A 56,212-nucleotide genomic window follows, 5' to 3' on the forward strand; every position below is an offset into this window, starting at 1 on the left:
GTCACAACCGACGAGGACGTCGTGGACTGGGTCCGACGCACCGGCGAGACCGACATGCACCCGACCTCCACCTGCCGCATGGGCACCGGCCCCGACTCCGTGCTCGACCCCTCCACGATGCGGGTACATGGCCTCCACGGCCTGCGCGTGGTGGACGCCTCAGCGATGCCCTACTGCCCCAACAGCGCCACCCACGCACCCACGATGATGCTCGCGGAAAAAGCCGCCGACCTGATCCTCGGCAACACCCCACTCCCGCAGGAGCGACCGGCGGCGGTTCCCATCCATGATCAGTCCGACGGGACAGCGGGCCTACCGTAGAGCGGGTCCATGATTCGCTCCGAGAGCTGTGGGCGGAGTGCTTCGAGCCGATTGGTCCGCGCGATGCGGGCTGGTCTCGCCGCGGCGTGTCAAGCGGGCCCCACACTGATCTCGGGGTAGGCCGGGGATGTGCCGGCCAGCAGCGGTGAGGGCTGGCCGCGCACGCAGGTGTCGAAGAAGGCATGGGTGTGATGCGGGTCGTGTCCAGGTGCCCCTGGAAAGGCCCGCTCGGGGTGTCGCCGAGCTCGTGCATTTGTCGAGCGACGAAACGAAGGTCGTCAGCCCACAGCGAGCACGCCCAAGCCTGGTAGCCCCTTGCCGCCGGGCCGCTACGCGCCGGCGGCATCTGATCCAAGCCCCGAGTCGATCAATGCGCCCGCGTTCGACTAACCTGCAACCGTCACTCTTGGTACATCCTGAATTTTCACTGAGTTTAAGATTTCTTTACTTGTTTATGGTGCTACGGTCCCGGCCGTGCATTTGCCGACGGGACAGAGCACCGAAAATGGTCCGGTTCGGCATGAATCGGACGGACTCCTTCTCACGGATCTTCTGATCGACATCACGACCGTGAGCGCGCACCTGGTCGAGTGCCTCGAGCGGAACCAGATCCTGGACGCTTTCCTGCTCTCCGCCGGTGCCGTCCAGATCGTCGAGGACTACCTGCAGCGGGACACGCTCACGCTCCGGCGCGCGGCCGGCGCAGCCGGCGCCGCGGGAGCGTGGGCTCTGCGCGTCCTGGCCGGTGCGGCAGAGCGCCTGCGACGACTCCGGGAAGGTGCTGCGTTCTCGTGGTGCGCTGCGGCGCGGGAGTTGCGAGACGAGCTGGCTCGCGCCGTGGTGCGCGACGGGATGAGCGTGGAGCACCGGCGGCATGCGACGACGACGGCGCGGTCGCTGCACGAGCTGGTACCCGGCCTGCCCGCCCGCCTCGGGCGGGAGCTGCTGCGCATGCCTGGGTGCTTCCGGAGCTTCGACATGCAGCCCGCCGACACCGTCCTACTGGCGGAGGACTACGCCCCGAGCGTCGCAGGCCGACCCGTCCTCGTCGTCGGCGTGCGCACCTCCGGCAGCTACCTCGCCCCGCTGGTCGCGGCCGCGCTGCACGCTCTGGGCGTGGAGGCGGTCACGATCACCGCTCGTCCTGGCCATCCGCTGCTACCGGCCGACCGTGGCACTCTTCGCGAAGTGGTCGCCGCAGGCGGCGCGGTGGCAGTGGTGGACGACCCCCCGGGATCCGGCGCCGCGCTCCGATCGGTGGTCGACCTCCTCGCGTCCTCGGGTGCGCCCGCCGTGGCGGTCACGCTGTTGCTCCCACTGTTCGACGGCGGGGTTCCCCGTCCCCTCGCCGACCTCGCCCGCGTGGAGCTGCCGTTCGCGCGATGGGCGGTGCACCGGTTGCTCACTCCGGACGCGATCCTGGAGGCGTTGTCCTCCCTGACCGGTGAGACATACACCGAGGCCGAGCGACTTCCCTCCGGCACCGTCGCCGGCTCCGGGCGCAAACACCTCCAGGTGGTGTACCGGGTCCGGACCTTCGACGGCGACCAGCGGCTCATCGGTGTACTCGGCGCGGGAACCGGTTACCTGGGGCGCCACGCCTTGGCGGTGGCCGGCGCCGTGCCGGATCACGTTCCGCACGTCTACGGCGTGCGGAACGGGCTCGTGTTTCGTGAGTGGCTCGACGAGTCCGAACGCGTCGCCGTGGCCGATCCCGCCGACGCCCCCACTTACGCCGCCTACGTCACCGCGCGGGCTGCCGCTCTGCCGGCTGTCGCCGATCGCAGCCTCCAGATGGCCGGGAGACACCCCGTCTGGGAGATCGCGAGCCGCCTCCTGTCGACCGGCTACGGGCGGGGCGGCCTCGCGCTGCGCCTGCCCGTGCTGGACCCGGCCGTACGCAGGCTCTGTCGCGTCACCCGGCCGTCGGTGGTCGACGGGGCGACCGGCCTGGATCACTGGTTCCGTGTGGACGGTGCCCTGCGGAAGGTCACGGCCGACGTCCGAGCGTTCTCCAACCAGGACCGCAGCTGCTACGACCCTGCCTTCGATCTCGCGGGGGTGGATCCCGGCGGACGCAACGGCACGTTCGTCGCGGCCCTACAGGCTGCCCGCCCGGTCGACCCGGAACGGTTCCTGCTCTACCAGCTGGTACATCTGCAGGATCCGGATTCAGGGAAGACGAGGAACCGACGGGCGTCCTCACGAGCCGTGGCCCGCTACCTCGCCGAGCGCCTGCCCGCCCTCGGCCCGCCCGCGGACGGTCCGCTGTGCGCCATCGACATCGACGGCGTGCTGGAAGCCGGAGCCTTCGGCTTCTCCGCGATCACCCCCACCGCGACGACCGCCGTGCGCGCGCTGGCCGCGCACGGCTACCGGCCGGTGCCGGTCACCGGCCGCAGCCTCGACGAGGTGCGCGAGCGGTGCGAGATCTTCGGCCTCGCCGGTGGGGTCGCGGAGTACGGCGCCGTTGCCTACACCCACCCGGACCAGCACGTCCGATCCCTGCTGTCACCGGACGACCAGGAGCTGCTCGACCGGCTACGTGACCTGTTGCGCGCGGCACGAGACATCACCGTCGACGACGACTTCCGGTTCAGCGTTCGCGCCTACCGCGCCCGAGGACGCCGTGGTCCGGTGCCGGCGTCCACACTGGACACCGCTCTCCATGCACTCGGGACGGACCGGCAGCGGCTACGGATCGTTCCGGGACTCGGGCAGACCGACATCGTCGCCGCCACCGTCGACAAGGGCAGCGGACTCGCGGAGTTGGCACGGCTGACCGGTGCCGCCCCCGTGCACCTCGCGATCGGTGACTCGGCCTCGGACATCCCCATGTTCGCCCTCGCCCGGCACGCCTGCGCACCCGCCAACGGCGATGACACCGTCCGTGCCGCGCCGGGCGTGCAGGTACTCAGGTCCGCGTACGCCGCCGGCCTGGCCGAGGCCGCGGCCCACGTACTCGGCCACAGGGTCGGGGCGTGCCCACAGTGCCGACCCGCACCATCGAGCCGGGAGACCGCGGCGCTGCTGGCGATCCTCGACGCGCAGAGCGGCGGACGGAGAGGCCTACCTGGCGCTGCGCTGCGCTCGGCGACGCAAGCCGTCCGGTCCGCGGGAGCGGGTCCCGGGTAACAGGCCCACCAGCGCTCGCCCGCGCACCGCGGCGACGCTGTGGCGCCACTCGACAGGTGCCATCCGCGACGACGGCACGCCGACGGTCGCGAGCTGATCGAGGCCGTCCCGGGACGCGAGCAGGAACGGCTATCCGGCTGATCATTCGGCCGACCAGCCAGCCGGTCACTTCGCCGAGTGAACGGCACGAGTCAACGGCCACAACCGGAGGTCCGTCGGGCTTTGGTGACCGGTGCTCATCGCAACGTCAGCCGAGCGCGTTGAGCAGGTCGGTCAGCGCCGACTTCTCGGTGTTCGGGTTGGGGCTCGTGGCCCGCAGCTCCCGCAGCACTGTATCGATCCGGTCATCGATCTCGGTCCAGGCACTCTTGTCCCTCGGTTTGAGCCGCGCCTCGGCGTTGTCCCATTCGATCTCCAGGTCGTCGATGCGCGTCGTCGCGCCGCCTTGATCGCCGCTGTTCAGCAGGTTCATCGTGTCCTGCGTGATCGTGCGGAATTTGGAGAGGTCGCCGAGAGGGGAAGCCAATGCCGGCTGGGCGCCGGCCGGCGGGACCTGGCCGATCGGGCCGGTGCCGACCGCAGCCGGCGCGGCGGTCGGCGAGGTGGCGGCGGCATCCTCCGCCAGCACGGACGTCCGCCAGAAATAGCTTGCCCCACCAAGGATGAGGATGAGCGAGACAACGATGACCGTCTGTACCAAGCCGCCTCGTTCCGCAGACTCGTGCTGGTCGGCGGTGGCTGGGGTCGAGATGACGTCGGCTTTCGTGACCGAGAGGTAGGCCACGATTCCGAAAATGCCGACCACGAAGATCGCACTCGTGACCGTCGCGCCCAAGCCGAGACCTCCCTGGCCAGAGGGCTGCGAGAGGTAGTCGCCAATCGAGGCGCCCAACGGTCGGGTCAGGATGTAGATGGCCCAGAAGGCGAGAACCCCGTGGAGCCCGCAGCGCCAGGCGACGGCGATGACGGCGATCAGCGAGGCCACGATCGCGCCCGTCACCACGTAGCCGAGCCCGAGCACCTCGGCCATCAGGTCACCGGTGGCGGTACCGAGGGCGAAGGTGAACAAGATCGCGAGCCAGTAGAAGGCCTCGCGGCGCCGAGTCACGATGGAATGAATGGATAGCGTCCGTTCGCTGCTGTACCACGCGAGAAAAGTGAGCGCGAGTAGCACGCTGAATATCAGGGTGCTGATCTCCAGCGGCAGCCCGACGTTGTCGGTGAGGTTGTCCGTCACCAGGGTGCCGAAGACACTGACCAGCGCCACCGCCAGCCAGTACCTGCTCGGTACGTACCGGTCCGCGCCGAACTGCACAGCCAGCGCGATGGCCAGCAGAACTCCGGTGACCACGGATGTTCCGGTCAGGCCGAAGTTCAGGTTGACGTTCAAGAAGTCGGCCGCGGATTCGCCGACTGTCGTGCACAGGACCTTGATGATCCAGAAGTAGATCGTGACTTCTGGGACCTTATTGAGCAGTTGGCGGCTTGGCGCGAGGGAATGCCGTGAATCCATGGTTCGGTCTCGTTCCATTCGACGGAGCGCGCCGGAATGCGCGTTTGGGGAGGCGGCATCGGTCACTGCAGGAAGATGCTAAGGGCCAACAGGTAAGCCACCGGCCGGATGGAGGTGAGCTGACGGCAAATTCCCGATCACTGGAGAGTGACGGCGACGAAGTCACGCTGATCCGGCACCAGATAGCGGGTGTCGCCATTGGGCATGTCCGGCAGCAGTTTCGTCGAACTCAACTCGCCCCCGGCGTGCTGGTAGCCGTTGAAGTCGACCATGCGGCTGTGGATGTCGAGCTCCATGCCGCGCACGGCGCCCGCGCTGGTGAGAGCTTTCGCGAGAGTGGCCAGCGTCAGATTCGCGCCGCCGACGTACACCAGGTCACCCGCGGCGTCCTCCCCCAATCCGGACCGCCAGGTGTATTGCAGTTGGTTACCGGAGCTGCCCCACGTCCCGCCCGCGTTCGTGTCCAGTCCGCTCACCGGGTGCCCACCGTCGACGATGAGGTCGAGGTTCTGGCGGACGGCGGTGACATCAGGGCCGGCGGCCGCGTCGCGGCTCCACTGCGCAATGGTGGCTCGTCCGTCCTGGCGGATCACCAGTGATGCTGCTCCGTCGCGGAGCGGCACAATGGTTCGCCCGCGCAGGAAGAAGCCGCCACGGGCGTCCTTCATCTTGAAACCGGAGTTGAAGGTGGCCACTAACGACGCTCGGTCCGCGTCGGGCACTTTCGCCGGGGCGGTGGTGGACAGGTCCGGTTGCCGGGTCCCGGCGATGAGATCGGTTCGGGTCAGGCTTTGATCGAAGCGGGCAACGCCGGCGATGACGTTCGGGTACTGGGGGTCGGGGCGGATGAACGTGGTGTAAAGGGCCGGGATGCCAGTGGCGGCGGCTGCGCGTGGGATCCATAGCCCCTCGCCGCGCAGCGGTGCGACCCCGGCGAGCACGGGCAGCGCGGCGGGTGCGTTCGGTGCGGTGCGAGCAGCAGCGGCCTGGCCGGTGTAGCCGAGAGCTGGATCCGGCGCGGCACTCCCGCCGCTCGGCCGGGAGTACCAAAGATTCTCTGCGAGGTCGACCAGCCCGCCGCCACCGTTGTCGCGCACCCACTCTGCAGTCCGCACCGCGATGCCGGCGTCACCGGGGTAGCTCAGCGCCTGCGCGTAGGAGATCACTGGCCAGCTGAGCAGGAGTGCCGCGGCGGGGAGGAGCCAGCGACCGGGTCGGCGACGACGGCGGCGATGGCTTGTTGGCCGGTGATCGTCCGCGGCCGGCTCCCGGGACGGTGGCGGCAGGATGATGGTCATGGCCCCGACATTAGGAGCGCTCCGGTACGCATTCATCCAGCCGACGGTTATCACTGGGACCAAACGCGATAAGAGAATTTGCCTTCTTCTGGTTTTCGACCCTGAAAGCGAGCGCGCAGACTCCGGCGCAGAAGGTCAGGAATGCGCAGCGGATCGCGCGGCAGTTTGAGCGGTCGCTGGGCAAGTAGGAGATCCATGTCCGCGATCTGAACATCGTGTCGCTCGGCCCCGGGGCGACCGGATGCCATCCGCGACGATGGCACGCCGACGGTGGCGAGCTGATCGGCGCCGTCTCGGGTGGCGAACAGGAACTGCTATCCGGCTGATCATACGGCCTACCAGCCGCGGGTCACCTCGCCAAGTGAACGGCGCGAGTCAACGACCGAAACCGAGGTGCCTCGGGCTTGGGGCAACCCCTCGTACTTCACGGTCAAGCAGCGACCGGAGCCCCGTACCCGGGCCCCGGCCGCCAAGCGGTGATCACGTCTCATCGATCGCGGACAGATCCTCGGGCACGTCGAGAACCGTCCAGAGCTGGTCGAGCTCGGTCACCTCGAACTCCGGCAACTGCTCGAGCAGACGCAACAGCTCCGGGCGGGCGTGCGCCGCACGGGCGGTACGCAGCAGGGCGGCACGGTCGACCGACTCCCCCACGAAAGCGTCGGCGACGAAATCGAGAACCTCGATGCGCGTCACGGGGACGCTGGACGGATCCGGCGAACCGGGAAGTTCTCTTGCCAATCCCATTAAGTCTCCGTGCGCGCGAGCGGCAGCCACCCGCTGTCATCAGCACCCAGTCACGACAAGCAGCAGGTGCGCACCATATTGGCCGCGTCCTGAACGGACGCTGAGGACGTTCGGGGGGCCGGGGTCGGGAGCCACCTCGTGACCGTTCGATACACGGCCCAGATCTCCGCGGTCACGCGGCCTGCGGCGAGCCGACGTCGGCCAGCACTCGGGTTTGCCGGCGCCGGGTGAAGATCTGGTAGCACAGGCAGATCACCAGAAGGCCGAGCAGTACCGCAGACGCTCCGTAGGTGCCGATGCCCAGTCCGCCCTGGTCCTGCGCCTTGCTCAGTGTGTTGCCTGCGTTGGCGCCGAGCGGGCGGGTCAGCACGTAGGCGGCCCAGAAGATCAGGGTGCCGGAGATCGGCGTGAGGTAATGGGCGCCGAGAAGTACCAGCAGCGCCACGCTGATGATGATCGTGCTGGTGATGTAGCCGGCGCCGAGGCCGCTGTTGTCGTGCGCCAGGTAGTCACCGGTCGAGGTACCGAGGGTGTTGGAGATGAGGGTGGCGATCCAGTAGAGCGACTCATCCTTGCGGGAGCCGATTCGCTCGACCTGCATCGTGTCGCCGACGAACCGCCATACCACCAGCACCACGACCAGAGCGCCGATCAGGATGAGCGCACCGGTGCCGTAGCCGAGCCCGAGGGTGTCGTTGATGTAGTCGGAGATCTCGGTGCCGACCAGGCTGGTGGCCAGGATGACCGCCCAGAACAGGACCGGGTGGAAGGTACGCACCCGCAGCTGTAGCGCCAGCACGATCACGAGGAACCCGACGAAGATCCCTATGCCTGCCAGGTAGCCCAGGGCGAGGGTCTGTCCGATGACGTCACCACCGGTCTCGCCGAGTGTCGTGGCCAGGATCTTCATCACCCAGAAAAGGGCGGTGATGAGCGGCAGTTTCGCCACGAATGACTCCGGTCGGTACTCGTTGATATCCACGCATTACTCCCATGCTCACCCGATTTCGCTTTTTCGCCCACACGGGACGGGACGGGACAGCGTGTTCGCTCACCCGCAGCAGCGGAACGGACAAACGCGGTGGCCGCGAGGAACACGTCTCGCAATGACGTCCGGAATCAGTGCAGGCCTGAGCCGACTGCGATATCGAAACTAGCGACCCGACGTTAGGAGCGGGCAAGCCCGCGGTACCGGCAGGCTAGATCCACCACAATTCCCCCGCCTGGCGGTCTCACACATTGTCGACAGGAGGCGAAACCGGGACATATCGACCGGCAGCCGGGGCGCATCCGCAGGGCGTGGTCCGGTATCGGCGACTGCGGGAATCCAGGTTCAGCCCGCAGACCGGGTACCCCGCCGCCGTTCCCGAATGATCTCCAGCGCGAGCGGGATCAGGGAGATCACGACGATGACGGCGATCACCGGCAGCAGGTATCCGTCGATCCCCGGGATGAAGGCACCAAGTGCGTATCCGGCGAGCACGAGCCCGACCGTCCAGACGAGTCCACCGACACATTGCCACACCACGAAGGTCACGGTGGGAGTGCGCAGAGCGCCGGCGAGCGGGTTGAGCACCGTGCGGACCACCGGGACGAACCGCGCCAGCATGATGGCCTTCGGCGGGCCGTAGCGCGTGAACAGGTCCTCCGCACGGCGTAGGCCCGCTGCCAGCCGGGGCCGGTCGGCGTGGGCATCCAGGGCCTTGCCCGCACGTCGTCCGATCACGAAGCCGACCTGCGCACCGAGCAGTGCTCCACCTGCCGCGGCAATCAACACCCACGGCAGGCTGAGCTGCAGGCGCCCGGCGCTCGAGGCGCACAACAGCCCGGCCGTGAACAACAACGAGTCACCCGGCAGGAAGAACCCGATCAGCAGTCCCGTCTCGGCGAACAGGACGACCAGAATGCCCAGCGTGCCGAAGGACGCCAGCAGGTCATCGGCACTGAGCGGGTTGAGGGCAAGAACGTCGGTCATGGCTCCCCTGAAGTTCCGGCAATGCCCGTCGGCATCGCCGGACCTGAAGCTATGAGTCACGGCTATCCGCGCGGCCAAACGCGGGTAAGCGCTGGGCAAGAACTTCGGTCGAGTTTCCGAGACGCCCGGGCCTGCGTTTGCCGTGGTTAGGCTCGCTGTATGGCACGACTGCTTGTGGTGGAGGACGACGAGATGATCGGCCAGGCACTCCAGAGGAGCCTGACCGCGCACGCCCATGAGGTCAGCCTGATGCCGACCGGGAAAGGGGCGCTGCGCGAAGCCGGGCGGAGCAGCTTCGACCTCGTCCTGCTCGACCTGGGCCTGCCGGACCTGGACGGCCTCGCGGTCTGCCGGGAACTGCGCACCGCGCAGGCCGACACCGTCATCGTCATGCTGACCGCGCGCGACGAGGAAATGGACGTGATCATCGGCCTCGAAGCCGGCGCCGACGACTACCTGACCAAACCCGTGCGGCTCGCCGAACTGCACGCCCGTATCCGCGCCCATCTGCGCCGCGGCGAGTCGATCGCGCGCGCCGAAGTGAGCGGCCCGACCCGGCTGGGTGATCTCGTCATCGACGCCGCCGGCCGCCGCGTCACCCTCGCCGGCCGCGACCTGGCGCTGCGCACCAAGGAATTCGAGCTGCTCGCCAGGCTCGCGGCCCAGCCCGGTGTCGCGGTGAGCCGGGACACGCTGATGTCCGACGTCTGGGACGAACACTGGGTGGGCTCCACCAAGACACTCGACGTGCACATGGCGGCGCTGCGCCGCCACCTGTCCACTGCGCCCGAGGGCGCGGACGTCCCGATGATCGTGACGCTGCGCGGACACGGCTACCGGCTCGACGGCCCGCCGACGTCGTGATCCGGGACTCTGATTTTGCCGACCTCTTGCCCGCCTAGAGGGCGACCCAAACCTGCAGGTCAGTAGCGTCTCATTCGTGCAGATCATCGTGCTGTACGCGACTGCGGCGCCCACGACGGCGCAGCACGGCGAGTCCGCCGCATGACCGTCCATCCGAGCGGAGACGATCAGAAACACGCGGCCGAACTCGTGCGGTGCGCCGTCGACGACGGCCGCATCGAGGTCCGGGACGCCGGACGTCTGCTCTCGACCACCTACCGGGCCCGCACCCGCCGAGAACTGGACGACGTGGTGGGCCTTCTCACCAGGCCGGGTCGTGATGCGTCCGATCGAGCGGCCTACCTGCGCGCCGCAGTGCATATCGTGTTGTTCGCGGCTGTAGCCGCCGTGCTGCTGATCGCCGCGCTGCACTCCATCGACCCGCTGAGTCCTCACTGACCGGGTCCCGCAGCCCTGTGTGCCACCCCGAACACCCCTGGAGGCCGAAGCCCGTGCGGAAACGGATCATCGTCCTCACCGTCGCCGCAGCAGTACTGGCTATCGCACTGTTCGGGTTGCCCCTGGCCGGGGTCGTCGTCAGCTACCTCGCCGACGATGAGCAGAGCGAGCTGGACCAGGTCGCCACAGTCGCCGCCCTCACCGTCGCCGTGGATCTCGCGCGCGGCAACGCGCCTCATCTACCGACCTCGTCGGAACAGGCCGACGTCGCTCTCTACGACCGTTCCGGTCATCGCATCCTCGGCACCGGGCCCGCCGTCGCCGACCAGTCCGTCTCCGAGGCCCTCACCGGCACGAGCGCCGACAACGACGACGGCACCGTAGCCATCCAGGTGATCGGCGACGACCCGCGCGCCGGAGCAATCCGGGTGTACAGCTCACCGGGCGAGGTCTACGGGCAGGTCGCGCTGGTGTGGGGAGCCATGCTCGCCCTCGCCGCAACCGCGGTGGCCACGGTGCGGGTGGTGGCGCACCGCCAGGCGGGACGTCTCGCAGGCCCGCTCGAACAGCTCTCCGCGGCCGCCCGCCGCCTGGGCGACGGCGACTTCACCGCACGCGCGCCCCGCGTGGGCATTCAGGAGATCGACTCGGTCGGTGAGGACCTGGACACCACAGCCGACCGGCTCGGCAACCTCGTCGCGCGCGAACGTGCCTTCACCGCAGACGCCTCACACCAGCTCCGCACCCCGCTCGCCGGGCTCCGGCTCACCCTCGAGTCCGCCCTCGACGACCGCTGCCAGGACCCCCGTGTCGCGATGACGGAGGCCGTGAATGCCGCCGAGGGGCTCCAGCGCACGATCGAAGACCTTCTGGCGCTCGCCCGCGACACCAGGACCGACCGCGCCGAGCTCGACCCGGACCAGCTCCTCACCGACCTCGACCGGCACTGGCGGCCCGCGCTGGTGAACGTCGGCCGGGACATGCAGGTGAACGTCGAGCCCGACGTACCAGCCGCCGCCGCGTCGGCCGCGGCGGTCCGCCAGGTTCTCACGGTGTTGATCGACAACGCCGTCCGCCACGGCGACGGCGTGGTCTCGGTCGCCGTCCGCGACACCGGTGGCGCGGTTGCCATCGACGTCTCCGACCAGGGCAAGGGCATCGCGGTTCCGATCGCCGAGCTGTTCGAGCGCCGGTCCAGCCGGGCGACCGGGCATGGCATCGGGCTGGCGCTCGCCCGCAGCCTCGCCGAAGCCGAGGGCGGACGGCTCGTGCTCACCCGGCCCGTACCACCGACCTTCACCCTCCTGCTACCCGCCGCCGACTGCGATCCCGAGACCTCACAGTCCGCAGCCGAGCCGTCCTACGGCTGATTCGACTCGTCACGCAGGCAGGGCGGGACGCGCTCCGCGAAGCGCCCCACCTACGTGCCTGCGCTCGGCGATGACCAGCGACGTGACACAGACGGCGAGCCATGCCCCGCCCAGCAGGTAACCGCTCAGGACGTCGGTCAGCCAGTGCACCCCGAGGTAGAGCCTGCTCACCCCGACCAGGAGCACGCTCGCCGCCGCGACTCCCACGACAGCAGCGCGCCGAGCCACGCCGGACACGAGCAGCACGACGACCGCGGCCAGCACCCCGAGCACCACCGCCGACCCGAGGGAGTGGCCGGACGGAAGGGCATAAGAACCGGTCACGACGAGCTGGTCGGCCACCGGCGGCCGGGCACGCGCGTACAAGACCTTGAGCCAGTTGCCGAATACCTCCGCGCCACCCATCGCGACCACGACGATCAACGCGTGGGCCCAGCGTCCCCACCACAGCAGCAGCCCAGCGGCGACCGCTGTGAGGACCGCCATTCCTCCCGAGCCGCCTGCCGAGCTGACGAGCTCCATCAGCGTGCTGAGCGCGCTCGTCCGATGGGTCAGGAACCAGGAATGCAGTGGCACATCCAGCCTGGACACCTCGGATGCGTCTTCCACGGCGTCGACGACGGCGGCGTACACGGCAAGCATGGCCACGGCCGCTCCGCTCCCGAGGAGCACTGGCGCCAGGAGCCCACGCCGGGCGAACCAACGTCCGTCCGGCGCCGGCCCGTCACCATGAAGGCCGCGGCGATCGCCCACAGCGCGACGAGCACACCCGCAGCCGCAAAGCCGGGGTCAGCGGCCCACATGTCCGATCACCTCCACGCGGAATGTGCCGGCGGAGAGGTCGGCGGCATCACAAGGCATGGTTCCGACGCTAGATCCGCGGTGGTTATCGGCGGCTCGGCGCCGGGCAATGCGAGGCCAAAAGGTTCGAGCAGACCTCTTGTACTCCCCCGCCGAATGCCCGATAAGAACCGCTTGTCCTGGTCGGTCAAACGTCCTGCTCGGTTCATCAACGGGCCACTCACCGGTCGCGCGTACGCCAGCAGCGTCACACATGGTGCATAACGATTGTTAGTTTGGAAGTGCAACGAGCTGGTGGGAGAGATGTCATGATGAGCACTCATCGCCGGCGGTTGTTCGCTGGTGCGGTTGCGGGAGCGGTGGCTGCCGTGATCGTGACCAGCTGTGGCACCACGACGCCTTCGGCGGGAGCCGGGGCACCGGCGAGTACTGCGCCGGCCGGTGCCCCGGGCACTGTCCCGCTCGTCGTCTACTCGTCCGAGGGGCACGACGGCCCGGTGACCAAGGCGTTCACGACCGCCACCGGAATCCCGGTGAACCTTGTCGACGACAGCACGGGCCCGCTACTCACCAAGGTGGCCGCCGAGAAGAACAATCCGCAGTGGGGCCTGCTGTGGTGCGACGGCGACACCGCCTTCGCCGCGCTGGACCAGCAGGGCGAGCTGATGCCGTACACCACGGCGACCACGCTGACCGCGGCCGGGCAGGCGCTGGTGCCCCCCGACCACTCCTACGTCCCGACGAGCACCACCGTGATGGCCGCGTTGATCTACAACGGAGCACGGGCCACGAGAGTCCCTACGTCCTACCAGGACCTTCTCGGCCCGGACTATCGCGGACAGATCGGCATGAACGACCCGTCCCAGTCAGGCCCGACATTCCCGTTCATCGCCGGGCTGATGAACCAGCTCGGCGGCCAGGACAACGGAGTCGCGGCCGGAGAGGACTATTTGCGCAAGCTCAAGGACAACGGTCTGCACGTGTTCCCGACCAACGGCGACACATTGCACGCGCTCGAAACCGGCCAGATCACCTACGGCCTGATCCAGAGCTCGGCGGCGACAGGGGAGGTCACGACCGCCCCTCGAAGCGCGAACTTCGACCCGAAGGTCGTCTACCTGCCGCAGTCGACGCTGCTGCCCGCTGTCATCGGCATCGACAAGGCCGCTCCGGCCGCAGTACAGGACGAGGCGAAGAAGTTCGTGGAGTTCGTACTGTCGCCGGCGGGGCAGCACGCGATGCAGACGGGCGACCCGACCGGGGACTCGCTGTACTGGCCGATCGTCCCCGGGGTGAACCCGCTGCCCGCGCTGCCTCCGCTGCCCGGCAACTACCAGAAGATCGATCCCTACTTCTGGGGTCCGCGGGAAGGTGAGATCAACACCTTCTTCGACACGACGATCAAATAGTGCCGACCGTGACCGCAACCGAGAATCCCACCGCTACAGCCCCCGGCACAGCATCCATGCCGGTCCGCGCGGATGCACGGCAAGCGACACGCGGGGCCGACAACTGGTTACGCCTGAGTCTCTCCCGGCTTCGAGGAACACCACTCCTGGTTCTCTGGGTAGTGATCGTCGCAATCCTGGTGCTGCCGATCCTGCTGTTCCTGCTCGTCGCCTTCTCCCCGCGGCTCTTCGACCAGGGACCGCAATGGTTCACCCTCGAGAGCTTCGACGAGGCGTTGACCGGCCCGCTGCTTCAGGGCCTGGTCAACTCGCTGCTGGTCGGCGTCACAACGGCGGTCGTAGCGACGGCGGTCGGATTCGGTGTCGCGTGGGTGCTGCTGCGCACGGACATTCGCGCCCGCCCGGTGTGGACGGCGACCATGTTCGCGCTGCTGCTCGCGCCGTCCTACCTGGTGGCGCTGGGCTGGGAGCGCCTGATCGAACCTGCGGGCGTGCTCGACCTCCTCGGTGTGGGTATCGACGGATTCCGGCATCTGTTCTACGGACCTGTCGGGGTTGTCGTGGTATTGGCAGTCAAGGGCGTGCCCTTCGCCTACCTGGCGATCTCGTCGGCGCTTCGCGGGCTGGGCGAGGAGTTCGAGTCCGCGATCCGGGTGCACGGCGGCGGTCCCGTCGCTGCACTGCGGGTGGTGGTGGCGCTGCTGAGCCCCGCGGTCTGGTCGGCTCTCGCGATCGTGTTCGCCGAGTCGGTCAGCGATTTCGGGGTGGCGGCAACGTTGGCGAGCGACGCGCACTTCCCGGTCGCAACATTCACGCTCTACAACGCCGTGAACAGCTTCCCCATCCGGTTCCCGGTGGCCGCCGCCGTCGGCTGGCTACTCATGGGCCTCGCGGGACTGGTGCTGCTTGCGCAGTCGTGGGCCCTGCGCGGGCGCAGCTACCGGGTGCTCGGAGGGCGGATCCGGCCGGCGCGGCGACATCACCTCTCCCTTCCGGCGCATGTGTCGACGCTCGCCGCGCTGCTCTGCCTCGTGGCTGCAGGCCTCGGCGTGCCCGCTCTCGGAGCGGTCTCGGCGTCACTCATCGACGGGCTCGGCTCGCTGATCGGCGGGCACGGCCTGACTCTCGCGAACTATCAGCGGGTGTTCTCCGGCCCGGCGCTGCGCGAACCCCTGCTGTACTCGGCGGAGCTGGCCGCGATCAGCGCGACGGCGTGCGCGGTGCTCGGCATCGCCGTCGCACGCATCCTCAGCCGCAGCGGCAGCCGCCTCAGCTCCCGCCTGCTCGACCTGCTGTTGCTGACGGCCGTTGCGCTACCCGGGATCGTCTTCGCCGCGGGATACATCTTCACCTACAACCTTCCGCTGACGAACGCGCTCGGGATCCACCTCTACGGGACGACGACGCTGCTGGTTATGGGCTATCTCGCCACGGCCCTGCCGTCCACCTCACGGATATTGCTGGGCAGCGTCGGACAGGTGCAGGAGTCGTTGCGGGAGGCCGGACGCGTTCACGGGGCAGGCCCAATGCGGTCCTGGTTCCGCACCGTGCTCCCGCTACTCGCGAGGCCCGTCCTGGCGGCGTTGGTTCTCACCTTCGCCGGCACGTTGCTGGAGCTGCCCGTCTCGCAGCTGCTCTATCCACCCGACCACCCGCCGATCGCAGTCGGCATCACGAAGGCACTCGCCAACTACGACTACGGCGGCGGTACGGCGATGGAGGTCACCGCCGTCGTGCTCGCCCTCGTGGTCGTCGCCGTGGCCTGGGGCGGTTTCCACCTGCTTGCCCCGGCCGGCTGGCGCCACCTCGGGAGGACGCGTGACTGACCAGCCCGCCGCTTCCGGCAACCGCCCTACCGGCCACGAGCTACAGGTCCGTGGGGCGGTCAAGCGCTACGGCCACATCACGGCGCTCGCGGGGATCGACCTCGACGTCGCCGCAGGTCAGTTCCTGGTCCTGCTCGGCCCGTCCGGATCAGGTAAGTCGACCCTCGTGCGGTCGATCGCAGGCATCGAGCGTCTCGACGGCGGAACGTTGCGGCTGGCCGACCGCCTGGTCAGTGGCGGACGCCGGCACCTCGCCCCGGAGCACCGGGATCTGGCCATGGTCTTCCAGGACTATGCGCTGTGGCCGCACCTGACCGTGCAGGACACCGTCGCGTACGCCCTGCGCCGACGTCGGCTGCCGGTCCCCGAGTCGAGGCGCCGGGTGCACGACGCCCTCGAGCAGGTCGGACTCGCCGCGATGGCGGCCCGCTACCCGCACGAGCTGTCGGGAGGCGAGCAGCAGCGGGCCGCACTGGCCCGGGCGATCGTCGCCCGCCCGGGATTGCTGCTGTTCGACGAGCCGCTGTCCAACCTGGACGCCGACTTGCGCGAGCGGCTCCGCGTGCAGATCGCGACTACGACCCGCGAGAGCGGCGCGACCGCTGTGTACATCACCCATGACCAGTCGGAAGCGTTCGCGCTGGCTGACGTCGTCGGGGTGCTCGATCGTGGCGCACTCGCGCAACTCGACCGCCCGGAGTCGATCTACGCGCGCCCCGCCACCCTGTTCGTGGCGCGCTTCACGGGACTGGCCGGCGAGCTGCCGGGGCAGGTGGTCGGCGTCGACGGTGACACCGCGGTGGTTCATGTCCCCGGATGCCCGCTGCTCGGGAAGGTCATCGCGGACGTGGCAATCGGAGATCCCGTCACACTGGCGGTACGCCCGGCCGCAACGCGGATCTTGGGCGCGAACGACGTCGGGTCGCAATGGTCACTTGCGGGCATCGTCACCGACGTGGCCTATCGCGGACGCGGTTACGACCACGTCGTCAGCTGCGCGGCCGGAGTGCTCACGGCCGTCTTCGACTCGCACCCACGGACCCGCGGGACGCGGGTCGAGGTCGCGCTCGACCCCGATGGCTGCGTCGTGTACCCGAACCCGGCCACAGCGCCTACGAACTTTGGTTACGACACCAATCTAACGGCTGTTACTCTCACAATGAGCGGGTCAGCGGGCAAGGCTCCGCAAGAAGGAGGCGGCGATGGGTGACGGCGCGTTGTTCCTGGCGGTGTTCCTCGCCTGTGCCGTCGAAGCGGTCGAGGCGTTGACCATCGTGCTGGCCGCAGGAACCAGCCGAGACTGGCGCTCCGCCATCACCGGCGTCGTCGCAGGTGTGGCAGTACTGGCCGTTGTCGTCGCCGCGCTCGGCCCGGCACTCACCGCGGTACCGCTGGAGGGCCTTCGCCTCGTCGTCGGCGGATTGTTGCTGGTATTCGGGTTGCAGTGGATGCGGAAGGCGATTCTGCGGGCGGCCGGTCTCAAAGCCCTGCACGACGAGGAGGCGATCTTCCGCGCCGAGGTCGCCGCGGCGGGATCCGCACCCGCGGGCGGCAGGAGCCTGGTCGCCGACTGGTACGCGTTCACCCTCTCGTTCAAGGGGGTTCTGCTCGAAGGGCTGGAGGTCGCCTTCATCGCCCTCACCTTCGGCGCCAACCAGCGGAACATCCCGCTCGCCGCTGCCGCCGCGCTCGCCGCGGTGCTGGTGATCACCATCGCCGGAGTCGCGGTGCGCGCTCCCCTGGCCCGCGTACCGGAGAACACCATGAAGTTCATCGTCGGAATCATGCTGACGTCCTTCGGCATCTTCTGGGGCGGGGAAGGAGCTGGAGCCGTCTGGCCGGGGGGCGACGCTGCGCTGCTCGTCCTGGTGCCGGCCGTCGCCGCGTTCGGTATCGCGATCGCCGCGTTGCTCCGCCGGGCCGGCGACGCGTCGTCTACTGGCACCGAGGCGGCCCGGTCATGATCGGTCGACTGCGGATGTTCCTGCTGTTCTGGTACGACTTCGTCGTCGGCGACGACTGGCGTGTCGCCGTCGGCGTGGTCGCAGCGCTCGCGCTTACCGGCGGCAGTGCAGCCGCAGGACTCCCGAGCTGGTGGGTCCTGCCCGTTGCGGTCGGTGTCCTCCTTCCGCTGAGCCTGTGGCGCGTCTCCCGGGCGGCCCGCAACGGGCGCACCAGGGACCACAACACCGGATGACGCCTCGATGCGCGGGGTGGCCGACTCGCGGGAGTGGGGCGCGCCGAGCAGTACCGGAACGGGCCGGGAGACTGAGCGGGTGACCGCCCCTGACGAGGCAGCCGTGCCACCGAACGGATCGACACCGTCGGGCTGGTTGCTCCTGATCTACCGGGTTCCCTCCGAACCGACGCGGTTGCGCGCCACGGTGTGGCGGCGCCTCAAGGGTCTCGGCGCCATCTACCTGCAGAACTCCGCCGCAGCGCTACCGGCCGGGCCTACTGCCGAACGTGCATTGCGCCTGCTGCGCCGCGAGATCCTCGAGATGTCGGGTACCGCAAGCCTGCTGAACTGCTCGGTGATAGCCGGTGAGGCCGAGATCAAGGCCGCTTTCCAGGCTGCACGCGACGACGAGTACGAGGAGATCGTCGACAAGTGCCAGGATTTCATGGCCGGCCTGCGCAAGGAGTACCGCGAGGAGCACTTCACCTACGCCGAGCTCGAGGAGAACGACGAGGATCTCATCAAGCTGAGGAACTGGTTCGCCAAGATCAAGGACCGCGACGTCTTCGGTGCACCGGGACGGCAGGCCTGCGCGGACTACCTGGAGGTCTGTGAACGTGCGCTCGAGACGTACGCAGCATGGGTGTACGCCGGCGAGTCCGACAACGTCTGAGTGATCTCGGGACGATCAACGGCGCGGCGGGAACGGGCGGAGTGACGGCTCGACCACGGCGGGCCTCGGACGGTCACCGGCTCCCGGACCAGCGAGATCCCACCGCGCCCACCACTCGGCGGCCAGGCCGGTCACCGGGGGGAGGGCCGTGAGTCGTCCGTCCTGTCTTCCGTCTCCGTCACCCGGCACGCCCGCTGCACCTTCTGTTCCCGGCCGCGGCGGGCCAGGCGCGCCGCCAGGCGGAGCGAGCGGCGGGGTAGCTCGAGCAGGGCGACGAGGGAGCGGTAGAGACCACCCGGAACGCTGAGCGTCCGCTGCTTTCGCAGGTCGCTCAGGCAGCGGTCGACGACGTCGGCCGGTTCCAGCCACAGCGGTGATCTCGACGAGCCCACCGGCCGTCCCGCCCGAAGGTGCCTGTCCGTGCGCATCAGGCCCGGACAGACCGCGATAGCCCGCACACCCGTGCCGCACAGCGACGCGGCGATGGAGTCGGTGAAGCTCAGCACCCACGCCTTGCTGGCGCTGTAGGCCGAACCAGGTGCACCCAGGTAACCGGCGAAGCTGCCGACGTTGATGACGACACCGTGGCCGCGTCGAAGCATGCCGGGCAGCGCCGCACGAGTCAGCTGCAGCACCGCGGTGATGTTGAGATCGACCTCGGCCTGAAGATCGGCAGGAGACGCCTCGTCGAACAACTCGCGAGTGCCTATGCCGGCGTTGTTGACAAGGATGTCCACCGGTTCACCCATCGTGCCGTCGAGCCGCTGCTCGACGATCGCGCGCTCGGCAGGCACAGCGAGATCGGCGGGCAGGACCTCCACCTCCACACCGTGCTCGACGCGGAGCCGAGTGGCCACCGCATTCAGCCGCTCCCGGTCCCGCGCGACGAGGACGAGGTTGTGGCCCTGGGACGCCAGACGTTGTGCGAAGGCGACACCGAGTCCGGTGTTCCCACCGGTGACGATTGCAGTGGACATAACCGAACGCTATTGAGGAGCTCCTGAAACGACACTGAGAAACTGAGGAAAAGCTGAAGATCGTGCGCCATAATCACGGAGGCATGCCAACATACCTCACCCGATCGAGACCCATTCGCTCTATCGAGCAGCAAGTGTGAGTCCGATACGTCAAACCCGTGTCTCACCACGTCGGAGCCCGTCCCCCATCCATGCAGAGGGATGCACGAAAGTGGTGGACTGACGGCGCGAGCGTTGATTCTCGACGACATCGGACAGTGAGACCAGGGGGCCGCGCCCGGATTGGGGGTACTGCCGGCGCTCGTGCACCACCGCGGGCCAGGTCGGGAACTGATGTGTCGGCGTCCTTCTCGCGTTGCTTCGGGTCCCGGCCACGTGTTGATCGACCGCGAGTTCGGCTGCCACCGATGGGTCGTCGAACTCACCATCTGGCTGCTGCGGTTCAACCGCCGTCCGACACCCGACGTGGTCGGACCAGGACGAGACGGTGCTCGGTACCTCTGCGCTCACCACCTGCCGTCGGCTCGGATGACCGACGTGGTGTGCGGGGTCTTCGCGTCGTCCTCGCGAGTGTGTCAACCGGACGGGACGACAATCCGGCTATTTGCCGGATGCGCCCCGCCGGCGACTCGCGGTCCACTGTGCTGAGTCATCCCTGGGACGGAGGTAGCGGGCTCGCCCATCTGTCTCGACCACGGGTGGTGGGAGGTGCTCACATGCCCGGACGCAGACTCCTGTACATGGCAGCGGCCGTGGCCCTCGTCTCGGCCGCGTGGGCGTGCACACAGGGGACGCAGCCGAACAGCGGTGGCCCCTCGAACTCGGTTGCACCACCGGCGCCGGCTGCCGGTAGCACGGCCTGGCAGCTCACCCACCCGGGTCCCGAGCACGCAATCGAGGGCTTCGCCGATCGGGTGAGCGTCCTGCCCGGCGAGCCGGTCCGGTTGTTCGTCTCGACGCCTGCCACGAGATTCGTGGTGACGGCGTTCCGGTTCGGCGACTATCAGGGCTCCGACGCCCTCTCGGTGTGGACCTCGGCCGCCCTGCCGGGAGGAGTGCAGGCGCCCGCAATCGTCCAGCGGCCGACGAACACCGTCGTGGCGCCGTGGCATCCATCGCTCACCGTGCCGACCGAGGGGTGGGCGCCGGGTGACTACCTGCTGCGGCTCGACGGTGACAACGGCGCGCAGCAGTACATTCCACTGACCGTGCGCACGCCCGACAACGCGGGCCGGGTCGTCGTCATCAATGCCGTGACCACTTGGCAGGCGTACAACCAGTGGGGCGGGTACAGCCTGTACAAGGGGCCCGACGGCCGCCGGGCGGACCGCTCCCGCGCGGTCACGTTCGACCGCCCCTACGAGGCGGGGATGTCCGGTGCGGGGCAGTTCCTGGAGTTCGAACTGGGCTTCGTCCGGGTCGCCGAACGCGCCGGCGTGCCGTTGGGGTACGCCACCGACACGGACCTGCACGCCAACCCACACCTGCTCGACGGCGCCCGGGCGATGATCACGCTCGGACACGACGAGTACTGGTCGGCCGCGATGCGCGTCGCCGCGACGAGCGCCCGTGACCGGGGGGTGAACCTGGCCTTCCTCGGTGGCAACGAGGTCTACCGCCACATCCGGTTCGCGCCGACGTCCCTGGGCGAGAACCGCCTGGAGATCAACTACAAGTCGTTCGGCGAGGATCCCGCCAGTCGCACGGACCCGGCCGACGCCACCCAGGACTGGCGCCAGCCGCCGGATCCACGCCCGGAAAGCGTGCTCGTCGGTGGGTACTACAGCTGCTTTCCCGGCCGTGCGGACCTGGTGGCGACCAACGCGGGCAACTGGCTCCTCGACGGCATCGTCCATGACGGGGAGCGGCTGTCCGACGTGGTCGGAATCGAGTACTCGAAGGTCAACTTGAGCGTTCCGACGCCCCGGCCCATCGAGGTGTTGTTCCACTCCCCGGTCGCCTGCGGCACCACGCACCGCAACGAGTTTGCGGACAGCACCTACTACACGACCCCCAGCGGCGCCGGAGTGTTCTCGAGCGGAACACAGGACTGGGTCTGCGGAATGGACCCCGGCTGCAAGGGCGGCGGCAACGGTGGCCGGGTCGGGCAGGCGCTCGACGCCGTCACCACCCGGCTCTTGCGTGCGTTCGCGGCCGGCCCCGCAGGGGCGGCGCACCCCGCTCACGACAACCTCGCCCAGCTCGGGATCGACCGCTCGCCGGCGCCGCCGATCCCGTACCTCCCGCCCGACGGCATCGTCGCCCATTGACGAGGGCCCGCTACGTGTTCACGTCCGCGTCGCCCGCGTGAGCGTGTAGGTGCAGCCAAGGGTGAGGTTCAGCGTGCCGCCGCCTGCTGAGTTGGTGGCGGCGACCGCGCTTGCAGCGCGGCCTCGTTGCACGGCACAAAAGGCGATTGATCATATTTGGACGATTACGCGCAAGACGGACTCCGTGCACGCGATCTCCGTCGCTCGCCGCGTTCATTCGATGAAGGCCCCGGTGTAACGCACCGAAGGCAGCGGGTGGACAGTGCGTTGACTGCATCGCGGGCTTCGGGCCTCACCACCCCGACGAGCACGCGGGGCTGATCCAGGTCAAAGAGCAGATGGAGGCGTGATGACTGGGACGGTGACCGGATGAGCGAATACGCGACGATCTACATCGGCGGACCCCTCAACGGAACGATCGCTGAGCTGGTCAACGGCCACTGGCACCCCTATCGCGACGACAACGGACAGGACCTCGACAACGGGTACGAGAACCTCGTAATGACCCGGAAGCCCGCGAAGGAACGCCGAAACTACTACCTGGCGGGGCTGCCCGGTGGGGACTGGGGTTACGTGCACCTCTCGCTGTGGGACGACTACTGCGGCGCGCGGCCATGGCTGGACGCCCATGACGCCGCGCTCGTCGCGTTCGCGGACGCCGGAGGGATGGCCACCGGATAGCGACAACCGCCCGCGGATGACCGAGCACGCTCCGCGAAGCGGTGGGATCAGGCGTTCGTAGTGCCGGGGTCGCGAGTGATCCCGTCGACAGATGCCACAGCGGAGCCGGCCGCTACCAAGACTCCGCTTAGTCCGCCCATCGGGGCGCACGACCACTTCCCGGCAGGACGATGCTTGGTGGTAGGTGCGGACCCCTCCACCGCACCTACCACCAAGCATCGCTGACGTCGCACCGAATCGTGCTCGAGATCGCCTACTGGACCGCATCGTCGAAGTTTCCACTCGAGATCACAGGCGCCCACCTGGAATCGCGCCGAGGATATCAGGAATCGAATCGACGCTCACCCCTTTATTCTTTTCAGAGTATGCGATGATTTCGCAATTGACTGTGACGGTTGCCACGTCTCGCATCGCCGCGATGGACGTTTCCTCGCCAGTCGGTGACATTTCCTCCTCGAGGGTTGCAGAAGCAGTCCGGAGTGGCAATCTTCGACTCATGAATGACAGGTCGCAGAGCCGGGGTGCCGGCAGTGACGATGTACGTCCCTTTCCAGGGGAGCGTCCGCGGCCAGTGACATATCGTGTCGATATCGACGGCGGTGGATCATTCATTGATCTCGTCGTCACCCAGCTCGCCGACATCGCGTATCCCCTTGAGCCGGTTCCACCACCACGTCCGCTCGGCGCGTTCTTATCGGGTGGCGAGAACGCCCTGGGGTTCGTCGGACCCGCCCGACTTCCCCGCGACGGCGCGTACTTCATACGGCTGGCCGAGGCGCGTCCCATCGGCGACCAGGTGCTCCTGAGCTGCGCGCCTGAGGGACGCCGTGATTGACGACTGCAAGCTGCTCATGCGAGCCGTCGACGTCGCGCACCGCTGCCCACCGTCGGTAACGGCGTTCTCGGTCGGCGCGCTCGTCGTTACCGCGGACGGCACCGTGCTCTCCGAGGGCTGGTCGCGGATGAATGACCCGCACGACCACGCGGAGGAGGCCGCACTCGCGGCGCTTGGTCCGGGGTGGCGCGCCCCGCCGGGCGCCACGGTCTACAGCTCCCTCGAACCGTGCAGTGTCCGCACCTCACGGGCGCGTACCTGCACCGAGCTGATCCTCGCGGCCGAGGTGGTCCGGGTGGTGTTCGCGTGGCACGAGCCGTTGATCTTCGTCGACTGCGCGGGCGCCGAGCTGCTGCGGGCGGAAGGGGTCGAGGTCGTCGAGATACCGGAACTCGCCGAAGAGGTCCGAGCAGTCAACCGGCATCTGCTCATCCGTTGATCGCGCCGGCGCCGCGGCCTGGGTGATGCACAACGCCGAACACTCGGAACCGTCGAACAGCGCTGGATCTGTAGTCGCCCCGTCCGGGTGTCCTCCCGGGCCCGCCGCCTGCACCCTCATGCACCAACCTCCGGACCTGATCCCCTCGCGCCAGGAACGGACAAATGGGAAGATCACCGCGTGAATCTCCGGCGTCTGCTCCCCGCCCTCGCCCTCGGCGCGCTACTAGCCGGGTGCGGGAGCGGTGGTGTTTCCGCTGGAGCCCTGGCTCCTCACGCACTGGACGGCCCCGACTACCCCGGCTACCTCGCCGCCGTCGAGGGGATCCCCTTCTTTCGCGGACCCCACGCCGCCGCCACCGCCGCCTGCGAACGGAAGGCGCGCCGCGACCTGAGCCGCGAGGAGGCGATTGACCTTGTAGCCCGGGCGATGGCCGGAGACGGGTTCGGGCGACCGGAGGCACAGCGCACGATCGACGCCGTAGACCGGTTCAACATGTGCCCTGGCTCGCACTGGGAGCACTGACGCCTGCCATGCTCACGCTGGGTGTCACTCGCTGCGGCAAAGGCGATCAAGCCCTCACCCGCGGCAGGTGACAAGCGGACCATCGGCACGGCGAGAGCGGGGGCCGATGCTACGTGGCGGTGGACCCCCGCTCGGTCCGCGGCTACTCTCGGCCTGCACCCGCACCGGGAGGCATGTCCCCCTCGGGGTCTGCGGAAGCAGATCCGCTGCGGCAATGCTCACGGCGCCAACTGCTGGGCGTCATCCCGTACTCCCGTCGGAACGCCCGCAGGAACGTCCTGGGTTCGACGAACCCGACGGCAGCCGCGATGTCCGACATACCGAGCCGGGCGTACCGCGGGTCGGACAGCATCGCCCGTGCCGCGAGCAGCCGTTGCTCGCGCAGGTAAGTACCGGGCGTGGTCCCGATCCGATCGAACAGGGTGTACAGGTGACTGACCGACACCTTGTGCCGCCGCGCCAGCTCCTCAACCTGCAGACGCGGGTCGGCCAGATGTTCGCGCACGTGCATCAACATCATCTCGAGCAATACCGCTGCGGAACCGTCACTGCTCGGTACCGAGGGCACGACGTCCCGCAGCGCCATCACGACGAGGTCGATCGCGGCGTGCCCCGCGTCGAGTCGCTGCGGCACGGTGAGGCCCTCAGCGACCTTGAACAACTGACCGAGGTAGGCGCCCAGCGTCTGCATTGCCGGGGCTGCGGGATCAATGCTGCGTGCACAGGCATCGTTGATCTCGGCGGCACGAAGCGGCAGCAGCTCTCGGGTCAATGACAAGGTCAAGTACTGGGACTCGGTCGGCGTGACCCGCTCGAAGGGACTGCGGGCCTCGACCAGAATCCCCGTACCGGCCGCAGTCTCGGCGACACGATCGCGCTGGAGTGTGTAGCCCCCGCCGGCCACTTGTACGGTGAAGAGCATCCGGTTGTCTTCAGATGAGTTCGTTGCCATCTTATCCGTCCGGATTGACGACCTCGGCCCCCAGCGCGACCGCGAGAGTGCCAGGCCGTCGCCCAGCTTCTCCAACGCCGCCCGCACAGGAAAGTTGCGCCCATGTCGGGAGATCGTCGGAATGAAGAACTGACGGACGGCGTCCTCAAATGCTTCAGCGGAGGACTCGCAGATCTGCACCAGGGCAAGGTTAGCGCGTAGCGTTTCATATCGAGGCTATATATATCCTATTTGCGTAGGTGGTGACATCTAGGAACACCATTTGGCCTCCGCTCGAGGCCGGAGTCTGACGCACCGCGTTCCGCCTCATGGACGCGCTGACCACCGTTCGTCGTCCCGACCGCGGGGACCAGAGATCGTCGTCGTGCTCGACGACCACGGCCCGACGACAATGCCGCCGGCGCGGCCAGTACCAGAAACAGGCGTACCGCGGTCATCGTGAGGCCCGGTATCCGTGGTGGCCGTGGGGGCTCCAGCGTGGAGGAATGGTGATCATGCGCACGAAGGCCAAGCGCTCCGACACCACGCACGACCAATGCAACAACCGCCGGTTACCCCGCCTCCAGGCCAGCCGCCACTGAAGGTCTTTTCCAAGGGCTGATGCGAAGAGATCCTCAACCCAGCCAGCCGGAACCCCACGAGCCCGCGGTCCTGGGCAGAGACCGGCGCCCGCCGCGGGGCCCAGATCAGCGGCTAAGCGGGTGGGGCGACGGTCGCATCCAGCTGATTCGCGCGCCGAAGCGCGTCGGCAACGAATCCGCTGGCTTTGAGCTCCTCGATGAAGGACCGGAGGAACTGGACGGTCTCCGGGCCGCGGGTCCTGGTCGTACCCAGCGCCTGCCGGATCTCCATGAACCGACCCTCGATCAGACGAAACTCGGGATTGCTCCTGACGAACTCGGTCATCGGCTGCCTGATGCCGGCGACGACCTCCAGACCCAGGTCCCCGAACACGTCGACGTCGTCCTCAACGGGCACCGTACGCGCGTGCTGGAGAGTGCGGGACAGAAACAGGTCGTAGGCAGACCCTTCGTTGACGCCGATACGCACCCCTTCACGATCGACCTCCGCCCTCGTGGAGATGACCGAGTCTCGGGGCACGACGAACACACCCTCGATCACGACGTACGGCGCGGTGAAAGCGACCTCGGCTTCCCGCGCAGGCTCGATGGCCAGGAAGCAGATGTCGGCCCGCCCCGCTGCCATCGCCTCGAACGACTTCCGCGCCGCATCGAAGCAGACGAGCTCTACCGGGAGCCCCAGCCTCGAGCCCAGCTCACGCGCGATGTCGACCGTTACGCCGGTCGGCGCCGTCGGCGTCCCCTGGGCCAACACCGGATTACCCAGATTGATCGCGGCCCGCAGGGAGCCCGTGGGCGCAAGATCCTCGGCGATGGCCGCAGGCACGATGCTCATGCAGACGATCCTATGGACGACCCCCGAGGAGCGACGAGCGCAGGCGTGGTCGTGGTCCGCAGCCTTGCGGCGGGACTGTCCGCGGGGAGCGGACGCCCGCCCGCGCGGGTGGGCGAGGTGGCACGCCGGGCCTGAGTCGGCGAACGACAGCTTCGCACCCCTGTTCACTGCGGCGGTGGGCGTTTCGCCGAAGCGATTCGCCCGCCTCAGTCGTGTCCGGAGCGTCGTGGCCGGAGCGGCTCGGGAACCGTGGGCGCAGCTGGCGAACGACGCGGGCTACTACGACCAGTCACACATGACCGCCGAGTTCCGCGAGGTCATGCACGTGACGCCCGGCGCCTGCATTCGCAGGGCCTTCCCGACCGTCCCGTGCTGAGCCGCGACTCGCGGCACCGACCGCACGAAATCAGCAGGTCGGCAGGAAACCCGGACTTGTGGTTGCGCCGAGCGCGACCCTCCCACAGCTCGTCGAGTGGCCGCTCCGGAACGGGCGGCAGCGCACGTCGGACCGCTGCGAGCGGCCGTGCTCTACGTCGTCGATGTGGAGCAGATGTACGACGAACTCAGGGGGGACTCAAAGTGAATCATGCTGTGGACTACGCTCGGTAGCGCGCTACGCACCGGAGGTTGACATGGCTGAGTCCGCCGAACGGCTCCACGACAAGATCGCCGAGCACTACCCACAGTTCGACGGGAAAAGTCAGCTGACCGGCATCGACTTCAGCAGACCGACAGTGGCGCGCGTCTACGACTACCTGCTCGGCGGCCACGACAACTTCGCGGCCGACCGGAGCGCAGCCGATGCGCTCAACGCGAAGTACAACGGCGGCGCCACGGAAGTCTGTGTGAGTAACCGTCGGGCACTCCAGCGGGCAGTGCGCTACCTCGCCACCGAGGCCGGCATCCGACAGTTCATCGACATCGGATCTGGTCTGCCGACGCAGGAGAACGTGCACGAGATCGCACACCAGGTGGACCCGACCGCACGGGTCGTCTACGTCGACAAGGACCCGATCGTCCTCGCCCACGGCCGGGCCTTGCTGGCAGACAACCAGACCACATCAGTAGCGCAAGCCGATGCCGCCGACCCGGACTCGATCCTCGACGCCCCCGAGACCAGGCAGCTGATCGACTTCGACAAGCCGTGGGCGGTACTCATGGCGAGCGTCCTGCACCACCTGGCCGATCATGAGGACCCGGTTGGCGTGACGCGGCGCCTCATCGCAAGGATGCCGTCAGGGTCCTACCTGTTCACAGTCAACCTCCTGCGCGAGGACCACCCGCAAGCCGACGCACGATTGGAAGCCGACGTCGTCTCACGAGTCGGCAGCGGATTCATCCGGACCTGGGACCAGATTCGCCGCTACTACGAGGGCCTGGAGATGGTCGAACCGGGCCTCGTGTACGCAAACGACTGGCGCCCTGCCGACCCCGACAAGAGCGAGGGGCCGTGGTCGACCGTGCTCGTGGCCGGGTTGGGAAAAACGCCCTAGGTCCTTATTGGCGCTTTGCCCTTCACCTGCCGTAGCCGCGACCGCGCCAACCGTCGGACGACGCAGCCCCTGCGGGAGGATGGTGCCGTGGTCGCCAATTTCAGCGACAGCTTCGGCCAGATCCGCCTCGACCAGTTCGGTCGACGACAAGTCCGCACCACTGAGCTTGGCATCGCGCAGATTCGCCGCCCCGGCTGAGCGCTCGTCAGGCGGCCGACCAGCTCGGCCACGCAAAGGTGTCGATGACGCAGGACGGTCGCAGCACACCGGAATTGCCCGGGTTGAACTGTCGGACTGTCGCCCCTGGTCGTCCCGGTCTCCGGACACGGCCCCCGGGGGGCGAGGCCGGTGTCTTCTACTGGCGCGACCAGCGCCGTGCTGAACGACAGTCTCCGGTCAGTGGCACAGGTCCAGCGAAGACGTATCCGCCGATCCTCGCCACGGACAGGAGCCGACCATGTCCCGGAAGCCACAGCGACCACCACAGATCAACTGGCATCGCACGCCGCTGAGGCCGTGGATGCCGGTCGCGGTGAGGAACTGTCCGTATGCGTACCGGGTCGGCTCATCGAGGGACGGTATTGCGGCCACGTCACAGCCCATGAGCTCTTCCGAGCCGGACTCATCACCATCGCCGCAGCGGGGATGGATGGGGCAATGCGTCGCCACCCGCATAACCATCAGCGGACGTCCGGCTCTCGAAGCCGCGTGACAAGCCCTGACGTCTCGCACCGCTGGGAGGAATCGATCGATGAAGAAACGCATCGGCAGGCAATCGGTCGCCGGCGACGGTAATGAGGATCGTCTCGTCCGCGAGTGGCGAACACTTCAGCTGCAGCGACTAGGCCTCTCGCAGGTGCTCGCCGGCAGGTTCGCCGAAGTGGTCGACTGGCACGAGGTCGCCGCGCTCGTCGAGCGCGGCTGCCCACCGGACCTCGCACTCATGATTGTCTGCTAGGCCCTTGATCACACCGAAGAACAGTCAACCCCCAACTCGATCATCTTGCGACAATGAACGAGTCGGCGGGAACCGGGTCACAGCCTGGCACGGAGACCGGCCGAAGAACAGGGCGATACGACCCGCCCACGCCTGGTCCGTGAGCGCCGGCGCTTCTCGCACCGCGTCGCGTTCAGCCGCGCCGTGCCCACCATGATCCCAAGGAGGAACCGATGCTCGAATCACTGGAGAACATCCGCGTCATGGACGGCGACGCCGTGACCACTGAACACATCCGGATCGCGTTGACGGCCAGGAGCTTCGTCTACGACGAGGGCGCCACCCAGGTCTTCGAACCGACCGGTGCCACCACGTACGTCGAACAGGGCCAGCAGACACGAGGTGAGTGGTATCTCGACGACGACGGCCGCTTCTGCTCGTTCTGGCCCCCGGCCTATCGAGCCTGCTACGACCTGCACTGGATCGTGGAGGACGGCAGGATCGCCGGCCTCCGGTTCACCGAGCTCGGTCGGGGATCACACTTCGACGGTCGTTACCGCTGAAACCCGGCTCTCCCGGTAACCACAACTACCGAGACGCCGGGCTGGCTTTGCTCCGCTGGTCCTCGCGCTGCTGGATGGTGAATCCTAGCTTTCCGAGCACCCTGACCGCGCCGGTCTTCCCGCCCTCGAAATCGCCGGAGGCAAGACGCTCACCCGTAGCGAACTCATAAGCTGTACCCAGTATTGCTTTTGGCGGATAACGGCGTTCATCCCAGACCAGCTCATAGGCCCGGGCGGGGGCGAAGCCATGCTCGGAGAAGAACCGCTCCGGTCCCAGTCGGTCGTACTCCTGTATCGCCTGCAACACGTGAGCCTGGGTCACACGGTCCCATGTGATTGAATGTGTCATCGGATCCTCTCAAGATCGTCCTGCACTTTCAGTGCCATATCCACGGATTAGGGCGTCACCCGTGCCCCGGGTCGTGGCGCCGGAGCACGGGGTGCCGCCCGCCCACGTGGACAAGCCGGTGTACACGCTTGCCTCTCCCGGCGGGGATCGGACCCGTGATAAACACTGGCGAGCGAGCGTTGTCCGGCCCGCGCGATTCTCGGCGCTGAAGTGCGGATCGTCGAGGCGTTGACAGTCCGCCGGGAAGACGTGGACGCGCCGGCGTAGCCGAAATCGATCACACACTCGTCCGGATCACGGGCGTCGGCTTGACCTTCGCAAGGCTCATGGCTCCGCCACGTTCGCCTGGGTTACGAGCCACACGTTTCGTAAGACGGCGGCGACAGCGTTGGCCCGCGCCGGCCTGTCTGTGCGTCTGATCGCCGACCAGTCGGGCCACGCCGACGTCTCGATGACGCAGGACCGCTACCCGGGCAGGAGAGCGGTCGACCGAGCGGCCGCAGATGCCCTGGATCAAGCACACCGGACAGCTCGCCGAGGTGGCCCTGCCGGAGTCTCCACCGGGTAAACGTCGGGGGATCTTGATCCGGTCCCCGACTGCAAGCTTCCGACCTGGGGAAGAGCTCCTCCGACTGGACTCGAACCAGTAACCGTGCAGTCCTCAAGCGCTGCGACGAACGGCACCGGATCGTCGACAGCAGACGCTCCGAGGCGAACGCCCTGCCCAGGTCGACCTGTACCGGTTCCCCGCCCTGACGGCGAGCCTTCTCGATGTTTCCCCGCCGGCAGCAGCCGCAACGTGGGGCGGCACGGCAGAATCAAAATCCCGAGCACCGTCGCAAAGAACAGCGGCCATGGGATCAGAGGCAGAAACCCGCTCAGCGCTGCGCTCTCGCGCTGTCGCCTTCCCACGACCGCCAGACCCGCCGGGGGGCGCGGCGCCCGGCGGCGATTCGCTACGAGTCAACGAGGAGGAGCTCGCTCCGTGACGGCAGAGTCCCTTGACGACCCCGCGGACAACACGGGGTGTGAGGACCTCGGTGATCCTGACCGACTCGACGCCCTCGACGGATGCGGCCGCAGCGCCGCGACCAACCCGCAGATGGATGGGATCGCCGAGCGCGTCCGGCGTCGGTTGAATGTGCCGACCGCGCTGGTATCACTGTTGCAAGGTGAGCAGCAGGTCTTCCCCGGCCTGGCCGGGCGCGCCACCCCGCTGTCGCACTCGCTCTGCCAGCACGTCGTTGCCACCGCCGAGCCCCTGGTCATCACGGACGCGCGCAACCACCCACCGGCGCCGGGCGACCTCGCCATGTCGGATCCCGATGTCGTCGCCTACGCGGGAGTGCCCGTCATCGACGGCGTCGGCCAGGTCCTCGGATCGCTGTGCGCGATCGACACCCGACCGCGTAACTGGGCGCCCGCGGAGCTGGAAACGCTCGAGGACCTCGCCCGGGTCTGCAGTGCGGAACTGCGCCTGCGTCTTGCCCTCGTCGACGCCCAACGAGAACGGCGGCGCCGTGACGAGCTCGACGAGGCGCTACGCCGTTCCTACGACCGCAGCCAGGCCCTGCTGACCGCCTCGCAGGCGTTCACCGAAACCACCACCCTGGCTCAGGCCCAGGCCCGCCTCGACGACGTGCTGTCCGGCGACCTGGCGCCCACCTACATCGAGATCACACTCCTCGGGCGCGACGGACGCCTGCACCGCTTAGTGGGCCCAGCACACTCCCCCGGCCCGGAGAACTCGACCGGACTTCTCGAGTACGGCGTGAACGCCCCAATGCCCACCGCGACCGCGGTCCGCGAGTCCCGCACCATGCACTACGCCGACCGCGCGCAGTTCGACGCCGACCATCCTGTGCAGAGCCAAAACCTGCTGCGTGCCTTGGACCTGCACACCGTGGTCGCGGTCCCGCTGCCCGGCGGCCAGGGACCGCGTGGCGCGATCGTCCTCGGCTGGGACCGCCACCGGGCACTCGACGCGATGGACCTGCTGGCGGCCACGACAATCGCCGGCTACGCCGCGCACGCCATCACACGCGCTGAGCTGCAACAACACCGCATCGACGTGGTCTACCGGCTCCAGCAGGCCATGCTCACAGAGCTGCCCCCCGTTCACGGGCTGCGAATGGCCGCGCACTATCGACCCGCCGACTTCCGTGATCAGGTGGGCGGCGACTGGTACGACGCCGTCGCCCTTCCCGACCCCGCCCACCCCGCACACCCGCTATTGGCCGTCACCGTCGGGGACATCATCGGCCACGACGTCGACGCTGCAACGATCATGGGTCAGACCCGGTCCATGATCCGCCAAGCGGGCTGGGACCATCCGAGCGCTTCACCGACACAGACCCTCGAGGCGTTCGAGACCGCCAACGCCGGCCTCCAGCTCGGCGCCGCGGGCAGCCTCGTTCTCGCGCATCTCCGGCCACCCGGCCCCGGCACCGGCACGTGGCTGATGACCTGGACCAACGCGGGACATCCTCCGCCCCTGGTGGTGCGTGCCAACGGCACGACCGTCCTGCTCGACGCCCACGACGCCTTGTTCGGGCTCGCAGCCCTGCGCCAGTCGCCACGCCATGACCACTACACCGACCTCGAACCCGGCTCGACCCTGTTCCTCTACACCGACGGCCTCATCGAGCGCCGCGGCCAGGATCTCGACACCGGGCTCGAGAACCTCCGAGGCCTTCTCACCGACCATCACGAGGGGTCCGTGCAGAGCCTGGTGGAGACCACCGTCGACGCCCTTGCTCCTGACGCCACCGACGACGTGATCGCATTCGCGATCCACATCCCAACCGTCACCTGACCCGGTGACCGCTGCGGCGGAGGGAGCATCGATGGCTGGTCGCCATGGTCTGCGGCAGCGATGCAGAGCCGACGAGGTGCTGATCCGGCGGCACCGGGACGGATCGATCGAATCGCGCTGCGCATGCTGGAAGATCCGCACGACGCCAAGCACGTCGCGCAGGGCGTGATCATCCAACTCTGGACAGCGCTGGCCTGGTTCGCCCGCACCACGGGTGACCTCGAGGAGGTGGCAGCCTCCCGGTAGGACGGCCCCTTGTGCGCGCGGACGCAGAGATCATGAGGAGATCGGAAACGAGGAATACTTGATCTTCGCAGGTGGTATGCCGTCCGAGCAGCGACGCTGTGCCCGCATCCGTACCTCACTACATGGAGGGATGGGCATGACCACCGAACCGACCGGAGATTCGAGGGAGACCATGGGATCCGCCGACCGCGCCGGATCAGGCAATCCTGCGCGGTCCGCCATGCGGCGAGCCGGAAGTACCGTTCGGGGCGCGGCGACCAAGGCACGCACAGGAGGTCACGGCGCCGCGGACACGCTCGACCGGGTCGCGACCAGCAGCGCCGCGTCCGGCAGGAGTGCCGCGGGGGGCCTGGCGACGACCGCCGGCACCGCAACCGACTCCGTGAAGGGCGCGGTCACGACGCTCACATCAGTGGCGAAGCCGCTTTTGAGTGGGGTCGGGGCGTCGTTCGCTCTCGCTCTCGTCGTCCGCAAGGTCATGCTGTTCCTACGGTTCCTGCGTCAGCTGGCGCTGCAGGTGCTGGAGGCGCTCAGGCAGCTGGCACTCGGCCTGCGTGAAGCAGCGGCCAGGCGCCGCGGTGGCGGGCAGGAGGCCGTCGAGGACGAGGCCTCCGATGATGAAGCCGTGGACGATGAGGAGGCCGTCGACGAGGAGGCCCCCGAGGGCCGGTCTGATCGTCGCAAACGGCGAGGCGGCCGACCCCGCACCCTCCGAGTCGGGGGGTCGGCGGCCGCAGCGACCGGTTAACGGCGCTGGGACATGAACGCACCGCAACCTGATACGCCGGCCCCGGCTGTCCGGCGCGCGCCCGTGTCCCGCCGTCGGCCTCGTCGCCTGCCCGAGGCAGACCGTCGCGGTCACGAAGGGAAGGTGCCAACGCCGAGCCGGGCGCCGATGGAGCTCTTGTCGGACCTGTCTGCGCCCCGCCTGCAGGGCAGGGCGACGTTATCGTCGACAGCTGTCCGCCAACCGGTCCGATTCTGAGCGCGCCGACCGCGGCAACCGCACTGGGCCGGTCGGGACGACGACCCCCGCTATAGTCCCGGGTCCTCCGACGTCGAACCATGGAGGCGGTAGCCGACGACCTCGCTGGCGAGGACGACTGCGTTCTCGCCGAGCGCGAGGTGTGTGAACTCCATGGCATCGGGAGATGCCCACACCTCGTGCAGGGAGGTCGCGAAGACGCGGTCCTCACCGTCCTCCAACGCCAGGTCAATGGTGTGCCCACTGCGGACGAAGACTTCGACACGGCATGTCATCGGACGAGCGTAGGAACCGGGCCACGTCGAGAACAGCTTGTCGTCTTGCCCAGGACGACCGCGTCGACTACATCCACCTTCGAGGCGCCTGTTTCATCGCTGGCGGTGTCAGTTCACAGCCGGTTGCGGGGATGCATTGGCGCGAGTGGCTGTCGGAGATCTCGGGATGGTCCTTCGGCCATTTCGGCGCTGAGCCACCAGCACCGGAGCGATCCGTGGAACGGGATCCGCAACACCGACATGAGGCCTCCCATAGAGCGCAACATGCCGTCGCGCTGACATCGCCCGCGTGAACACATCACCGCGACCCGATGTGGGTCGATCCGTACGACACTGACACACCCTCAACCCCGCCGGGCCCACCTCACCCCGAGGTGGGCCCCGCGTCGTTCCCGGGCACCATCGCAACTCGATCCCGGCCTCATCCTCCAGAAGCGCGACCGGCGACTCCCCGTCGACCGGCCCGTACCGGGTCGCAGTGGCCGTCCAGGGAGGAGATCTGCTCACGACGTCGATTGCCGGCGACGATTGCTCGGGTGCCAGCAGAGGATCTCGGGAACTTGATCCCGCTCCTGTTCAGTTTTCGGGTGAAACCGGTGGCCGAGTGCCTCCGGCAAGCGGCGGAACAGACATCCCGGGGTTTGCGGACTGGGCGTCTTCGGTGGGTGTGGTGGTGCTGAACCCGGCCGGCCCACCCGTGCCGGCTGGAGTGATCCCGACGACAGGATCGGCAGTCGCAGCCGCAGTCGCATCCGAGTCGGGCCGGGACCGGCGCCAGCTTCGGCCGCGAAGAACAAGACCACGTCGGGTCGCGTCGACATTTCCGTCCCCGTCCCGAGCGGTGCTCCTGGGGCGCATCTTCCAAGCGAGGCTCCGTGTGGCCAAGGCGCCGTCACCGACCAGGTCCCACCCGTGTTCGCGCAGCCGTCTCGCCTCGGGGCTGCGGACGAGTTCAGCCGCCTGCCGTCGCAACGTCGTCAGCTGTCGACGTCCCTCGGGTCGACCCACGTAGTAGCCGATCGTGGCCGCGATCCCGTAGCCGATCATTCCCACGGCGTTCCTCCTGGCTCTCGTGTCGACCTGACTCGATCGAATCGACGTCTATGTCCGACCTGGTGGTGCCCATCTGTGACGGCCGCGCTGTGGCGGCCGCTTGTTGGCTGAGGGCGGGTCGGGGTAGTGCTTGGGACTTCCCCGGTCTGTCGGGATCCACACGGAATGTTGAGGATCATGGTGACGCGCCTCCGGAGCGGGACCGTCAGTTCTCGTACGAGCAATCGAGACCGGGGCGACGCCCTCGGTCTCGATCCGCTCTTTGCGTACGGTCTGGCCGACCTGCTCCTTGAACGCGGCTCTACTGAGAACCGAAAACGTGGCCGTGGAGAACGGACTCGCAAGTCACGCGCTCAGACAGGCCTGAGGTCAGGGGCGGTGCACGCCCGCGCCTGTGGGCATCGGCGAGGACTTCACGGGAGGAGCGCTCTGCCCGTTGTCCTGGGCCTGCTGCGCCTTCTGCTTGGACGTGGCGGCGTCCTGGGCGGCGCGGTCCCTGCCGGTCGCCATATCGGCCTTGACTGTCTTGGCCCGGTCCTGGGCCTTTTCGTAGCCGGAGTTGACCAGCTCTGCGGCCGCCTCGCGGCCACCCAACCCGAACGCCAACGCCGCAGCCAGCGCCGTCGACCCGATCAGAGCGATATAGGTGATCGTGACGATCACCGGCGCGATCCCGAGCTGGGTCAGGATCATGAAAATGGCAATAGCCATGACCATGGCGGGAACGGCGGTGCGGACGATCTTGCCGGTCGGGGTGTCGCCCATGGTGCGGTGCACCGCGCCACCTATCGCACCGGCGACCGCCGCGGCCACGATGAAGATCAGCAGGGCGGCGAGCACGTTGGGCAGATACGCCAGCACCTGGTTCATGAACTCGGTCAATGCCGGAATGCCCAGGGTGCCTACCGCTGAGGAGATCACGAACAACATGATCACCCAGAACACAACACGGCCGACCAGCTTCGACGGGCTGCCTTGCGGAGCGAGCTTCTCCACATACCCGGCACCCCCACCGGACGTCAACTTCTGGTCAACCTTGGCCTTCTGCAGGCCCTTGCTGATGACCTTGTCGAGCAGTTTGGCGATGATGAAGCCGACCACCAGCACGATCAGCGCGCCGATCAGCTGGGGCAGGTAGTTGACGAACGTGGTGAACGCGGACTGCAAACTCTGCAGGATGTTGAACCCCGGATCGGGTCCTGCCTGCGCGAGAAGGATTTGCAACATTCTCATTTCCCTTCCTAAAAGCCATGGAGCTCCGACGGTCACAGTGACGCCGGCACTGATGCTCGTGCAATTTGACAGCGAGGGCGATTCGGACATCCCGCCGGTCGAACACCGAGTAGTAGCCGCCCTACCGCCGGGTTGCATTATGCGCCGAAACGGCTCATGAGCGCGTGTTCGTGGGAATGCAGAGAAGGCCGTTGGATGTTCAGAGTTCCGAGGTGCATGGCGCCGCAGTACTTCTCACTGCGCCCAACCTACCTGTCCTATCGCTGCTACGAGCTGCTTGAATGCCAAAATGCCCCGTCCTCCAGGTATCGCAGTTAGGCCGATACACCAGGAGTGCGGGGCATATTGCCGAGCAGCGGGAAGTTCCATCTGGAACGGTAGGCGCTTCTTTCGCTGAGCGCATCTCGACCGACACCTGCAGACGGAGGACCACCCGCCTGGCGCAGCGTCATCGCCGTGGTTACCCCAGGTTTGTTCTCTTAAACACGGCAGGCGTGTACGTAAACGCCTCCGTAGGAGGCGAAACAACGCGAATGGGTTCGAGCGGCTCTCCGCAGAGCAAGTCTCGCCACGTAGAGGGCGTGCCGGCGGAACGCCCTACTGCTGGGGGACAGCTCGGGGAGAGTCAAACGTGCATTCGGCACTGCGATATGTGACGTTGCCGGTCGACTCGTTCGGGTTGGCGCGCCCTGCCGCGGATACCTCCCAGGAGCCGGAGGCGAAATCCATGCCCTCCGCATGCTCGGCGAGATGGCCGGGCATCGATGAGAAATTGAGGGGCTCAGTGGTAGAGGAATCAACGTCAGGCAACGGCACTGTTGATGTGGAAGAGTCCGTGTCCGAAGGTGGGCGGTCTCGGACGGCGTCGCGGCGCACCCAGACCGCTGCCGACCCGGTAGTCACGGCTAGGGCGACGGTCGCCGGTGGTGAGAAGGGTGAGCCCGGCGAGCGCGGTGAGCGAGGCCTTCGCGGCGCGTCGGGACCGGCTGGCGAGCAGGGGGCTAGCGGCGACCAGGGTCCGACAGGTGAGCAGGGTTCCCGCGGCGAGCAGGGTTCGGCGGGTGAACAGGGCCCGCGTGGCGAGCACGGCGAGCAGGGTTCCACGGGTGAGCAGGGAGCCCGCGGAGAGCAAGGCCCGCGCGGTGACCAGGGAGCGTCCGGGGAGAAGGGCGAGCGCGGTGATCGAGGCCCCGGCGGAGAGCCGGGTCCCCGCGGTGAACAGGGCTCTGCAGGACCTCCCGGACCGCAGGGTCGGCCGGGACCGCAGGGACTTCCCGGACCGCAGGGCCAGCAGGGGTGGGCTCCCGCCCCGCCTCACCTGCAGAAGACCGGGACCAGCTGGGTCGCCCCGATGGATTCGTCCCAGGCAGTTGTATCCGGGATCACCATGATGTTCGCGCCTGTCAAGATCTTCGCCTCGATGATCGAGCTCACGGTGAAGCTGCAGCAGGAGACCCGGACAGCAATGATCAAAACCGCGACCACCGGCGTCCGCGAACTCACGCGTAACTGATCCCTACCGAATCCACGGCGGGCGTCCTCCCACGAGGACGTCCGCCGGCGCCGCCACAGACGCTGTTCGACCATCTCGGCATCACCGCGGCTGCTCACCCATCAGGACACACAACCCCCGCGCGAGGCACTCGCTGACTTCGCCAGCGTTCTCGCGTGCCCTCACCCTGAGCTGTCCGAGACCTGCTCCGGGAGCTCCTCGACGCCGCGGACGTCGAGGAGCACAGCGGCGTAGAGCTCGAGTTCGGCCCCGTTGTCCTCAGCGTGGGCGATGCGCGTCTATCAGGAATGCCAGCCCACGGTCGAGACCGCCCGGACTACGGCTCATGAACAGTTCGCGGACGCAATCGCGTTTCGGGAGATCGGTAATCCGCTTCGATACCAGCGTGGCCTGTGACATCGTCGAGCCTCCCGAGTGCCACGACAATCATCCGTTTCGTAAGTGAATCACCAGACTCGACGAATGCGAGGTAAGCAGTGCCGATGATCTTCCATCTCGCACACGACGCAGCACCAGACCTACTGGGATCGTGATGATGAACCGGACGGCCAGGCTGCCGAGGCCGCCCGCCTGACTTACTCAGCGACCTCCACTCCGAGAACCGGGCGGCACGGTCGCGCTCCTGGCTCTCCAGGGTCGCCAGGCCGCGGATAACAGGGAGCGTTACGCCGCCGTGCGCGGATCTCGGGGCTCGTGGGGAGGCAGCGCCGTGGTCGCAAAGGGCTCCACGGTCGTCTCAGCAGCGGTGGACGAGCCCCGCCACCGGCGAGTTGTCAACGCATACCTACCCGACATGGGCGCGGGGCCGGGCGCTGCAGTCGCCCGGCCACCGGCCGATGACGCGCGCGTCGCACCGCACTGGATCACGCCCTCGGCGCGGCCGGTGGTGTCACCCCTCGGGCGTAGGCCTTCCGTTCCCAGTCCAGAAGATCACCTGATCGGTCGTCCGAATGTCCACTACGGACGCAACCGCAGCACGCCGCGACCAGACCTCCTCCCGCCCGGCACGCATAGCTACCTGGCCTCCTCGCCTGGCCTCGTGGGCGTTCTTAGCGGGCGTGGCTTCCCGCCATCAGTGCCAGCCTGGCAGCGGGCGGGAGCGGCGCCGGCGTCGGTGTGGCCTGAAAGGCCTGGATCACGAGAGCGGCGAAGCGACGGGACGCCGCGACGCGGGCGGCAGGCGACACGGAACGAATGCCGTCATTCGCCATGAGCACCAGGACCATGTCGTCAAGGACGAAGTCGGGCCGCAGCCGACCCGCCTCCTTGGCTCGTCGCGCCAGTTCGGCGATCGCCTTCAGCGCGTGGTCGCGGTTTGCGGCGAAGTCCGCAGCGTGCGGGTAGGCCGCCATGAACGCCGCAGTAAGCCCGCGGTCACGCGCGTGCAGCTCGCAGATCCGTTCGATCACCAGGCGGAAGCCGTCCCAGGGATCCTGCTCCCGAAGCCCTTCGTCAACGATCGCCCGACACGCCTGCACCTGGTCGGCGAAGGCCTCGGTGACCAGCGCCTCCTTGGCTGGGAAGTGCCGGTACAGGGTGGCGGGCCCGACCCCCGCGCGCCGCGCGACCTCCCGCATCGGGACGTCCAGCCCTTCGGCGGCAAACAATGCGCGGGCCGCTTCGAGGATCCGGTCCCGGTTGTCACGGGCATCGGAGCGCAGGGAACGAGACAGACCTCGGGCCACTTCTCTCACTTCGGGTAAACGGACGGGCTCGTCCGTTAGCTTCCGACGACGTGAAGGCGATCGTGATCAAGTCGTTCGGAGGCTCGGAGGGCCTTGAGGTGGTCGACGTCCCGGAGCCGGTCCCGGCTCGCGGCCAGGTACTGGTCGCACCCGAAGCGATCGGCGTCGGTGGCGTCGACGCCGTCATCCGCCGGGGCACCCTCGGCTCCTACGGCTTCACCGAGGGCCACGTCCCCGGCAGCGAGGTCGCCGGCGTCGTGACCGCGGTCGGAGAGGACGTCGACCCGTCATGGACCGGTCGCCGCGTGTGGGCCTTCACCGGAACCGGCGGAGGCTACGTCGAACGCGCGGTCGCCGCCGTCGAGGATATTCACCCCCTGCCGGCGGACCTCTCCCCGGCCGACGCAGTCGCCATCGGCAGCTCCGGCGTGGTAGCGCACTTTGGCCTCGCCCACGCCCACCTCGCCGCCGGCGAGTCGGTGCTCGTGCGGGGCGCCTCCGGCAGCATCGGCACCACGACGGTCCAACTTGCTGCTCAGAAGGGCGCCGGCGCCGTGGCGGTCACCACGTCCTCGCCCGAGCGCGGCGAGCGCCTCCGCGAACTCGGTGCGACGCACGTGCTCGACCGCACGGCACGAGGAGGCCCCGGGTTCGATGTGGTCATCGACATCGTCGCGGGCCCCCACCTGCCTGACCTCCTCGACTCGCTCAACCCGAACGGGCGCATTGTCGTGGTCGGCGCAGTGGGCGGCCTGCCGCCCAGCGACCTCGGCTCCAGGTTGATGGCCCACTTCCAGAAGTCCCTGTCCATCGCCACCTTCAGCACCGCCACCGTGCCCGCCGCCGATCGACGCGCCGTACGCGCCGCGCAGTTCGCGGCCGCGGCACGCGGTGAACTCCACGCAGTGATCCACGACGTGCTACCTCTGGACCAGGCCGCAATCGCGCACCACCGGATGGACGCGAGCGAGGTGTTCGGCCGGATCGTGCTGACTCCCAGTCGGTAACTGCACGAAGCATCCGATCGCTCTACCTGCAATGCTCGGAACTGGAGTGAGAATCGGCGAGGCGCTGGCGGTGAGTCGCGACGAAGTCGATCTCGCCGGCCGGCCTGGTCAAGATCGAGCACACGCTCATTCGCATCAAGGGGGTGGGATTGATTCGCAAAGGCACCAAGAGCAGTGCTGGCGAGCGGACGCTCCGCCTGCCCGCCTTCGCCGTTGCCATGCTGCGTCGACGGAAGCTTGCATCCGGCGGCCAGGGTCCCGTTTTCCCCGACTCGGCCAGCGGGTGGCGCGATCCGTCGAACACCAGCAGAGACCTTCGCAACGCTCGTGGCTCCGAGGAGTTCGCGTGGGTCACGAGCCACGTCTTTCGCAAGACTGCCGCCACCGAGATGGACCGCGCCGGCCTATCGGCTCGACAGATCGCCGACCAGCTCGGGCACGCGAAGGTGTCGATGACGCAGGACCGCTACCTCGGCCGCCGGGCTGTCAGCAGCGAGGCTGCGGACACCCTTGACCGGGCTCACCGTCAGACCATGCGGGACGCGCCGGGGGCAATTTCCGGTCCGTAAGCGGTACTTCGATCTTGGGCAACGTTCTAAGTCAAGCTCGTGACCTGCGGGTTTTGCTCCTCCGACTGGACTCGAACCAGTAACCCTGCGATTAACAGTCGCATGCTCTGCCAATTGAGCTACGGAGGACCGTCTGGCGCGGGGGCGTCCCCCGCGGGCAGGAGAACTTTAGCGCACCGTCCCATCCCTCTTCGCGCACCCCCCGCCACAGCCGGCCGCCCGCGGCCCCGTGGCGTCAGTTGACGCCGGAACTGCTGGTGCTGGTGGTGTCGGCGTGCTTGCCGCCGTTCATCGTCTCCTCGACCCGGGCCCGCACGACGCCGGCGGCGCCCTGCACGGCCGGGTGGTCGGCCACCCGCTGGTAGGTGCGGCGCAGCTGCTCGTAGCGCTCGTGGCCGGCCTTAGCACCCAGCACGTAGCCGATGGCTGCACCCAGCAAGAACTTCAGCATGACGCCTCCCGGCTCGTGGAATCCCTTGCCCGAACATCCTGCCCCAGTGCGCGCGACGGCGTCGGGCACCCGTCGTCGATGCGTGGCTGTGACCGGTCACCAGCGATGTCCGGACTTGTTCGGTCCCGCGACCATCCGATCAGAAGCGATCATTTCGAGACCTTCAAACCCTTGACGCGTGGTCGCGGTCACACGATTCTTCCTGCGGTTCTGTTCGAACTTGTTGTGTTGTGTTCGGACGGCGCCCTACTGTGCCCTGCGTCAAAGGAGACGACATGCCACGCCCGCAGTCCCAGGCCGAGTACCTCGCAAGGCTCGTCCCGCCGTCCGTCGCAGCGCGCGGCATCGGCCGCCGCGCACTGCTGCGCGGGGCGCTCGGAGTCGGTGCCGGTGTCGGCCTGACCGGTCTGCTGGCGGCATGCGGCGGCGGAGGCGATCAAGGTGGCGCGGCGGCGGGGCCGGGCACCGTCTCCTTCGGCTCCAACGAGAGCGGCACGACCTTCGCGAAGCAGCGCGACGCCATGGCTGCCGACTACCTCAAGGCCAGCGGGACGACGATCGCGATCAACGCGGTCGACCACAACACGTTCCAGGAGAACATCAACACCTACCTGCAGGGCAACCCGGACGACGTCTTCTCCTGGTTCGCCGGCTACCGCATGCGGTTCTTCGCCGAGCAGGGCCTCATCGGGGACGTCAGCGCGGCCTGGCCGCTGCAGGGCATCCCGGACAAGTTCAAGGTGCAGTCCACCGCCGACGACGGCAAGCAGTACTTCGTGCCGCAGTCCTACTACCCGTGGGCCGTCTTCTACCGGAAGTCGATGTTCCAGGCGGCCGGATACCAGGTGCCGACGACGTTGGACGAGTTCAGGGCGCTCTGTCAGCGGATGCAGGCCGACGGGCTGGTGCCGCTCGCGTTCGGCGACAAGGACGGCTGGCCCGCGATGGGCACGTTCGACATGCTCAACATGCGGATCAACGGCTACCAGTACCACGTCGACCTGATGGCGGGTAAGGGTTCCTGGGACTCTCCGCAGGTCAGGACGGTCTTCGACACCTGGCGCGGGCTGCTCCCCTTCCACCAGCCCGACGCGCTGGGCCGCACCTGGCAGGAGGCCGCGCAGACCCTGCAGAAGAAGCAGGCCGGCATGTACATCCTCGGCACGTTCCTCAACGAGCAGTTCCCCGACGACGAGGACGACCTGGACTTCTTCACGTTCCCCGAGGTCGACTCGCGGATCGGGGCCACGGCTATCGACGCCCCGATCGACGGCTTCTGCATGTCGGCGAGCCCGGACAACGAAGAGGGCTCGATCGCGTTCCTCAAGTACCTCGCCTCCCCGCAGGCCGCGGCCGCTGCGGCGACGACCGGGTTGCCGCTCATCGCGGCCAACACCGAGGCCGACACGAGCCCGTACTCGCAGTTGCAGCTGAAGTCGGCCGAGCTCGTCGGCCAGGCGACGGAGATCGCGCAGTTCCTCGACCGCGACACCCGTCCCGACTTCGCCTCGACCGTGATCATCCCCGCGTTCCAGCAGTTCATCGGCAACCCGAATGACATCGACGGCCTGGTGAAGAGCATCGAGGCCCAGAAGCAGTCGATCTTCACGAGCTGACGGGACGCTCGATATGACGTCGGATACGTCGACTGCGCGTCGGGCCCTGCCGCGCACCCGACGGCAGCGCAAGCTGGCGCCGCGCGACCGGGTCGTGGTCACGCTGATGGTCGTGATTCCCGCCGTGTTCGTGATCGGGCTGGTCTGGTTGCCCGCGCTCGGATCGGTGCTGCTGTCGTTCACGTCGTGGAACGGGATCGGCAGTCTCGACAGGATCAAGTTCGTCGGCGTCGACAACTACGTCGACATCGCGACGATCTACCCGCCGTTCTGGCCCGCAGTGCAGCACAACGTCGTGTGGCTGGTCTTCCTCATCCTCGGCCCGACGCTGCTAGGCGTGCTCCTGGCGGTGCTGCTGGACAAGGAGATACGCGGAACGCGGATCTACCAGACCGCGCTGTACATGCCGGTCGTGCTGTCGCTGGCGCTCGTCGGCTTCATCTGGCAGTTGCTGTACAGCCGCGACCAGGGGCTGCTCAACGCGGTGCTCGGCACGCAGATCGACTGGTACGGCGACCCCGACGTCAATCTGTGGGCGGTGCTGTTCGCGACCGGCTGGCGTCACACCGGCTACATCATGCTGTTGTACCTGGCCGGTCTGAAGGGCGTGGACCCCTCGCTGCGGGAGGCGGCGGCGATCGACGGCTCGGGTGAGGTGTCCACGTTCTTCCGGATCATCCTGCCGGTGATGCGGCCGATCAACCTGATCGTCATCGTCGTGGTGGTGATCGAGTCGCTGCGCGCGTTCGACCTGGTCTGGATCGTGAACCAGGGCCGCAACGGCCTGGAGATCATCGCCGCGCTGGTGACGTCGAACGTGGTTGGTGAGGCGAGTCGGATCGGGTTCGGATCCGCGATGGCGACGATCATGCTGCTGATCTCGTCGATCTTCATCACGATCTACCTGCGCGTGGTCATGCGGGAGGACGAGTCATGAGCGAGCTTGCGCGCGAATCATCGACACAGCGCCTGGGCGAAGCGCCGGCCGAGCGTAGCGAGGGCGTGCGATGAGCATGACGACGGTTGCACCGACCGCACCTCCGGCGCCCGGCCCCTCTCGGCGGGCCGGCCCGGCGAGACGGCGCGGACCGCGGATGCTGCTGCACGCGTTTCTCATCGTCGTGTCCGTGGCGTGGCTGTTCCCGCTCGCCTGGGCGGTGATCAACTCCTTCCGCGACTACGCCTACACCGCGGAGCACGGCTACGTCTCCTTCGGCGGGTTCACGATCGAGAACTACGTGAACGCGTGGGAGCGCGGGAACTTCGGGCAGGGCTTCCTCAACTCGGTGATCATCACCGTTCCCGCCGTCGTGCTGGTACTGCTGCTGGCCTCCAGCACGGCGTTCGTCCTCGCGCGGTTCAACTACGCCTTCAACCTGACGCTGCTCGGCGTGTTCCTCGCCGCGAACCTGCTGCCACCACAGGCGCTGCTGATCCCGATCTTCCGGCTGTACCGGCAGATCCCGCTGCCGGAGTGGTTGAGCGACAGCGGCTCGCTGCTCGGCAGCTACTGGGGCCTGATCATGATCAACGTCGCGTTCCAGCTGGGCTTCTGCACGTTCGTGCTGAGCAACTACATGAAGACGGTGCCCAGGGAGATCTACGAGTCGGCCGAGATCGACGGGGCCAGCGTCTGGCGCCAGTACTGGCAGCTCACCCTGCCGCTGTGCCGGCCGGCTCTCGCCGCCCTCGCGGTGCTGCAGACGACATGGATCTACAACGAGTTCTTCTGGGCCACCGTGCTCATCCAGGACTTCAAGAAGCTCCCGATCACCAGCTCGTTGAACAACCTGCGTGGCCAGTTCTTCGTCGACTACAACCTGCTGTCGGCCGGGTCGGTGCTGGTGGCGCTGCCGGTGCTGGTTGTGTTCTTCGCTCTTCAGAAGCAGTTCGTCTCCGGGCTGACGCTCGGCTCCACGAAAGGTTGACGTGACTTCCTCCGTGCCGTTCGACGGCATCAGCATGGGCTGCGACTACAACCCGGAACAGTGGCCCCCGTCGGTCTGGCGCGAGGACGTGACGCTGATGCGCGAGGCAGGCGTCGGGTTCGTGACTCTCGGGGTGTTCTCCTGGGCGCTGCTGCAGCCCGAGCCCGACCGGTACGACTTCGGCTGGTTCGACGAGGTGCTCGAACTGCTGCACGAGGGCGGGATCGCGGTGGACATGGCGACCGCCACCGCGGCCCCGCCTCCATGGCTCACCACGGCCCACCCGGAGATGCTGCCCGTCGATGCCGAGGGCAGGACGCTCTGGCCGGGCAGCAGGCAGTCGTGGTGCCCGAGCTCACCGGTCTTCCGCGAGCACGCCGTGGCGCTCGTCGAGCAGATGGCGCGCCGCTACGGCAGCCATCCCGCCGTCCGGCTCTGGCACGTCAGCAACGAGCTCGGATGCCACATCGGCAAGTGCTGGTGCGACGTCAGCGCCGCGGCGTTCCGGCGCTGGCTCGCCAACCGGTACGGGTCGATCGACGTGCTGAACGACGCCTGGGGCACCGCGTTCTGGTCGCAGCACTACCGGAGCTTCGAAGAGGTGCTGCCTCCCCGGATCACGCCGGCCGTGCCCAACCCCACCCACGAGCTGGACTTCGCGCGCTTCTCCTCCGACGAGTTGCTCGACTACTACCGCGTCGAGCGGGACGTGCTGCGGAGGCTGTCGCCCGACGTCCCGGTGACGACGAACCTGATGGTCAGCTCGCACCAGTCCGAGCAGGACTACTTCAGCTGGGCCCCGGAGTTGGACCTCATCGCGCAGGACCACTACCTCGACGCCCGGCTACCGCACCCGCACGCCGAGCAGTCCTTCACCGACGACCTCACACGCGGGGTCGCCGGCGGGGGGTCGTGGCTGCTGATGGAGTCGGCGACGTCGGCGGTGAACTGGCAACCGTTCAACGTCGCGAAGCGGCCCGGTGAGCTGCTGCTGGACTCGCTGCGCCACGTCGCCCGCGGTGCCGACGGGATCGGGTTCTTCCAGTGGCGGGCCTCCCGGGCGGGCGGGGAGAAGTTCCACTCCGCGCTCGTCCCGCATGCCGGCCGCGATTCCGAGCGGTTCCGGGAGGTCGTGGGGCTGGGCGAGGCGCTGAGGCGGATCGGTGAGGTCGCCGGCAGCCCGGTCGAGGCCGACGTCGCGCTGTTGTTCGACTGGAACTCGTGGTGGGCGTGCGACCTCAGCTCCCACCCCTCCGCCGAGCTGCGTTACGTCGACGCCGTGCACCGGTGGCACCGCGCCGTCACGGAGCTGGGCGTGACCGCCGACGTCGTGCACCCGGAGTCTGATCTCTCGCGCTACCGGCTCGTCATCGTGCCCACCCTGTACCTGTCCTCCGACGCCACAGCCGCCTCGCTGGACGCGTACGTGCGCGGCGGCGGGCAACTGCTCGTCACGTACTTCTCGGGGATCGTCGACGAGAGCGACCACATCCGGCTGGGCGGCTACCCCGGGGCGTTCCGCGAGCTGCTGGGGGTGCGAGCCGAGGAGTTCGCGCCGCTGTTGCCAGGCACCACCGTCACGCTGGACGACGGGAGCACGGCCGACCGCTGGACGGAGGTCCTCACCGCGCCCGACGCCGAGGTCGTCGCCCGCTACACCGACGGGCCGCTCCCGGGCACGCCAGCGCTCACCCGCCGGGCCGTCGGCGACGGGGTCGCCTGGTACCTCGCGACCCGGTTGGACGACGCGGCCACCGCCGCCCTCGCCGACCGGCTCACGCGGGACGCGGGGGTGACGCGCCTCGCCGGTGCGGAGCCAGGTGTCGAGCTGGTCCGCCGCGGGCGCTACCTCTTCGTCCTCAACCGCGGACACGAACCTGTGAAGGTGCCCGCCCACGGCTATGACCTGCTCACCGGCGTCAACGTCGAAGGTACGGTCGACGTGCAGGCGGGGGGCGCCGCCGTCGTACGGGAGGAGGGGTCCTGATGCTGGCTCGCCAGCGCCAGGAGCTGATCTTGGACGCCGTACGGACCACCGGTGGCGCGCGCGTCTCCGAGCTCGTCGAGCGACTCGGGGTCTCCGACATGACCGTGCGCCGCGACATCGAGGTCCTCGCGACCCGCGGTCTGGTCACGCGCGTTCACGGCGGGGCGACCGCGGCCGGCAGCAGCGTCGACGAGCCGGGGTTCGCTGCCAAGTCTGGCCTGCACACTGCAGCCAAGCAGGCCATCGCCGCGGCGGCGGCCGCGCTGATCGAGCCGGGAGCGTCGGTGGCGCTCTCGGCAGGCACCACCACGCATGCGGTGGCATCGGCGCTGCTCACCGTGCCGCGGCTGACCGTCGTGACCAACTCGCTGCGCGTGGCGGAGGTGCTGCACGAGTCGCCTCGTGACGATCTGACCGTGGTGCTCACAGGCGGGGAGCGCACCCCGTCGGACGCGCTGGTCGGGCCGGTGGCGGTGGCCGCGCTGCGGCGGCTGCACGTCGACTGGCTCCTCATGGGCGTGCACGGCATGGACGCCGAGGCGGGATTCACGACGCCGAACCTGGTGGAGGCCGAGACGAACCGGGCGCTGGTCGCGAGCGCCCGCCGCGTCGCCGTGGTGGCCGACAACTCGAAATGGGGAGTGGTGGGGTTGAGCACGATCGCGACTCTCGACGAGGTGGACGTGGTGGTGACGGACGTGGGGCTGGAGGAGGACGCCCGCAAGATCCTCGAGAGCTCCTGCGGACGGCTGGTGCTGGCGTCGTGAGCGGGTCTTCGACGGCACACCGGGTCCGGCGCACGCAAACGCAGATGGCCGACGGCCGTGAGTTGTTCTACTTCGACGACACCGAGCCGTACGTCAGCGGCGGCGCGAGCCGGGTGGTGCCCGACACCCGTGACCTCCCGACGGTGCAGCACGGGTCGATCATGCGGTTCGACGTGCTCACCGGGGAGTGGGTGACGATCGCGGCGCACCGGATGGACCGCACCTTCCTGCCTCCGGCGGAGCACTGCCCGCTCGACCCCACGCGCCCCGGTCGCGAACCGACAGAGGTACCCGCGTCCGACTACGACGTGGTGGTGTTCGAGAACCGGTTCCCCTCGTTCGCGCAGGACATCGCGGTCGACGTCGCGCCCGAGGTGGACGGCAACCCGCTGTGGCCGCAGCGCCCGGCCGTGGGGCGGTGCGAGGTCGTGCTGTTCACGAGCGACCACAACTCGTCCTTCTCGGCGCTGCCCGTCGAGCGGGTGCGCACGGTGATCGAGGCCTGGGCCGACCGCACCGTCGAGCTCTCCGCGATGCCGGGGATCGACGAGGTCTTTCCCTTCGAGAACCGCGGCAAGGAGATCGGGGTCACCCTCGAGCACCCGCACGGGCAGATCTACGCCTACCCGTTCGTCACCCCGCGCACCGCGCAGCTGCTCACGCGTTCCGCGGAGCACCGCCAGCGCACCGGGCGCGACCTCATGGGCGACGTGCTCGACAGCGAGCGCAAGGCAGGCACGCGGATCGTCTCGCAGGGCCGGTTCTTCACGGCGTTCGTACCCGCTGCGGCGCGCTGGCCCGTCGAGGCGCACCTCGTGCCGCACCGCGCCGTTCCCGACTTCGCCGCCCTCGACGACGCGGAGCGCGACGAGCTCGCCGTGCTGTACCGCGACCTGCTGCAGCGGTTCAGCCGGTACTTCGGCGAGCTGCCGCCCTACATCGCGGGGTGGCACCAGGCTCCCGTCCACACCGGGCGTGACCTCACCCGGCTGCATCTGCGGCTGTTCTCGCTGCGCCGGGCGCCGGGCAAGCTCAAGTACCTCGCCGGGTCCGAATCGGGCGCGGGCGCCTGGATCAACGACGCCGCGCCGGAGCGGATCGCCCAGCGGCTGCGGGAAGTGGGCACGACGTGACGGGCTTCCGTGAGCTCTTCGGACGCGAGGCGGACGGCCGGTGGGCCGCGCCGGGCCGCGTCAACCTGATCGGCGAGCACGTCGACTACGCGCAAGGGCTCTGCCTCCCGTTCGCGATCGCCGAGCGCACGGTGGTGGAGGTCGCGGCCCGCGACGACGACCGGGTGCGGCTGCACAGCCTCGCGGAACAGGACTCCTGGAGCGGCACGCTCGACGAGATCGCCCCCCGCTCCCCCGACGGCTGGGCCGGCTACGCCGCGGGAGTCCTGTGGGCGCTGCGGCACGCCGAGCACAAGATCGGCGGGATCGATCTGCTGGTCACCGACACGGTGCCGCTCGGGGCCGGGCTGTCCTCGTCGGCGGCCCTGGAGTGCTCCACCGCCCTGGCCGTCGACGAGCTGTTCGGACTCGGACTCGGCGGCACCCCGTCGGGTCGTCGTGCCCTCGCGGCGGCCTGCATCAGCGCGGAGAACGACGTGGTCGGCGCGGCCACCGGCGGGATGGACCAGGCCGCGTCAATGCTGGGCGTCGCGGGCCACGCTCTCCTGCTCGACATGCGCGACGGAACGGACCGGGCGGTCCCGTTCGCCCCGGCGGACGACGGGCTCGCGCTCATGGTGATCGACACCCGGGTGCGGCATCGGCTCGCCGACGGTCAGTACGGGATGCGCCGCGCCGCCGTCGAGAAGGCGGCCGCGGCGCTCGGCAGGCCCAGCCTCCGCGACGCCACGCTCGCCGAGGTCACGACGCTCGACCCTGACCTCGTCCCGCGGGCGCGACACATCGTCACCGAGATCGCTCGGGTTCGTGAGACGGTCGAGCTGCTCGACGCGGGGCGGCTGCCCGAGATCGGGCCGCTGCTGGACGCGTCGCATGCTTCGCTCGCACACGACTACGAGGTGTCCTGCGACGAGCTCGACCTGGCGTGCTCCGCCGCCCGGCGAGCGGGGGCGCTCGGCGCGCGGATGACCGGCGGCGGATTCGGCGGCTCCGCGATCGCGCTGGTTCCCGTCGACCGGGCGGACGCCGTGGCGTCGGAGATCCGCGCGGCGTTCACGGAGGTTTCCTACCGGGAACCGGAGATCCGCGGGGCGGAGCCGTCAGCGGGGGCGGAACGAGTGGGGTGACGGCCGGCTGATCGCCGGGAACGCCGACCCCGGCGCGGGCCGTTGAACACTGACGATGGACGAGCTGGACGCCCGGCTGCACCGGATCGGGCAGCACCACTTCCGCGCGAAGTTCCGGCTGCGCGGCCGGGACCGCGCGGTGGTCGACCTGCGCGGCATCACCACCGTCCGCAAACACGCCGAGGAGCTCGTCGGGCGCAGGCTGGCACCTGCTGAACCCCGCAACGACGGCCGTCAGACGCCCTACCGGGGACATCCCGTGTTCGTCGCGCAGCACGCCACCGCGACGTGCTGCCGCACCTGCCTGGCGCGCTGGCACGACATTCCCGCCGGGCACGCCCTGGACGACGCCGAGCGGGATTACGTCGTGGAGGCGATCTGCCGGTGGATCGCGTGGCAGTACGCCCCCGGCAGCCCGCCGCGATGATCGGCACGAGATCCGGCTCTGAGCCCTCGCAAGGGCCGATAGCTTGATCTCGGAACGATCACTCCGGCTCGCTGCGGATGGTGCCGTGAGCGAGCGGCGCGTTCGCACCGTAGACGTGGACTAACGCGCCGCTCGTTCGTCCCGAGCCTTCCCCAACGCTCAGCGGGAACCGGGCGCGCCTCGCGCAACCCAACCGGCGGCTCGCGCCCTGGAACGGGGCGACTCGCGTGCTAGTCGCGGTCGTGGCGTGGGAGGAGGGGGCCCAGGGGGCCCAGGTCGATGTTGAGGTCCTCGGCCCGCAGCCCGAAGTGCTCTCGCAGTTCGGTCATCGCCTCCTCGAGGCGCATCAGCCCGAGCCCGAGCCGCTCGACCGTCTCGTCCGGGAGGTCGCCCACCTCGACCCGGCGGATCGCCTGGCGCTCCATCAGCTGGCGCACCAGCTCCACGATCGTGAGGACGAGCCTGCCGAGGTCACGGCCCACGGCGTCCGGGTCGAGCGGCAGGCGCGCCGGGAGCTCCGCCACCGTTCACCTCCATATCAGGTTTCGCGTTCCATCAGGGTCTCGACGGAGCTGATCAGTGCGCGGAGCGAGACGTGCACCAGGTCGACGTCGGCCAGCGAGATGGTGATGTCCCCGGTGATCACGACACCGCCGGTGAGCAGGCGGTCGAGCAGGTCGACCAGCGCCACATCGCGGTCGGGCACCACGCTCACGGCCCCTCCTCCAGGGTGGAGAAGGAGTACGGCGCCCACGGGCCGGTGAGCTCCAGCCGCAGGTGCTCCCCCTGCTGCTGCTCGACCAGCCGGCGCAGGCCCTCGGCTCCGGCCTCGTCCACGAGGTACGCGACGTTCAGCACCATCTCTTCCCGACGGCCGGACAGGCGCGGGTCCTGCGGCTGGTAGCGGCGGCCCGCCACGGCGACAGCCGATATCGCCCGGTGCGCCGCCTCGGCCGCCTCGGACGCGTCCTGCAACCCCCTGGCCGCGCGGTCGCGCTCGGCACGCCGCCGCAACAAGTAGGCCGTGCCGGGCCTGGACTCCTCGGTGACCTGCGGCGACGCGTCCGCCTCGGTACGGACGGCGTAGCCCTTGACCCCCCACTCGGCGCGCCCCCGAATACGGTCGAGCGCCGCGGTGAACTCCTGCGCACGCTCGTTCAGGAGCACACGGACGTTCTCGTCGTCGAGGTAGACGGTGGCCAGCCGCACGGGCGCGACCGGCCCCGACCGGGCCACCGCAGCGACCACCGCGTTGTGGGCACGCGCGGTCCGCTCCAGCCACTGCAGATCTTCCAGGCTGCGCCGCAGCGCCTCCTCGCTGAACCGCGTGGGGTCGACGGAGCTCACCACGGCCGCGAGGTCGCCGGAAACGACCCGGCGGACCGGGGTTTCGTCCACCCCGGCGAGCGCGTGCTCGTCGGCCGGTTCTTCCACCGGCGCGGCGTCCGTGACCGCGTAGAGGTACACGACCGAGTCAGCCATCGCGCCGGCTCCGTCGCTCGGTCGTCCGTTCCGGCCTCCGCTCGGACCTCCTCGCACGTGGCCGCGGTTCGGCCGGCTCTTCGGGTTCATCCGACTCGTCCGGGAGCGCCTCGACCTCGTCGACCTCTTCAGCCGGGGACGAGCCGCCGTCGAGCTCGGCCGCGCTACCTGCCTCGAGCGCTTCGATGCGCGCACGGAGCAGGCGGTTCTCCTCGGCGAGACTGGAGCCGGAACTCAGCGTGGGGTCGTGCTCCCACCAGTCGATGCCGATCTCCTTCGCCTTGTCGACCGACGCCACGAGGAGCCGGATCTTGATCGTCAGCAGCTCGATGTCGAGCAGGTTCACCCGGATGTCGCCTGCGATCACGATTCCCTTGTCGAGAACCCGTTCGAGGATGTCGGCCAGGTTGGTCGAGTCCTGCCGCGGTTCAGGGGGACGCGCACGGCTGCTGGGCAGGGGTAGTCCACCCGATGTCATCGGCTCTCCTTGTCCAGTTGGCCACGCGAATACCGGCGGGTGCGCTGGTACGAGAGCAAGTCGCCGCTGCGGTCGAGACACACCTGGTAGATCGCGAGGATGTCGGTGGTGTCCGGGATCCGGTGGCTCTCCACGACCTCGACGTCGACGTACCAATCACCGTCCCGGCGCGCGATCGCGACCACGTTCTCCAGCTCTCGCCCGGTGAACTCCACGACGTTCTTGGTTGCCAGCCGGGCGGCCACCGAAGCTGAGATGGCCTTGTCGTCCCGTTCGTCGCGTTCTTCCCGCCCGTTGCGCTCGGCGGCAGGGCGTGCCCGTCGTCGAGGTACGGACTCACGACGCGGCCGCGGACGGCGCTCCTGCTCGTCCTCTGGTTCGTCGTCTGTCTCGTCGTCCTCTGGCTCGTCGCTCTCTAGCTCGTCGTCCTCTTCGTCGTCGCCCTCGGACACCTCACGACGACGCACCTTCTCCCCGGCAGCAGACGGCAGGCGCTGCTCCTGCCGCCCGCTGCGCGCTCGGCGCATGCGGCGCGGTGCAGCCTGCTCATCGTCAGTCACTTCGGCTCCATCCCTCGCGGGGCCAGGACATGTCGGTCGGACATCGTGACATCCATCCGGCTGTGCGGCACCCGGACAGCGGATCGGGACGGATCGGTGATCTGCCCTACTGCGGGCGATGCATCAGCCGCTGCAGCAGGTCGTTCTCGAGTTCGTCGCACTCCTCCTCGGACAGTTCACCGGTGCGACGGGCCTCGTCGACCCGCTCCATCTGTGCGCGGATGCGGACCGGGTCGTAGTACTGCTCTTCCGCGTTCTGCTGGATCTGCTCGGCCAGCCACAGGACCCCTTTGAGGGGTGCCAGCGGCAGGCCGAGCAGGCCAGTCACGAGACCCACACGATCACTCAGCCGGCACGAAGTCGTACGGCGCCTGTGGCCCGAGCAGCCGCAGTTTGATCCGGCCGTCGAGGTCCTGGCCGACGTTCTCGACGGCGTCGTCGAACTCGCGCACGCGATCGCGCTCTACCAGGAAGGCCGCGTTGACCACGTCCTCGGGCGCCCCCGGCTGGTTTTCCACGATCGACACGGCGAACGATTCGAGACGGTCCAGAATCTGCGCGCCGTCCTCCTCGCGCTGCTGCTCGAGCACCTTGACGACCAGCTCGCCCAGTCGGACGCGGTCGTAGTAGGAGGCGTCCTCGGGCAGCTCGCTGATCTTGTCCTGCAGGGCCCGGATCTCCGCGTTGGCCTGCAACACCTCGCCGAGCACCGAATCCTCGACGTAACGGCCCTTGAGGGTGTATTGCACCCGGCCCTCGAGGTCGTCGAGGACCCTCAGGAAATGCTCCTCGTTCGGCGCGAGAAGCTCCTCGACGACAGCCTCCTCCGCGGTGACCGCGGGGAACCGCATCGGGACGACGGCATCGTTGGCCGCCACGGTGTCGACCACCGCCTCGTGGGCGAGCAGGTCGTTCCGGGTGCCGAGTGGTCGGTCGAGCGGGATGTCGCTGACGATCGCTGCGACGTCACCGTGCTCGACCACCGATACCCGGCCGGACGGCCCGAGCCCTGGAAGATCGTCGGGGATCTGCGTTCCGACTCGGATCAGCCCGTAGACGTACACAGGGATGACCTGCTCCTCTTCGCCCTCAACCGGCTGGTCGCTAACCAGATCGCTCATCGCTCGCCCTCGCTGCGCTCGGCCGGCGCTTCGCGACGGCGCTGTAACACTGACTCGCTCGCAAGCTCGCTCATGCGTCACGCTCCCGCTGACGAGGGCGCCGGCGCGGCGCCTCCTCCCGATCTTCACGGTCGCCGCCCAGCAGCTCTCCGACCTTGTCGACAGCCGCGTCGAGCGCACCGGACGTCTTTCCCTTGGCACCGCCCTCGGTGATGCTCTGCGTCAGGTCGCCCAGGTCCTTCGGCTTGGCGCCCTTGCTGTAGAGGTCGGCGCGGTTGGTCGCCTCGGCGAACCGGAGGAACGTGTCCACACTGGCCACGACGATCCGGGCGTCGATGGTCAGGATCTCGATCCCGACCAGCGAGACGCGGACGAACACGTCGATGACCAAGCCCTTGTCGAGGATCAGCTCGACGACGTCCGCGAGTCCGCTACCGCCGGCGCCACCGCCCCGTTCGACGACGCCACCGCCGCCGCCCCTCTGTGCTGCCACTGTCATGGTTTAACGCCCCCGTCGCGATCGCGAAGCCGTGGCCGGCTCCCTGGTCTCATCGACCCGGTCGCCCGAGTCCTCGTCCTCGTCTTCGAGGTCCTCGTCGCCCTCGTCGCCCTCATCGCCCTCGTCCTCGTATTCGTCCTCCTCCTCGTACGGCTCTTCGTCCTCGTCGTAGGGCTCCTCTTCTGCTGCTTCCTCGTCGCCTTCTTCCTCGCCCTCTTCCTCGCTTTCTTCCTCGCCTTCTTCCTCGCCCTCGGACGGCTGCTCCTCGGCGGCCTCCTCCTCGGTGCCCTCGCGCTCGGTGTCCTCCTCGTCGCCTTCCTCGAGCTCCCGGGCGCGTTCCTCCTCCTCGAGGGCCTCCTCTTGGGTCTTGACGACCTCGCTGTCACGGATCTCACCGCGCCAGCCCTCGACGTCCTCCTGATGGATCAGGACGTGGCTCATCGCGTGGCGGCGGAAGTGCTGGAACTCCAGCCGCGCCCGGCGGCCCTGGGCGCGCCAGATGTTGCCGGTGCGCTCGAACAGGCCCTGCGGGTAGTACTCCAGGACCAGCGCCACATGGGTCAGGTTCGGGCCGATGCTGGTGAAGCTGACTCCACCGTCGACATGGCCCTTCGCGCCCTTCGACCGCCACACGATGTGGGAGTCGGGCACCTGCTCGACGATCGTCGCCTCCCACGTGCGGTGGGACAGGAAGACCTGCGCCTTCCAGTTCAGCTTCTCGTCGGCCGCCTGCTCCACGCTCTCGACCTTTTTCATGAAGGTCGGGAAGTCGGCGAATTGCGTCCACAGGTCGTAGGTCGTGCGCAGAGGCAGACTGATGTCCTGGCGCTCGCTGATGACGGTGACCTTCAGCTTCTTCTTACCGCCCGAACCTCCACCACCACCGCCGCCGAAGGCGTTCTTCATCTTGTCCTTGAGCGCGCCGAACCCCCGCTTCAGAAACCCGGGGCGCGATTCACCGTCGTCATCGTTGTCGTCGTCGCCGTCGTCGCCGTCCTTGTCGCGCTCCCGGCCGGTGAGCGCCGTCCGCAGGCCCTGCCCGCCGTTCTCGGCCACGCCGCCCAGGCGCTCCGACAGGCCGGATACGCGGTCCGTCGCGGCCTCGGCCGCACGCTGCACGAGCAGGCCCAGCAGGCGCTGGCCCGCGTCCTTCAGCGCGTCAGTCGGGAGGGCGTCTGCGAGGCTCGTCTTGTCCTTCGAATCAGCCATCGCCGTCACTCCGCGGGGTACGAGTGGTCCGGCCGCTCTTGCGACCGGCTGCGGCCTTGC

The 56,212-nt window shown here is 68.5% G+C and carries 61 protein-coding genes, 1 tRNA gene and 2 pseudogenes (1 of these 64 cut by a window edge); 36 read left to right on the top strand and 28 right to left on the bottom strand.

The features are described from left to right. Positions 1-321, top strand: a 321-nt coding sequence (locus tag ABD743_RS42715) for a GMC oxidoreductase (protein WP_344730180.1), incomplete at its 5' end; no start/stop codon positions are given. 570 nt (positions 322-891) lie between these two features. Beyond that, positions 892-3,456 carry an HAD hydrolase family protein gene (locus ABD743_RS42720; RefSeq protein WP_344730181.1) on the top strand — a complete coding sequence of 855 codons (2,565 nt, stop codon included), beginning with the start codon at positions 892-894 and terminating at the stop codon, positions 3,454-3,456. Positions 3,457-3,703: 247 nt separating this feature from the next. On the opposite strand, the gene ABD743_RS42725 is transcribed toward ABD743_RS42720, so the two are convergent. The 5 genes from ABD743_RS42725 to ABD743_RS42745 all read right to left on the bottom strand — a co-directional run bounded on the left by ABD743_RS42725 (position 3,704) and on the right by ABD743_RS42745 (position 8,989). After that, positions 3,704-5,035, bottom strand: a complete 1,332-nt coding sequence (locus ABD743_RS42725) for a COG4705 family protein (RefSeq protein ID WP_344730183.1) — start codon at positions 5,033-5,035, stop codon at positions 3,704-3,706. 71 nt (positions 5,036-5,106) lie between these two features. Continuing rightward, on the bottom strand, positions 5,107-6,267 hold the full coding sequence (locus ABD743_RS42730; protein WP_344730184.1) for a hypothetical protein: 1,161 nt from the start codon (positions 6,265-6,267) through the stop codon (positions 5,107-5,109). Positions 6,268-6,747: 480 nt separating this feature from the next. Further along, positions 6,748-6,963: a DUF2795 domain-containing protein gene (locus ABD743_RS42735; RefSeq protein WP_344730186.1), complete on the bottom strand. Its 216-nt coding sequence runs from the start codon at positions 6,961-6,963 to the stop codon at positions 6,748-6,750. A 223-nt stretch (positions 6,964-7,186) separates the two neighbouring features. Further along, positions 7,187-7,963, bottom strand: coding sequence for a COG4705 family protein (locus ABD743_RS42740; RefSeq protein ID WP_344730187.1), 777 nt, complete (start codon positions 7,961-7,963; stop codon positions 7,187-7,189). Between the two features lie 384 nt (positions 7,964-8,347). Beyond that, positions 8,348-8,989, bottom strand: coding sequence for a DedA family protein (locus ABD743_RS42745; RefSeq protein WP_344730189.1), 642 nt, complete (start codon positions 8,987-8,989; stop codon positions 8,348-8,350). 159 nt (positions 8,990-9,148) lie between these two features. On the opposite strand from ABD743_RS42745, the gene ABD743_RS42750 reads away from it, so the two are divergent. The 3 genes from ABD743_RS42750 (at position 9,149) to ABD743_RS42760 (ending at position 11,661) form a co-directional block, all read left to right on the top strand. Then, positions 9,149-9,853, top strand: coding sequence for a response regulator transcription factor (locus tag ABD743_RS42750; protein WP_344730190.1), 705 nt, complete (start codon positions 9,149-9,151; stop codon positions 9,851-9,853). A 141-nt stretch (positions 9,854-9,994) separates the two neighbouring features. Continuing rightward, on the top strand, positions 9,995-10,291 hold the full coding sequence (locus tag ABD743_RS42755; RefSeq protein WP_344730192.1) for a hypothetical protein: 297 nt from the start codon (positions 9,995-9,997) through the stop codon (positions 10,289-10,291). Between the two features lie 53 nt (positions 10,292-10,344). Then, positions 10,345-11,661 carry a sensor histidine kinase gene (locus tag ABD743_RS42760; RefSeq protein ID WP_344730193.1) on the top strand — a complete coding sequence of 439 codons (1,317 nt, stop codon included), beginning with the start codon at positions 10,345-10,347 and terminating at the stop codon, positions 11,659-11,661. 9 nt (positions 11,662-11,670) lie between these two features. Here the strand turns inward: ABD743_RS42760 and ABD743_RS42765 are convergent, their stop codons facing one another. Further along, positions 11,671-12,303: a phosphatase PAP2 family protein gene (locus tag ABD743_RS42765; RefSeq protein ID WP_344730294.1), complete on the bottom strand. Its 633-nt coding sequence runs from the start codon at positions 12,301-12,303 to the stop codon at positions 11,671-11,673. Positions 12,304-12,770: 467 nt separating this feature from the next. On the opposite strand from ABD743_RS42765, the gene ABD743_RS42770 reads away from it, so the two are divergent. From ABD743_RS42770 to ABD743_RS42795, 6 genes are all read left to right on the top strand, one after another. Further along, on the top strand, positions 12,771-13,871 hold the full coding sequence (locus ABD743_RS42770) for an ABC transporter substrate-binding protein (RefSeq protein WP_344730194.1): 1,101 nt from the start codon (positions 12,771-12,773) through the stop codon (positions 13,869-13,871). Between the two features lie 161 nt (positions 13,872-14,032). After that, positions 14,033-15,697, top strand: coding sequence for an ABC transporter permease (locus tag ABD743_RS42775; protein ID WP_344730196.1), 1,665 nt, complete (start codon positions 14,033-14,035; stop codon positions 15,695-15,697). After that, positions 15,690-16,907, top strand: coding sequence for an ABC transporter ATP-binding protein (locus ABD743_RS42780; RefSeq protein WP_344730198.1), 1,218 nt, complete (start codon positions 15,690-15,692; stop codon positions 16,905-16,907). The genes ABD743_RS42775 and ABD743_RS42780 overlap by 8 nt, the downstream gene beginning before the upstream one ends. Next, complete coding sequence (locus tag ABD743_RS42785) at positions 16,900-17,661, top strand: COG4280 domain-containing protein (protein ID WP_344730199.1); 762 nt, start codon at positions 16,900-16,902, stop codon at positions 17,659-17,661. Before ABD743_RS42780 ends, ABD743_RS42785 begins: the two co-directional genes overlap by 8 nt. Next, positions 17,658-17,894, top strand: coding sequence for a hypothetical protein (locus ABD743_RS42790; protein WP_344730200.1), 237 nt, complete (start codon positions 17,658-17,660; stop codon positions 17,892-17,894). Before ABD743_RS42785 ends, ABD743_RS42790 begins: the two co-directional genes overlap by 4 nt. Positions 17,895-17,973: 79 nt before the next feature. Beyond that, positions 17,974-18,549 (top strand): Chromate resistance protein ChrB, encoded by a 576-nt coding sequence (locus ABD743_RS42795; protein WP_344730202.1) that lies wholly within the window; start codon positions 17,974-17,976, stop codon positions 18,547-18,549. 131 nt (positions 18,550-18,680) lie between these two features. Here the strand turns inward: ABD743_RS42795 and ABD743_RS42800 are convergent, their stop codons facing one another. Continuing rightward, a complete protein-coding gene (locus ABD743_RS42800; RefSeq protein WP_344730204.1) occupies positions 18,681-19,526 on the bottom strand; it encodes an SDR family NAD(P)-dependent oxidoreductase in 846 nt (281 codons plus the stop codon). Between the two features lie 716 nt (positions 19,527-20,242). Here ABD743_RS42800 and ABD743_RS42805 point away from each other — a divergent pair. From ABD743_RS42805 to ABD743_RS42825, 5 genes are all read left to right on the top strand, one after another. Continuing rightward, positions 20,243-21,796, top strand: a complete 1,554-nt coding sequence (locus ABD743_RS42805) for a N,N-dimethylformamidase beta subunit family domain-containing protein (protein WP_344730205.1) — start codon at positions 20,243-20,245, stop codon at positions 21,794-21,796. Between the two features lie 369 nt (positions 21,797-22,165). Further along, entirely contained in the window at positions 22,166-22,477 is a 312-nt protein-coding gene (locus ABD743_RS42810) for a hypothetical protein (RefSeq protein WP_344730206.1), read from the top strand. A gap of 571 nt (positions 22,478-23,048) precedes the next feature. Next, positions 23,049-23,312, top strand: coding sequence for a hypothetical protein (locus ABD743_RS42815; protein WP_344730208.1), 264 nt, complete (start codon positions 23,049-23,051; stop codon positions 23,310-23,312). Then, entirely contained in the window at positions 23,305-23,751 is a 447-nt protein-coding gene (locus ABD743_RS42820) for a cytidine/deoxycytidylate deaminase family protein (RefSeq protein ID WP_344730209.1), read from the top strand. Before ABD743_RS42815 ends, ABD743_RS42820 begins: the two co-directional genes overlap by 8 nt. A 180-nt stretch (positions 23,752-23,931) precedes the next feature. After that, the gene (locus tag ABD743_RS42825; RefSeq protein ID WP_344730211.1) at positions 23,932-24,276 is read left to right on the top strand and encodes a hypothetical protein; all 345 of its coding nucleotides are present in this window, start codon (positions 23,932-23,934) and stop codon (positions 24,274-24,276) included. 142 nt (positions 24,277-24,418) lie between these two features. Here the strand turns inward: ABD743_RS42825 and ABD743_RS42830 are convergent, their stop codons facing one another. Then, positions 24,419-25,408, bottom strand: coding sequence for an AraC family transcriptional regulator (locus ABD743_RS42830; RefSeq protein ID WP_344730212.1), 990 nt, complete (start codon positions 25,406-25,408; stop codon positions 24,419-24,421). Positions 25,409-25,921: 513 nt separating this feature from the next. Further along, the gene (locus ABD743_RS42835) at positions 25,922-26,644 is read right to left on the bottom strand and encodes a transporter substrate-binding domain-containing protein (RefSeq protein ID WP_344730215.1); all 723 of its coding nucleotides are present in this window, start codon (positions 26,642-26,644) and stop codon (positions 25,922-25,924) included. A 12-nt stretch (positions 26,645-26,656) separates the two neighbouring features. Between ABD743_RS42835 and ABD743_RS42840 the strand changes: the two genes are divergently transcribed. From ABD743_RS42840 to ABD743_RS42850, 3 genes are all read left to right on the top strand, one after another. Further along, on the top strand, positions 26,657-26,779 hold the full coding sequence (locus ABD743_RS42840) for a hypothetical protein (protein ID WP_344730297.1): 123 nt from the start codon (positions 26,657-26,659) through the stop codon (positions 26,777-26,779). Positions 26,780-26,870: 91 nt separating this feature from the next. Then, positions 26,871-27,020: a hypothetical protein gene (locus ABD743_RS42845; RefSeq protein ID WP_379659249.1), complete on the top strand. Its 150-nt coding sequence runs from the start codon at positions 26,871-26,873 to the stop codon at positions 27,018-27,020. 256 nt (positions 27,021-27,276) lie between these two features. Continuing rightward, a complete protein-coding gene (locus tag ABD743_RS42850; protein ID WP_344730217.1) occupies positions 27,277-28,137 on the top strand; it encodes an SAM-dependent methyltransferase in 861 nt (286 codons plus the stop codon). A 144-nt stretch (positions 28,138-28,281) separates the two neighbouring features. On the opposite strand, the pseudogene ABD743_RS44675 reads toward ABD743_RS42850, so the two are convergent. Then, positions 28,282-28,464: pseudogene (locus ABD743_RS44675) on the bottom strand (hypothetical protein); the annotation flags it as partial. Positions 28,465-28,888: 424 nt separating this feature from the next. Here ABD743_RS44675 and ABD743_RS42855 point away from each other — a divergent pair. Together ABD743_RS42855 and ABD743_RS42860 are read left to right on the top strand one after the other, a co-directional pair. Further along, positions 28,889-29,095, top strand: a complete 207-nt coding sequence (locus ABD743_RS42855; protein ID WP_344730218.1) for a hypothetical protein — start codon at positions 28,889-28,891, stop codon at positions 29,093-29,095. A gap of 212 nt (positions 29,096-29,307) precedes the next feature. Then, positions 29,308-29,637: a hypothetical protein gene (locus ABD743_RS42860; protein WP_344730219.1), complete on the top strand. Its 330-nt coding sequence runs from the start codon at positions 29,308-29,310 to the stop codon at positions 29,635-29,637. 25 nt (positions 29,638-29,662) lie between these two features. Here ABD743_RS42860 and ABD743_RS42865 read toward each other — a convergent pair whose 3' ends face one another. Beyond that, positions 29,663-29,959, bottom strand: coding sequence for a ScoMcrA-related endonuclease (locus ABD743_RS42865; RefSeq protein WP_344730220.1), 297 nt, complete (start codon positions 29,957-29,959; stop codon positions 29,663-29,665). Positions 29,960-30,314: 355 nt separating this feature from the next. Here ABD743_RS42865 and ABD743_RS42870 point away from each other — a divergent pair. The 3 genes and pseudogenes from ABD743_RS42870 to ABD743_RS42880 form a co-directional block, all read left to right on the top strand. Further along, positions 30,315-30,554: pseudogene (locus ABD743_RS42870) on the top strand (site-specific integrase); the annotation flags it as partial. 417 nt (positions 30,555-30,971) lie between these two features. After that, entirely contained in the window at positions 30,972-32,801 is a 1,830-nt protein-coding gene (locus ABD743_RS42875; protein ID WP_344730222.1) for a GAF domain-containing SpoIIE family protein phosphatase, read from the top strand. Positions 32,802-32,861: 60 nt separating this feature from the next. Further along, entirely contained in the window at positions 32,862-33,047 is a 186-nt protein-coding gene (locus ABD743_RS42880; RefSeq protein WP_344730224.1) for a hypothetical protein, read from the top strand. A 276-nt stretch (positions 33,048-33,323) separates the two neighbouring features. Here the strand turns inward: ABD743_RS42880 and ABD743_RS42885 are convergent, their stop codons facing one another. Beyond that, positions 33,324-33,446 (bottom strand): hypothetical protein, encoded by a 123-nt coding sequence (locus tag ABD743_RS42885; protein ID WP_344730225.1) that lies wholly within the window; start codon positions 33,444-33,446, stop codon positions 33,324-33,326. Between the two features lie 13 nt (positions 33,447-33,459). Here ABD743_RS42885 and ABD743_RS42890 point away from each other — a divergent pair, with 13 nt between their 5' ends. Next, positions 33,460-33,795, top strand: coding sequence for a hypothetical protein (locus ABD743_RS42890; protein WP_344730226.1), 336 nt, complete (start codon positions 33,460-33,462; stop codon positions 33,793-33,795). Between the two features lie 287 nt (positions 33,796-34,082). Here the strand turns inward: ABD743_RS42890 and ABD743_RS42895 are convergent, their stop codons facing one another. From ABD743_RS42895 to ABD743_RS42905, 3 genes are all read right to left on the bottom strand, one after another. After that, on the bottom strand, positions 34,083-34,307 hold the full coding sequence (locus ABD743_RS42895; protein ID WP_344730228.1) for a hypothetical protein: 225 nt from the start codon (positions 34,305-34,307) through the stop codon (positions 34,083-34,085). Positions 34,308-35,729: 1,422 nt separating this feature from the next. Continuing rightward, positions 35,730-36,527, bottom strand: coding sequence for a mechanosensitive ion channel family protein (locus tag ABD743_RS42900; RefSeq protein ID WP_344730230.1), 798 nt, complete (start codon positions 36,525-36,527; stop codon positions 35,730-35,732). An 868-nt stretch (positions 36,528-37,395) separates the two neighbouring features. Then, entirely contained in the window at positions 37,396-37,911 is a 516-nt protein-coding gene (locus ABD743_RS42905; protein WP_344730231.1) for a hypothetical protein, read from the bottom strand. A gap of 69 nt (positions 37,912-37,980) precedes the next feature. Between ABD743_RS42905 and ABD743_RS42910 the strand changes: the two genes are divergently transcribed. Next, complete coding sequence (locus ABD743_RS42910; protein ID WP_344730232.1) at positions 37,981-38,106, top strand: hypothetical protein; 126 nt, start codon at positions 37,981-37,983, stop codon at positions 38,104-38,106. A 1,049-nt stretch (positions 38,107-39,155) separates the two neighbouring features. Here the strand turns inward: ABD743_RS42910 and ABD743_RS42915 are convergent. Then, positions 39,156-39,791, bottom strand: coding sequence for a TetR/AcrR family transcriptional regulator (locus ABD743_RS42915; RefSeq protein WP_344730233.1), 636 nt, complete (start codon positions 39,789-39,791; stop codon positions 39,156-39,158). A 50-nt stretch (positions 39,792-39,841) separates the two neighbouring features. On the opposite strand from ABD743_RS42915, the gene ABD743_RS42920 reads away from it, so the two are divergent. Together ABD743_RS42920 and ABD743_RS42925 are read left to right on the top strand one after the other, a co-directional pair. Beyond that, positions 39,842-40,798 (top strand): zinc-binding dehydrogenase, encoded by a 957-nt coding sequence (locus ABD743_RS42920; protein WP_344730235.1) that lies wholly within the window; start codon positions 39,842-39,844, stop codon positions 40,796-40,798. A gap of 143 nt (positions 40,799-40,941) precedes the next feature. Further along, on the top strand, positions 40,942-41,367 hold the full coding sequence (locus ABD743_RS42925) for a tyrosine-type recombinase/integrase (protein WP_344730236.1): 426 nt from the start codon (positions 40,942-40,944) through the stop codon (positions 41,365-41,367). Positions 41,368-41,423: 56 nt separating this feature from the next. Here the strand turns inward: ABD743_RS42925 and ABD743_RS42930 are convergent. Continuing rightward, a tRNA-Asn gene (locus tag ABD743_RS42930) sits at positions 41,424-41,496 on the bottom strand. A gap of 106 nt (positions 41,497-41,602) precedes the next feature. Then, on the bottom strand, positions 41,603-41,818 hold the full coding sequence (locus ABD743_RS42935; RefSeq protein ID WP_241037946.1) for a hypothetical protein: 216 nt from the start codon (positions 41,816-41,818) through the stop codon (positions 41,603-41,605). A gap of 275 nt (positions 41,819-42,093) precedes the next feature. Here ABD743_RS42935 and ABD743_RS42940 point away from each other — a divergent pair, with 275 nt between their 5' ends. The 8 genes from ABD743_RS42940 to ABD743_RS42975 all read left to right on the top strand — a co-directional run bounded on the left by ABD743_RS42940 (position 42,094) and on the right by ABD743_RS42975 (position 50,803). Then, positions 42,094-43,434, top strand: a complete 1,341-nt coding sequence (locus tag ABD743_RS42940) for an ABC transporter substrate-binding protein (RefSeq protein ID WP_344730237.1) — start codon at positions 42,094-42,096, stop codon at positions 43,432-43,434. Between the two features lie 13 nt (positions 43,435-43,447). After that, positions 43,448-44,371 carry a carbohydrate ABC transporter permease gene (locus tag ABD743_RS42945; RefSeq protein WP_344730239.1) on the top strand — a complete coding sequence of 308 codons (924 nt, stop codon included), beginning with the start codon at positions 43,448-43,450 and terminating at the stop codon, positions 44,369-44,371. A gap of 157 nt (positions 44,372-44,528) precedes the next feature. Continuing rightward, the gene (locus tag ABD743_RS42950) at positions 44,529-45,362 is read left to right on the top strand and encodes a carbohydrate ABC transporter permease (protein WP_344730240.1); all 834 of its coding nucleotides are present in this window, start codon (positions 44,529-44,531) and stop codon (positions 45,360-45,362) included. A 1-nt stretch (position 45,363) separates the two neighbouring features. Then, on the top strand, positions 45,364-47,349 hold the full coding sequence (locus tag ABD743_RS42955; RefSeq protein ID WP_344730241.1) for a beta-galactosidase: 1,986 nt from the start codon (positions 45,364-45,366) through the stop codon (positions 47,347-47,349). Beyond that, a complete protein-coding gene (locus ABD743_RS42960) occupies positions 47,349-48,116 on the top strand; it encodes a DeoR/GlpR family DNA-binding transcription regulator (protein ID WP_344730243.1) in 768 nt (255 codons plus the stop codon). The genes ABD743_RS42955 and ABD743_RS42960 overlap by 1 nt, the downstream gene beginning before the upstream one ends. A gap of 44 nt (positions 48,117-48,160) precedes the next feature. Then, the gene (galT, locus tag ABD743_RS42965; RefSeq protein ID WP_344730245.1) at positions 48,161-49,249 is read left to right on the top strand and encodes a galactose-1-phosphate uridylyltransferase; all 1,089 of its coding nucleotides are present in this window, start codon (positions 48,161-48,163) and stop codon (positions 49,247-49,249) included. Further along, positions 49,246-50,376 (top strand): galactokinase, encoded by a 1,131-nt coding sequence (gene galK / locus ABD743_RS42970; protein WP_344730246.1) that lies wholly within the window; start codon positions 49,246-49,248, stop codon positions 50,374-50,376. The genes galT and galK overlap by 4 nt, the downstream gene beginning before the upstream one ends. A gap of 55 nt (positions 50,377-50,431) precedes the next feature. Next, on the top strand, positions 50,432-50,803 hold the full coding sequence (locus ABD743_RS42975; RefSeq protein WP_344730247.1) for a DUF4186 domain-containing protein: 372 nt from the start codon (positions 50,432-50,434) through the stop codon (positions 50,801-50,803). A gap of 230 nt (positions 50,804-51,033) precedes the next feature. On the opposite strand, the gene ABD743_RS42980 is transcribed toward ABD743_RS42975, so the two are convergent. The 10 genes from ABD743_RS42980 to ABD743_RS43025 all read right to left on the bottom strand — a co-directional run. Beyond that, positions 51,034-51,327, bottom strand: coding sequence for a gas vesicle protein K (locus tag ABD743_RS42980; protein WP_344730249.1), 294 nt, complete (start codon positions 51,325-51,327; stop codon positions 51,034-51,036). Positions 51,328-51,341: 14 nt separating this feature from the next. Next, positions 51,342-51,518: a gas vesicle protein gene (locus ABD743_RS42985; protein ID WP_344730251.1), complete on the bottom strand. Its 177-nt coding sequence runs from the start codon at positions 51,516-51,518 to the stop codon at positions 51,342-51,344. Beyond that, positions 51,515-52,285, bottom strand: a complete 771-nt coding sequence (locus tag ABD743_RS42990; RefSeq protein ID WP_344730253.1) for a GvpL/GvpF family gas vesicle protein — start codon at positions 52,283-52,285, stop codon at positions 51,515-51,517. Before ABD743_RS42990 ends, ABD743_RS42985 begins: the two co-directional genes overlap by 4 nt. Then, positions 52,278-52,763, bottom strand: a complete 486-nt coding sequence (locus tag ABD743_RS42995; protein ID WP_344730254.1) for a gas vesicle protein — start codon at positions 52,761-52,763, stop codon at positions 52,278-52,280. The genes ABD743_RS42990 and ABD743_RS42995 overlap by 8 nt, the downstream gene beginning before the upstream one ends. Continuing rightward, positions 52,760-53,323: a gas vesicle protein GvpO gene (gvpO, locus tag ABD743_RS43000; RefSeq protein ID WP_344730256.1), complete on the bottom strand. Its 564-nt coding sequence runs from the start codon at positions 53,321-53,323 to the stop codon at positions 52,760-52,762. The genes ABD743_RS42995 and gvpO overlap by 4 nt, the downstream gene beginning before the upstream one ends. 106 nt (positions 53,324-53,429) lie before the next feature. Then, complete coding sequence (locus ABD743_RS43005) at positions 53,430-53,660, bottom strand: gas vesicle protein GvpG (RefSeq protein ID WP_344730258.1); 231 nt, start codon at positions 53,658-53,660, stop codon at positions 53,430-53,432. A 4-nt stretch (positions 53,661-53,664) separates the two neighbouring features. Then, on the bottom strand, positions 53,665-54,444 hold the full coding sequence (locus ABD743_RS43010) for a GvpL/GvpF family gas vesicle protein (RefSeq protein ID WP_344730259.1): 780 nt from the start codon (positions 54,442-54,444) through the stop codon (positions 53,665-53,667). 70 nt (positions 54,445-54,514) lie between these two features. Further along, on the bottom strand, positions 54,515-54,943 hold the full coding sequence (gene gvpJ, locus ABD743_RS43015; RefSeq protein WP_344730261.1) for a gas vesicle protein GvpJ: 429 nt from the start codon (positions 54,941-54,943) through the stop codon (positions 54,515-54,517). Between the two features lie 3 nt (positions 54,944-54,946). Next, the gene (locus ABD743_RS43020; protein WP_344730262.1) at positions 54,947-56,152 is read right to left on the bottom strand and encodes an SRPBCC family protein; all 1,206 of its coding nucleotides are present in this window, start codon (positions 56,150-56,152) and stop codon (positions 54,947-54,949) included. Further along, a protein-coding gene (locus ABD743_RS43025; protein WP_344730264.1) for a hypothetical protein crosses the window boundary here: on the bottom strand, positions 56,145-56,212 show its end. The gene runs 577 nt beyond the window's last position; 68 of the gene's 645 nt are visible here — the last part of the coding sequence; its start codon lies off the right edge, out of view; the stop codon is at positions 56,145-56,147. Before ABD743_RS43025 ends, ABD743_RS43020 begins: the two co-directional genes overlap by 8 nt.

This window comes from Pseudonocardia yunnanensis, assembly GCF_039534065.1.
GTDB lineage: Bacteria > Actinomycetota > Actinomycetes > Mycobacteriales > Pseudonocardiaceae > Pseudonocardia > Pseudonocardia yunnanensis.

Excerpts from the sequence above, each read along its gene's own strand:
- ABD743_RS42745 (WP_344730189.1), bottom strand. The coding sequence starts at position 8,989 with ATGACCGACGTTCTTGCCCTCAACCCGCTCAGTGCCGATGACCTGCTG.
- ABD743_RS42960 (WP_344730243.1), top strand. The coding sequence starts at position 47,349 with ATGCTGGCTCGCCAGCGCCAGGAGCTGATCTTGGACGCCGTACGGACC.
- ABD743_RS42975 (WP_344730247.1), top strand. The coding sequence starts at position 50,432 with ATGGACGAGCTGGACGCCCGGCTGCACCGGATCGGGCAGCACCACTTC.
- ABD743_RS42805 (WP_344730205.1), top strand. The coding sequence starts at position 20,243 with ATGCCCGGACGCAGACTCCTGTACATGGCAGCGGCCGTGGCCCTCGTC.
- ABD743_RS42995 (WP_344730254.1), bottom strand. The coding sequence starts at position 52,763 with ATGACATCGGGTGGACTACCCCTGCCCAGCAGCCGTGCGCGTCCCCCT.
- ABD743_RS42990 (WP_344730253.1), bottom strand. The coding sequence starts at position 52,285 with ATGGCTGACTCGGTCGTGTACCTCTACGCGGTCACGGACGCCGCGCCG.
- gvpJ (WP_344730261.1), bottom strand. The coding sequence starts at position 54,943 with ATGACAGTGGCAGCACAGAGGGGCGGCGGCGGTGGCGTCGTCGAACGG.
- ABD743_RS43020 (WP_344730262.1), bottom strand. The coding sequence starts at position 56,152 with ATGGCTGATTCGAAGGACAAGACGAGCCTCGCAGACGCCCTCCCGACT.
- ABD743_RS43010 (WP_344730259.1), bottom strand. The coding sequence starts at position 54,444 with ATGAGCGATCTGGTTAGCGACCAGCCGGTTGAGGGCGAAGAGGAGCAG.
- galT (WP_344730245.1), top strand. The coding sequence starts at position 48,161 with ATGGCCGACGGCCGTGAGTTGTTCTACTTCGACGACACCGAGCCGTAC.
- ABD743_RS42945 (WP_344730239.1), top strand. The coding sequence starts at position 43,448 with ATGACGTCGGATACGTCGACTGCGCGTCGGGCCCTGCCGCGCACCCGA.
- ABD743_RS42750 (WP_344730190.1), top strand. The coding sequence starts at position 9,149 with ATGGCACGACTGCTTGTGGTGGAGGACGACGAGATGATCGGCCAGGCA.
- ABD743_RS42800 (WP_344730204.1), bottom strand. The coding sequence starts at position 19,526 with ATGTCCACTGCAATCGTCACCGGTGGGAACACCGGACTCGGTGTCGCC.
- ABD743_RS42850 (WP_344730217.1), top strand. The coding sequence starts at position 27,277 with ATGGCTGAGTCCGCCGAACGGCTCCACGACAAGATCGCCGAGCACTAC.
- ABD743_RS42810 (WP_344730206.1), top strand. The coding sequence starts at position 22,166 with ATGAGCGAATACGCGACGATCTACATCGGCGGACCCCTCAACGGAACG.
- ABD743_RS42790 (WP_344730200.1), top strand. The coding sequence starts at position 17,658 with ATGATCGGTCGACTGCGGATGTTCCTGCTGTTCTGGTACGACTTCGTC.
- ABD743_RS42950 (WP_344730240.1), top strand. The coding sequence starts at position 44,529 with ATGCTGCTGCACGCGTTTCTCATCGTCGTGTCCGTGGCGTGGCTGTTC.
- ABD743_RS42940 (WP_344730237.1), top strand. The coding sequence starts at position 42,094 with ATGCCACGCCCGCAGTCCCAGGCCGAGTACCTCGCAAGGCTCGTCCCG.
- ABD743_RS42840 (WP_344730297.1), top strand. The coding sequence starts at position 26,657 with ATGGACGACCCCCGAGGAGCGACGAGCGCAGGCGTGGTCGTGGTCCGC.
- ABD743_RS42935 (WP_241037946.1), bottom strand. The coding sequence starts at position 41,818 with ATGCTGAAGTTCTTGCTGGGTGCAGCCATCGGCTACGTGCTGGGTGCT.
- ABD743_RS42730 (WP_344730184.1), bottom strand. The coding sequence starts at position 6,267 with ATGACCATCATCCTGCCGCCACCGTCCCGGGAGCCGGCCGCGGACGAT.
- ABD743_RS42755 (WP_344730192.1), top strand. The coding sequence starts at position 9,995 with ATGACCGTCCATCCGAGCGGAGACGATCAGAAACACGCGGCCGAACTC.
- ABD743_RS42855 (WP_344730218.1), top strand. The coding sequence starts at position 28,889 with ATGAAGAAACGCATCGGCAGGCAATCGGTCGCCGGCGACGGTAATGAG.
- ABD743_RS42860 (WP_344730219.1), top strand. The coding sequence starts at position 29,308 with ATGCTCGAATCACTGGAGAACATCCGCGTCATGGACGGCGACGCCGTG.
- ABD743_RS42785 (WP_344730199.1), top strand. The coding sequence starts at position 16,900 with ATGGGTGACGGCGCGTTGTTCCTGGCGGTGTTCCTCGCCTGTGCCGTC.
- ABD743_RS42910 (WP_344730232.1), top strand. The coding sequence starts at position 37,981 with ATGATGTTCGCGCCTGTCAAGATCTTCGCCTCGATGATCGAGCTCACG.
- ABD743_RS42770 (WP_344730194.1), top strand. The coding sequence starts at position 12,771 with ATGATGAGCACTCATCGCCGGCGGTTGTTCGCTGGTGCGGTTGCGGGA.
- ABD743_RS42880 (WP_344730224.1), top strand. The coding sequence starts at position 32,862 with ATGCAGAGCCGACGAGGTGCTGATCCGGCGGCACCGGGACGGATCGAT.
- ABD743_RS42895 (WP_344730228.1), bottom strand. The coding sequence starts at position 34,307 with ATGACATGCCGTGTCGAAGTCTTCGTCCGCAGTGGGCACACCATTGAC.
- ABD743_RS42765 (WP_344730294.1), bottom strand. The coding sequence starts at position 12,303 with ATGCTTGCCGTGTACGCCGCCGTCGTCGACGCCGTGGAAGACGCATCC.
- ABD743_RS42835 (WP_344730215.1), bottom strand. The coding sequence starts at position 26,644 with ATGAGCATCGTGCCTGCGGCCATCGCCGAGGATCTTGCGCCCACGGGC.